The sequence below is a fragment of the Nitrosospira sp. NRS527 genome (assembly GCF_018406445.1).
Classification (GTDB): domain Bacteria; phylum Pseudomonadota; class Gammaproteobacteria; order Burkholderiales; family Nitrosomonadaceae; genus Nitrosospira; species Nitrosospira briensis.
Map to the genome: position 1 here is coordinate 1,268,775 of NZ_AP024515.1, position 57,671 is coordinate 1,326,445.

Annotated in this window: 47 protein-coding genes (2 of these 47 cut by a window edge); 32 read left to right on the forward strand and 15 right to left on the reverse strand. The window is 52.1% G+C overall.

Features of this window, described 5'->3' with window-relative positions; genetic code table 11:
* The 8 genes from ald to KJS40_RS05705 all read left to right on the forward strand — a co-directional run.
* Positions 1-936, forward strand: partial view of an alanine dehydrogenase gene (ald, locus tag KJS40_RS05670; RefSeq protein WP_213539401.1) — the 3' portion only. 183 nt of this gene lie to the left of the window's left edge; the window shows 936 of its 1,119 coding nt (coding positions 184-1,119); its start codon lies beyond the left edge, outside the window; it ends in the stop codon at positions 934-936.
* 64 nt (positions 937-1,000) lie between these two features.
* A complete protein-coding gene (locus tag KJS40_RS05675; RefSeq protein WP_213539402.1) occupies positions 1,001-1,945 on the forward strand; it encodes a PEP-CTERM sorting domain-containing protein in 945 nt (314 codons plus the stop codon).
* Positions 1,946-2,302: 357 nt separating this feature from the next.
* Positions 2,303-4,006, forward strand: coding sequence for a YbaL family putative K(+) efflux transporter (gene ybaL / locus KJS40_RS05680; RefSeq protein ID WP_213539403.1), 1,704 nt, complete (start codon positions 2,303-2,305; stop codon positions 4,004-4,006).
* 109 nt (positions 4,007-4,115) lie between these two features.
* A complete protein-coding gene (locus KJS40_RS05685) occupies positions 4,116-4,469 on the forward strand; it encodes an arsenate reductase family protein (protein WP_025041961.1) in 354 nt (117 codons plus the stop codon).
* A 579-nt stretch (positions 4,470-5,048) separates the two neighbouring features.
* Positions 5,049-5,459 (forward strand): hypothetical protein, encoded by a 411-nt coding sequence (locus KJS40_RS05690; protein ID WP_213539404.1) that lies wholly within the window; start codon positions 5,049-5,051, stop codon positions 5,457-5,459.
* A 375-nt stretch (positions 5,460-5,834) separates the two neighbouring features.
* Complete coding sequence (locus KJS40_RS05695; protein ID WP_213539405.1) at positions 5,835-7,340, forward strand: HAMP domain-containing sensor histidine kinase; 1,506 nt, start codon at positions 5,835-5,837, stop codon at positions 7,338-7,340.
* Positions 7,337-7,864, forward strand: a complete 528-nt coding sequence (locus tag KJS40_RS05700) for a dihydrolipoamide acyltransferase (protein WP_213539406.1) — start codon at positions 7,337-7,339, stop codon at positions 7,862-7,864. The genes KJS40_RS05695 and KJS40_RS05700 overlap by 4 nt, the downstream gene beginning before the upstream one ends.
* A gap of 13 nt (positions 7,865-7,877) precedes the next feature.
* A complete protein-coding gene (locus tag KJS40_RS05705; protein ID WP_213539407.1) occupies positions 7,878-9,239 on the forward strand; it encodes a sigma 54-interacting transcriptional regulator in 1,362 nt (453 codons plus the stop codon).
* A gap of 119 nt (positions 9,240-9,358) precedes the next feature.
* Here the strand turns inward: KJS40_RS05705 and KJS40_RS05710 are convergent, their stop codons facing one another.
* Positions 9,359-10,927, reverse strand: coding sequence for a LodA/GoxA family CTQ-dependent oxidase (locus KJS40_RS05710; protein WP_213539408.1), 1,569 nt, complete (start codon positions 10,925-10,927; stop codon positions 9,359-9,361).
* Positions 10,928-11,199: 272 nt separating this feature from the next.
* Between KJS40_RS05710 and KJS40_RS05715 the strand changes: the two genes are divergently transcribed.
* The 13 genes from KJS40_RS05715 to KJS40_RS05775 all read left to right on the forward strand — a co-directional run bounded on the left by KJS40_RS05715 (position 11,200) and on the right by KJS40_RS05775 (position 25,188).
* Positions 11,200-11,895, forward strand: a complete 696-nt coding sequence (locus KJS40_RS05715) for a dienelactone hydrolase family protein (protein WP_213539409.1) — start codon at positions 11,200-11,202, stop codon at positions 11,893-11,895.
* On the forward strand, positions 11,896-12,588 hold the full coding sequence (locus KJS40_RS05720; RefSeq protein WP_213539410.1) for a phosphoribosyltransferase: 693 nt from the start codon (positions 11,896-11,898) through the stop codon (positions 12,586-12,588).
* A gap of 9 nt (positions 12,589-12,597) precedes the next feature.
* Complete coding sequence (locus KJS40_RS05725) at positions 12,598-13,959, forward strand: erythromycin esterase family protein (RefSeq protein ID WP_213539411.1); 1,362 nt, start codon at positions 12,598-12,600, stop codon at positions 13,957-13,959.
* 425 nt (positions 13,960-14,384) lie between these two features.
* Complete coding sequence (locus KJS40_RS05730; protein ID WP_213539412.1) at positions 14,385-17,927, forward strand: PEP-CTERM sorting domain-containing protein; 3,543 nt, start codon at positions 14,385-14,387, stop codon at positions 17,925-17,927.
* A 131-nt stretch (positions 17,928-18,058) separates the two neighbouring features.
* Positions 18,059-18,832, forward strand: a complete 774-nt coding sequence (locus tag KJS40_RS05735; RefSeq protein ID WP_213539413.1) for a Kazal-type serine protease inhibitor family protein — start codon at positions 18,059-18,061, stop codon at positions 18,830-18,832.
* 181 nt (positions 18,833-19,013) lie between these two features.
* A complete protein-coding gene (locus tag KJS40_RS05740; RefSeq protein WP_213539414.1) occupies positions 19,014-19,313 on the forward strand; it encodes a hypothetical protein in 300 nt (99 codons plus the stop codon).
* 123 nt (positions 19,314-19,436) lie between these two features.
* Entirely contained in the window at positions 19,437-19,883 is a 447-nt protein-coding gene (locus KJS40_RS05745; protein ID WP_113071527.1) for an Hsp20/alpha crystallin family protein, read from the forward strand.
* Between the two features lie 343 nt (positions 19,884-20,226).
* Entirely contained in the window at positions 20,227-20,730 is a 504-nt protein-coding gene (locus KJS40_RS05750; protein ID WP_213539415.1) for a BCAM0308 family protein, read from the forward strand.
* Positions 20,731-20,887: 157 nt separating this feature from the next.
* Complete coding sequence (locus tag KJS40_RS05755) at positions 20,888-21,337, forward strand: CBS domain-containing protein (RefSeq protein WP_213539416.1); 450 nt, start codon at positions 20,888-20,890, stop codon at positions 21,335-21,337.
* A 264-nt stretch (positions 21,338-21,601) separates the two neighbouring features.
* Positions 21,602-22,114: an Hsp20/alpha crystallin family protein gene (locus KJS40_RS05760; RefSeq protein ID WP_213539417.1), complete on the forward strand. Its 513-nt coding sequence runs from the start codon at positions 21,602-21,604 to the stop codon at positions 22,112-22,114.
* 167 nt (positions 22,115-22,281) lie between these two features.
* Entirely contained in the window at positions 22,282-22,755 is a 474-nt protein-coding gene (locus KJS40_RS05765) for a YbhB/YbcL family Raf kinase inhibitor-like protein (RefSeq protein ID WP_213539418.1), read from the forward strand.
* 576 nt (positions 22,756-23,331) lie between these two features.
* Entirely contained in the window at positions 23,332-24,234 is a 903-nt protein-coding gene (locus KJS40_RS05770) for a rhamnan synthesis F family protein (RefSeq protein ID WP_244859712.1), read from the forward strand.
* 180 nt (positions 24,235-24,414) lie between these two features.
* On the forward strand, positions 24,415-25,188 hold the full coding sequence (locus KJS40_RS05775) for an FkbM family methyltransferase (protein WP_213539420.1): 774 nt from the start codon (positions 24,415-24,417) through the stop codon (positions 25,186-25,188).
* A 78-nt stretch (positions 25,189-25,266) separates the two neighbouring features.
* Here the strand turns inward: KJS40_RS05775 and KJS40_RS05780 are convergent, their stop codons facing one another.
* From KJS40_RS05780 to KJS40_RS05790, 3 genes are all read right to left on the reverse strand, one after another.
* A complete protein-coding gene (locus tag KJS40_RS05780; RefSeq protein WP_213539421.1) occupies positions 25,267-27,021 on the reverse strand; it encodes an ABC transporter ATP-binding protein in 1,755 nt (584 codons plus the stop codon).
* A gap of 133 nt (positions 27,022-27,154) precedes the next feature.
* Positions 27,155-27,658 (reverse strand): DUF2165 domain-containing protein, encoded by a 504-nt coding sequence (locus tag KJS40_RS05785; protein WP_213539422.1) that lies wholly within the window; start codon positions 27,656-27,658, stop codon positions 27,155-27,157.
* Between the two features lie 78 nt (positions 27,659-27,736).
* Complete coding sequence (locus KJS40_RS05790; protein ID WP_231623553.1) at positions 27,737-27,979, reverse strand: hypothetical protein; 243 nt, start codon at positions 27,977-27,979, stop codon at positions 27,737-27,739.
* A gap of 740 nt (positions 27,980-28,719) precedes the next feature.
* Between KJS40_RS05790 and KJS40_RS05795 the strand changes: the two genes are divergently transcribed.
* Entirely contained in the window at positions 28,720-29,631 is a 912-nt protein-coding gene (locus KJS40_RS05795; RefSeq protein WP_213539423.1) for a Ku protein, read from the forward strand.
* A 25-nt stretch (positions 29,632-29,656) separates the two neighbouring features.
* Positions 29,657-32,197 (forward strand): DNA ligase D, encoded by a 2,541-nt coding sequence (ligD, locus tag KJS40_RS05800; protein WP_213539424.1) that lies wholly within the window; start codon positions 29,657-29,659, stop codon positions 32,195-32,197.
* A 156-nt stretch (positions 32,198-32,353) separates the two neighbouring features.
* Here ligD and KJS40_RS05805 read toward each other — a convergent pair whose 3' ends face one another.
* From KJS40_RS05805 to KJS40_RS05825, 7 genes are all read right to left on the reverse strand, one after another.
* Positions 32,354-33,388 carry a methyltransferase gene (locus tag KJS40_RS05805; protein ID WP_213539425.1) on the reverse strand — a complete coding sequence of 345 codons (1,035 nt, stop codon included), beginning with the start codon at positions 33,386-33,388 and terminating at the stop codon, positions 32,354-32,356.
* Positions 33,389-33,464: 76 nt separating this feature from the next.
* Positions 33,465-33,938: a PAS domain-containing protein gene (locus tag KJS40_RS05810; protein ID WP_025039480.1), complete on the reverse strand. Its 474-nt coding sequence runs from the start codon at positions 33,936-33,938 to the stop codon at positions 33,465-33,467.
* A 36-nt stretch (positions 33,939-33,974) separates the two neighbouring features.
* The gene (locus KJS40_RS05815) at positions 33,975-34,457 is read right to left on the reverse strand and encodes an SRPBCC family protein (protein ID WP_213539426.1); all 483 of its coding nucleotides are present in this window, start codon (positions 34,455-34,457) and stop codon (positions 33,975-33,977) included.
* 445 nt (positions 34,458-34,902) lie between these two features.
* A complete protein-coding gene (locus KJS40_RS05820; protein WP_348529555.1) occupies positions 34,903-35,421 on the reverse strand; it encodes an SDR family oxidoreductase in 519 nt (172 codons plus the stop codon).
* Positions 35,422-35,464: 43 nt separating this feature from the next.
* Entirely contained in the window at positions 35,465-35,590 is a 126-nt protein-coding gene (locus KJS40_RS15445) for a hypothetical protein (protein WP_280520245.1), read from the reverse strand.
* Positions 35,539-35,682, reverse strand: a complete 144-nt coding sequence (locus tag KJS40_RS15225) for a hypothetical protein (protein ID WP_244859791.1) — start codon at positions 35,680-35,682, stop codon at positions 35,539-35,541. Before KJS40_RS15225 ends, KJS40_RS15445 begins: the two co-directional genes overlap by 52 nt.
* 107 nt (positions 35,683-35,789) lie before the next feature.
* Positions 35,790-37,769 (reverse strand): AsmA family protein, encoded by a 1,980-nt coding sequence (locus tag KJS40_RS05825; protein WP_244859713.1) that lies wholly within the window; start codon positions 37,767-37,769, stop codon positions 35,790-35,792.
* A 199-nt stretch (positions 37,770-37,968) separates the two neighbouring features.
* Between KJS40_RS05825 and KJS40_RS15450 the strand changes: the two genes are divergently transcribed.
* Positions 37,969-38,100, forward strand: coding sequence for a hypothetical protein (locus tag KJS40_RS15450; protein WP_280520246.1), 132 nt, complete (start codon positions 37,969-37,971; stop codon positions 38,098-38,100).
* 234 nt (positions 38,101-38,334) lie between these two features.
* On the opposite strand, the gene KJS40_RS05830 is transcribed toward KJS40_RS15450, so the two are convergent.
* Complete coding sequence (locus tag KJS40_RS05830; RefSeq protein ID WP_213539428.1) at positions 38,335-39,060, reverse strand: Crp/Fnr family transcriptional regulator; 726 nt, start codon at positions 39,058-39,060, stop codon at positions 38,335-38,337.
* A 764-nt stretch (positions 39,061-39,824) separates the two neighbouring features.
* Between KJS40_RS05830 and KJS40_RS05835 the strand changes: the two genes are divergently transcribed.
* Positions 39,825-48,416 carry a glucoamylase family protein gene (locus KJS40_RS05835; protein WP_213539730.1) on the forward strand — a complete coding sequence of 2,864 codons (8,592 nt, stop codon included), beginning with the start codon at positions 39,825-39,827 and terminating at the stop codon, positions 48,414-48,416.
* Positions 48,417-48,652: 236 nt separating this feature from the next.
* Here KJS40_RS05835 and KJS40_RS05840 read toward each other — a convergent pair whose 3' ends face one another.
* Positions 48,653-49,141 (reverse strand): Crp/Fnr family transcriptional regulator, encoded by a 489-nt coding sequence (locus tag KJS40_RS05840; protein WP_244859714.1) that lies wholly within the window; start codon positions 49,139-49,141, stop codon positions 48,653-48,655.
* Between the two features lie 106 nt (positions 49,142-49,247).
* Here KJS40_RS05840 and KJS40_RS15230 point away from each other — a divergent pair, with 106 nt between their 5' ends.
* The 3 genes from KJS40_RS15230 (at position 49,248) to KJS40_RS05855 (ending at position 51,353) form a co-directional block, all read left to right on the forward strand.
* Complete coding sequence (locus KJS40_RS15230) at positions 49,248-49,763, forward strand: DUF883 family protein (RefSeq protein ID WP_244859715.1); 516 nt, start codon at positions 49,248-49,250, stop codon at positions 49,761-49,763.
* 159 nt (positions 49,764-49,922) lie between these two features.
* Positions 49,923-50,981, forward strand: a complete 1,059-nt coding sequence (locus KJS40_RS05850; protein ID WP_213539429.1) for an SGNH/GDSL hydrolase family protein — start codon at positions 49,923-49,925, stop codon at positions 50,979-50,981.
* A gap of 54 nt (positions 50,982-51,035) precedes the next feature.
* The gene (locus tag KJS40_RS05855; protein WP_213539430.1) at positions 51,036-51,353 is read left to right on the forward strand and encodes a DUF1840 domain-containing protein; all 318 of its coding nucleotides are present in this window, start codon (positions 51,036-51,038) and stop codon (positions 51,351-51,353) included.
* A gap of 182 nt (positions 51,354-51,535) precedes the next feature.
* On the opposite strand, the gene KJS40_RS05860 is transcribed toward KJS40_RS05855, so the two are convergent.
* On the reverse strand, positions 51,536-53,614 hold the full coding sequence (locus tag KJS40_RS05860; RefSeq protein WP_213539431.1) for an ATP-binding protein: 2,079 nt from the start codon (positions 53,612-53,614) through the stop codon (positions 51,536-51,538).
* A 246-nt stretch (positions 53,615-53,860) separates the two neighbouring features.
* On the opposite strand from KJS40_RS05860, the gene KJS40_RS05865 reads away from it, so the two are divergent.
* The 4 genes from KJS40_RS05865 to KJS40_RS05880 all read left to right on the forward strand — a co-directional run bounded on the left by KJS40_RS05865 (position 53,861) and on the right by KJS40_RS05880 (position 56,584).
* On the forward strand, positions 53,861-54,892 hold the full coding sequence (locus tag KJS40_RS05865) for a sulfate ABC transporter substrate-binding protein (protein WP_213539432.1): 1,032 nt from the start codon (positions 53,861-53,863) through the stop codon (positions 54,890-54,892).
* A 477-nt stretch (positions 54,893-55,369) separates the two neighbouring features.
* Positions 55,370-55,972, forward strand: a complete 603-nt coding sequence (locus tag KJS40_RS05870; RefSeq protein WP_213539433.1) for a BON domain-containing protein — start codon at positions 55,370-55,372, stop codon at positions 55,970-55,972.
* A 52-nt stretch (positions 55,973-56,024) separates the two neighbouring features.
* A complete protein-coding gene (locus KJS40_RS05875) occupies positions 56,025-56,237 on the forward strand; it encodes a CsbD family protein (RefSeq protein ID WP_213539434.1) in 213 nt (70 codons plus the stop codon).
* A gap of 197 nt (positions 56,238-56,434) precedes the next feature.
* A complete protein-coding gene (locus KJS40_RS05880) occupies positions 56,435-56,584 on the forward strand; it encodes a lmo0937 family membrane protein (protein WP_113071548.1) in 150 nt (49 codons plus the stop codon).
* A gap of 60 nt (positions 56,585-56,644) precedes the next feature.
* On the opposite strand, the gene KJS40_RS05885 is transcribed toward KJS40_RS05880, so the two are convergent.
* Positions 56,645-57,671: the 3' portion of an ATP-binding protein gene (locus KJS40_RS05885; RefSeq protein WP_244859716.1), read on the reverse strand. Its footprint extends 974 nt past the window's final position; only the last 1,027 of its 2,001 coding nucleotides appear in the window; the start codon falls outside the window, past its right edge; it ends in the stop codon at positions 56,645-56,647.

The window sequence follows — 57,671 nt, forward strand, 5'->3', positions numbered from 1 at the left end:
GATGATGCCTGGGCGGCGCAAATGGTAGTCAAAGTCAAGGAGCCAGCCGCGATTGAATATCGTTACCTGCATCGGGACATGATTCTTTTCACTTATCTGCATTTGGCCTCGGACAGGCCCCTCACTGACGCTTTGCTGGAGAGTGGTACCACAGCCATCGCATACGAAACGGTCCAGACCGAAGATGGAAAATTACCGCTATTGACGCCAATGAGCGAGGTAGCAGGGCGTATGGCGACCCAGATCGGCGCAACCTATTTGCAAAAAACGCGCGGCGGCCGTGGCGTATTGATGGGCGGCGTTCCGGGTGTCGCTCCAGCCAATGTGGCGATCCTGGGGGCGGGTATCGTAGGCACGAACGCCGCTCGTGTGGCTGTGGGATGCGGCGCACAGGTTACCGTACTGGATATCAATCATGACCGTCTGAAATATCTGGATGATATTTATCGCGGCCAGTTACAGACGCGTATCAGCGACGAATATAATATCGAAGAAGTCGTCTACAGCGCCGACTTGGTCATTGGCGCTGTTTTGATACCCGGTGGGCGCGCGCCATGGCTGATCACAGCCGGGATGTTGCCAAATATGAGGAAAGGTTCCGTAATTGTCGATGTAGCGGTTGATCAGGGAGGCTGCGTGGAAACGACTCGGCCTACCACTCACAGCGACCCCACTTACGAGCTCGATGGCGTCGTACATTATTGTGTTTCCAACATGCCCAGCGCGGTTCCGCGCACCAGTACATTCGCGCTCAATATACAGACCGCTGCTTATACGCTCCGCCTGGCCGACGAAGGATTGAAGGCTATACGGAAGAACCGGGCGCTACAATACGGCCTCAATACCCACCACGGGTCAGTCACTTATCTCGCGGTCGCGAGGGAATTTGGCATGCAATATATTGAGCCGTTGAAAGCACTGGAGCATAACGGTTAACGCATTGTCCACTAAACAATTAAACAATTCGACTAATCAGGCAAAGACATAGGAGTAAAAAAAGATGAAATTCAAATATCCAGTGCTGTTGGGCGCCCTGCTTGCCCCATTATTCGCTATCAGTCAGCCGGCGCTGGCCAATATCTATATCACTTTTGATTACCGGTATGATAGCTCCAACTTTTTTACGGGTGAAAACAGTTCACGCCAGAACCTGCTGAATGCGGCTGCTTCTGTATTCGAGACACGCTTTCAGGATAACCTGACTGCAATCTCCTCTTCCGGATCGGATAGATTCGATGCGCGCTTCTTTCAGCCGGATACTGGTCTCAACACCCGACTTTCCAATTTTAGTGTCGCGCCTGATCAGATCGTAGTTTTTGTCGGGACCTATAATATGGGTGGCACGCTTGCATCGGGGGGTCCTGGTAGTGTCTCTGGCGTCGGATCGCCGGGCTTCTTCGACAATGCATTAAGCAGAGGCCAGGCCGGAGCGCTTTTGCCCATGCAGACGGATTTTGGTCCGTGGGGTGGTGCGATTTCCTTCAATAACAATTCCAATTGGTACTTTGACCCCGATATCACGACCGATGAGCCTTTCCCCAACCGGTACGATTTTTATTCCGTAGCTGTACATGAGCTTGCTCATGTACTCGGTTTCGGCGGTGCTCCATCGTTTAATAACCTGAGCGCCGGCGGGGTGTTTACCGGCGCCGCCGTTCATGACCTGTATGGTTCGAATCCTCCCGTGACCCGCGACGGCCACTGGGCGCCAAAGCTCAGCTACCAGGGACAGGAAGCCGCAATGGATCCAAGCATTGCCACCAACCAGCGCAGCCATTTCACGGAACTCGACTACGCCGCCATGAAAGACATCGGCTGGCAGGTTTCGTCGATACCAGAGCCGGAAACATGGACCTTGATGATTGCCGGGTTGGGACTGCTCGGCGTGCACCTACGCGCTTCGGCACGTAAAAGTGAACGTAAAAGAGGTGAACGTAAAAGCTAGCAGCCTGTCGGACTTGAAGAATCACAGCGAAAAAGTGACTGGGTGAGGGTGGATTTTGAGGATTTTTTGAAGGCCAATAGTTATTCTATTGGCCGAAAAAGCGGCGAAATATGAACCGGCAAGACGCTTTTGCAGCCGATTTCTTTTAAATCGGACAGGCTGCCAGGCAGGAGGGTCACATCCGCGTTATTTGACTGATCTGCTGGTTATTACAAGTTCTTAAAATCATCTTTGCTATCAGCATGCATCAATCCGAGCCGTAGTTTCGTTCTCGGGGCGGTGCTGCACGCGGTACGGTACGACACACCCATCGCGTTAGTAAACTCGTTGTCTACGCGAAAACACGCGGCAACACAAATGCCCCACAGTGTTACTCTAATCACCACCATTGCGGTCAGTTTAGGTCTTGCGCTGCTGATGGGGCTTATCGCCAACCGGTTGAAGTTGCCGGTGTTGGTCGGTTATCTTGCTGCAGGTGTCATTCTGGGTTCCAATACGCCGGGCTTCGTGGCCGACATGGAGCTGTCCGCCCAGCTGGCGGAAATCGGCGTGATACTGCTGATGTTCGGTGTCGGGCTACATTTTTCGTTGAATGATCTACTGGCTGTGCGGCGGATCGCCCTGCCCGGTGCGATCGTCCAGATTGTGGTGGCGACCACTTTCGGCGCCATGGTCGCAGTCTCCTGGGGGTGGAACCTGGGGGTCGGCATCGTATTTGGTGTGGCACTGTCCACGGCGAGCACCGTTGTGTTGTTACGTGGGCTGGAGCAACGCGGCTTGCTCAAGTCCGTCAATGGATCTATTGCGGTGGGCTGGCTTGTAGTCGAGGACCTGGCGATGGTCCTGGTTCTTGTTCTGTTGCCGCCGCTTGCCGGATGGCTGGGTGATAACGCGGGCGGTCCAACGGGCGTATCAAACTCGGATTTGCTCACAACTTTGCTGCTCACCTTTGGCAAGGTGGCGGTCTTTATTGCGCTGATGCTTGTTGTCGGGAAACGTGTATTTCCCTGGCTGCTTTGGCACGTTGCCAGCACAAACTCGAACGAGCTCTTCATCTTGAGCGTGATAGCGGTTGCGATAGGCATCGCCTACGGTTCCGCAATGCTCTTCGGTGTTTCCTTTGCTCTGGGTGCTTTTTTTGCCGGCATGGTGATGAGGGAATCCGCTTTGAGCCATCGGGCCGCGCAGGAATCGCTGCCTCTCCGCGACGCTTTTTCAGTTTTATTTTTTGTTTCCGTAGGAATGCTGTTTGATCCAGACGTACTGGTAGAGCAGCCACTCCATGTTCTCGCAACGCTCGGAATTATCATCATCGGGAAATCGCTGGCTGCCTTTTTATTGGTACTCGCTTTCCGTTACCCTCTGAATACGGCATTAACCGTGTCCGCCAGCCTTGCGCAAATTGGTGAATTTTCGTTTATCCTTGCCGCACTAGGCGTGTCGCTCGGGCTACTTCCGGTTGAAGCTCAGAGCCTTATATTGGCGGGCGCGTTTATCTCGATTACCCTTAATCCCTTCGTATTCCGGGTAATCGAACCGGCGCAAGCATGGATACGCTCCCGTTCCAACCTTGCCCGTATCCTGGAGCGTTCCGACGATCCACTCGCAGAACTGCCAATGACGGTTGCGTCAAGCCATGTCACAAGCCATGTCGTGCTTGTGGGCTATGGCCGTGTCGGCCGGCTCATCGGTGATGCGCTGGCCGAGCGGAGATTATCGTTTGTTGTGGCAGAACAAAACCGTGAGTTGGTTGAAGGGTTACGCAAGCACGGAATTCATGCCGTAGCGGGGGATGCAGCCGAACCGGCCGTATTGATACAAGCGCATATTGCGCGAGCTGCAATACTGGTGATTGCGGTTCCCGATACACTACGTGCCCGGCGGATGATCGAAACTGCACGTATACTTAACCCTCCGATTGAGATTATTGTTCGTACACATAATGAAGAAGAGGCGGCGTTGCTACGGAGGGAAAGCGGAGGAGCAGTATTTATGGGCGAACACGAGCTCGCTCTCAGCATGACACGACACATACTGGAAAAAATTACGGCCAATAAATGAAGAAGCTACTATCAGACGCAAGATTCAGTAGTAGGGGATTTAATGGCAACCCAGCGTTTGCTTGAACGCCAGCACAAACTGACTTTAGTATGAGATTGAAGGAGGATTGATGAGTGACAGGATTATTGTTTATCAGAAACCCGGATGCAGCAAATGCAGAGCCACGCTCGAGCTTCTTGCGAGCAGCGGCGAAGAGTTCGATGCTGTCAATTATTATGAAACGCCTTTGACCGTTGAGCGTTTACGCGAACTGATCGATAAGCTTGGCCTGTCGGTACGCGACGTGCTGCGTGGCGATGAACCTATAGCGCGTAGTCTCAAGCTTGCTGAACGAGCGTTGCCGGATGAAGAACTGATAAGGATCATGGTGGAAAATCCAGATCTGATTCAGCGGCCAATTGTTGTGCGTGGCGACGAGGCAATGCTGTGCCGCCCGCCGGAAAACGTGATGAAATTGCTGTAATGATTTTCCCGAAAATGCAGTGAACAGGAATTGGATTCAACCTAAATCCGATAGTTGGACGGGTAAAGTGTACGGTTTTTGAGGTGCAGGGCAAGGCGCAACGACGCGGAATGCGACCGCGCAGGGCAGAGCAGTGCCTTCCGCAGGAAGGTGCAACCCCGAAGCGGGATGCGGGCGTCCCCTTGTGTGTGGAACGCGATCGCGGCATCCCCTGCGCTGCCCGATCCCTGCTTCGCGGGGCCCCTCGGGCAACGCTTCGGGGCGCCGTTCCATTCCAAGGAGTTGCAACGCAGACATGTGCCGCAAAAACTGTGCAATTCGCTCCGTAGCGCCCTCACCCCGGAAGGTGAGCGTCAAATAATATGAAATATTATTATTAATCATAACACTGATCCATTAAATGAGCGGTCAACTACCGGATTTAGGTTCAATATGGTTCCGGTCGCAGGGGTTCGTAAAGTGCTTGTTCAACCAAGCGCACTATTTGAAATAATTGTATAACTGTTTAAACTGATGCTGATAGAACGTAAAATGTAATGACAATGTAATGATGTTCGAATTGTGTACAGGAAATTGACAATGAATATGATGTCTGTTGGAATTTTGCGATTAATATCTCGATTCGCCTTCGCTGTCATCCTGGGAGGGTTTGCTACTTTTGTACAGGCAGAGTGTGCGGGCTGCCTCTGCCCTGGGAACCCATGCAAGTTGTGTCCGCTGCCACCTCAAAAAAATGCGCCACCGGTTGCGGATGAACCGAACATTTGTCTTAAAATCAGGGAGAGAGTCACGCCGGTTTCAAAACATACAGAGCCGAATCAACATTATGAGAGCGTGAATAAATCGATCACGGAGTGCGTAAGAAACGGCGGCGACGTGATTATGAATTCGCGCCGAAACGAGGAATTTCCTTCCAAACATTACTGCAAGCCCTACATCGCGGAAGGCAAGGCAAATGCGGATGGTGCTCATCTTCCCCCGAAGAAATAAAGATCGAAGGAGATGTGGCAGCAAAGCGGGACAAATATCTGCTCAGGTTCTCAGGTCAAGAAACGACGTCGGGCGTAGCCCGACCTACCGGCTATGTAGCAACAGCAGGTCCATCGGGATGATGGGTTATTCCGTTCCACCCGACTTGGGGAGGTTGGCGTAAAAGATACGTGATGGGTATTAAAGATACGGAGATTGGTACCAAAGTAGGTCGGGCTCCGCCCGACGATTGGATCAGCACGCCGGTATCTACTCAATGTATTCGGCAGATTTATTATCCTCCATGCGGTAGAGCCTTTTAAACGAAATTGTCAACGTGAGCATGAGGCGAGCACAAATTAAATTGTTTCGGATCCGGGCCATCGAAGGAAAAAAATGAGTGCTCGCGCAGAAATTGCCAAGCAGGACAGCGGCATTAGCGTTGGATCCTTGTCCCGGTTGCGGCGCGACCCGAAATCGTTCCTCAAATTGATTCTGCTCGGTTTTGCGCTTGTTGGCTTGCCGCTGATCATCGCGCTTATCAACAGTGCTTTTTCCATTGACCGGTTAGCGGATCAGAGTCGCAAGGCCGTGTATCAGGCGGCGCAAATTGCCCATAGCAGCCGTGCGCTGGCTGACGAGATTGCCGCTATGGAGCGGGCTGTGCGCCAAGCCCACATCCTGGGCGATACGTCTTTGCTGGAAGGTTATTTCCGCGCGCATAACAAATTCGAGAGCATGTCGGCGAGCCTTTTCGAGTTGTCGTTGCAGGACGAACAGAAACAATTGCTGACGAACCTGCAAACGTCGGAAGCCTCGATTTTCGAGAAAGTATCGGCTGTAAGACAATCTCCGGAAAAGCTTCGCGATCTAATCGGTAATTTCGTGCTCCTCCGAGATTCGGCACGGACCTTTTCGTGGGTTGGCTATACGTTAATCGAGCGTGAAGTGGATGAAATGCAGGACATGGCGGGGTATGCGCGCTTTACCGTCGGATGGCAGCTACTCGCCCTGATTCCATTTGCCATTCTGCTGGCATTCTTTTTTTCAGTACGGATCGCACGTCCAATCCGCCAGATCGATGAGGCCATCCGTAGTATGGGGCAAGGTGAGCTATTCAAGCCGATAAGTGTGGATGGGCCTCAAGATCTGGTGTATTTCGGTGAGCGCTTGGACTGGATGCGTCGCCGTTTGCTGAAGCTGGAAGAGCAGAAAACGCGATTTCTGCAGCATGTTTCTCATGAGCTGAAGACACCGCTTACGGCCATGCGTGAAGGGGCGGATTTGCTCGCGGAAGGCGTCGCGGGGAAACTGACCGAAGAACAGCAGCGTATCGCGAGGATTCTTCATAGCAACAGCATACAACTCCAGCGGCGCATCGAAGATTTATTGAGCTATAGTGCGCTACAGGCCGAAAAAGCCGCACTGGTGAAGCAAGAGGCGAATCTGACAAAAATTCTGGACGCGGTGTTGCAGGACCAGAATCTTATTATCATGAGTAAAGGCTTGAGAATCGACTTATCTTGCCCGGAATTGGTTATCGACTGCGATGAACAGAAAATCAAGGTAATTATCGATAATCTATTGTCGAATGCGGTGAAATTTTCACCTTCGGGCGGCTGTATTCGCATTTGGACCAGTAAGCTAGCCGGGATGGTTCAATTGGATATTGTTGACGCTGGTCTGGGCGTTGACGAAGCAGATCGTGAAAAAGTATTCGAGCCGTTTTACCAGGGGCGGCGGATACTCGACAGCCATGTCAGGGGAACAGGGTTGGGGCTATCCATTGCGCGCGAGTATGCGCTGGCGCACGGCGGCAATATTGAGCTTATCCCGAAAATTGGTGTCGGAGCCCATTTCCGCCTCACCATACCCGTTTGTGACCCCGAGGGATCCCTATGAATCGCATGCGTCAAAAATTGCGGGTCCTGCCGGCAATAATGTTGATGTTTGTGGCCGCGTGCGCGGCCTTGCCTGAAGATCAGCCATCCATCATGCCAGCTGATCCGATCGTCACGGGTCAGATGGATGATATGATGGAGTTTTATGAATCCTTGCGTAAACAGCCGCCCGCAGAGCTTACCCGCATATATGACAAGGTAAAACAGAATTTCGTACAGAACAAGAGCGACTCAAACCGAGCCAGACTCGTATTGCTTCTTATACTGCCCCATACTTCCTTTCGTGACATTACTTCAGCGGTCTACCTGCTCCATGAGTGGCCACGGGATTCGAAACCGGCAACCAATCTGCAAAGTTTCAGAAATTTGCTTGCAAGCCTGCTTGCGGAGCAGCAGCGGCTAACTCACAGTGTGGAAGAATTGTCGCAGAAACTCAAAGACGAGCAAAAACGCGTCGAGACCTTGCAAAACCAGATCGATGCCATAAAAAACATGGAAAAGAACCTTATTCTCAGAGAGTTATAGATAATGCAAAATCATGTTTGATGCCAAACCGAAAATCCTCATCGTCGACGACGATACGGATCTGCTTGAGTTGCTTGTTATCCGGCTTACTGCTGCGGGCTACAAGGTGGACGCTGTACAAAGTGCAGAGGCCGCGCTGAATTATCTGGATGTATCACGACCGCAACTGGTCATCAGCGATATGCAGATGAGCGGCATGGATGGCATGGCATTATTTGAGCACATCCATCGGACATTACCGACTTTGCCGGTGATCATCCTGACGGCACATGGCACCATTCCAGATGCGGTTGCAGCTGTTCAGCAAGGTGTATTCGGCTATCTGGCCAAACCTTTTGACAGCAAAACCCTGCTGGCCAACATTAGCCAGGCGCTCAGGTTCGTTCCCGGTGCCCTGCCGCAGCAGGAGATATCACAGGCGGCATGGCGCAAGAATATCATTACACAAAGCGCCATCATGGAGGACCTCCTTACAAAAGCGGGACTGGTAGCGGAGGGAGACGCAAGTGTGCTGATCTACGGCGAAAGCGGCGTGGGTAAGGAATTATTCGCGCACGCGATACACGATGCATCCAAACGCCGCGATCATCCGTTCGTGGCTATAAATTGCGCGGCAATCCCAGAACAATTACTGGAATCGGAATTGTTCGGTCACGTCAAAGGCGCGTTTACCGGTGCTGTCCGGGACCACAAGGGGCTGTTTCAGTTGGCCGAAGGCGGGACACTGCTTCTGGACGAAATTGGCGATATGCCGCTTTTGCTCCAGGTCAAGTTATTGCGTGTTCTGCAGGAGCGACAGGTGCGACCGGTCGGGTCCGCGCAGGCGATGCCCGTAAATGTTCGCATTATTTCAGCAACGCACCGTGATCTCAAAGCTGAAATCGCTGCCGGTACCTTTCGAGAAGATCTTTATTACAGGCTGGACGTTGTGGCGTTGACGATCCCGGCCCTGTCGCAGAGACGCGAGGATATTCCATTACTGACAAATTACTTTCTGAGCACATTTTCCGGGAAATACCAGAAAAATATCAACGGGTTCTCTCCCGAAGCCATGGAGATGCTGATTAGCGCGTCCTGGCCGGGTAACGTGCGGCAGCTTATGAATGTCATCGAAAGATGTGTTGCCCTGAGTACGGCGCCCCTCATCTCGGCTATATCGGTGTATGACGCCATGCACCGGGAAGAGGAACAGCTTGTTTCTTTCGAGGACGCGCGCAAAAGTTTCGAAAGAGACTATCTCGTACGCGTGCTGAAGATCACGGGCGGCAACGTGACACAGGCAGCACGCCTGGCCAAGCGAAATCGCACCGAGTTCTACAAGCTGCTTCAGCGATACCAGCTCGATCCTTCTGTTTTCAAGCAGGCGCAAGCATGATCCTGAATCCGGCAAGTTGGACGGGCTACGAAAAACCCTTTTCGGTTATAGCGCCTGGTTGACAAATGAGCGGTTAAACACCGGGTTTAGGACGACCTCGGCTCTACATCTCCATCAGGTCAGAACTGGCCCTCTATGGGATTTCGCTCGTCCTCTACGAATCTATCGCCCTTTTTTACGATAAAACCCAGCTCTGACCACCACCTGACCATATCGCTATAGTCTGCTATGCCGCGTGAAAATGGCTGAATCTGCCCCGAGGCGGTAACGACATCGACAGGACGCTGAGCCGGCCACCACAGTTCGCCACAAGCCAGAAAGTCAGCCTGCCAGGGCAATGCCATTCGCTCAGTCAGAAAGCCGGGGGGAAGCGTATGTTTGATCCGGAATGGTGCTTCATAGGTCGCTGCCTGCGCAATGACATACGTTACCTCGATACCGGGAAAAAATGGCGCACCGATGCACCCTTCCAATGATGCTCGCGTCAGGGCATCGGGTTTTTGTTCCAGCGGCAATTCATCGAACGGAACAGGTACAGGTTCGGTTGCCCAGTCGGCGTGGAAATCGCCCTGCGACCATTTTTCCATCATGGTGTACTGATACTCCGTCAGTGCGGTGTATTCGCCTCGCTCCGGATTGTCGGGATCCAGGCCGCTGTTCACTTTCGGCATGCTGGGCGGAACTCGGGACGGGGGAGAATTGGGATCGACGCGAGTATTGGGTTTCATCAGCCACCTCAAGACCGTTTCACGCGCGGACTTCCCATTCTCGGTCTTGTCTGCCAGCTTGCTCAGGCGCTCGGGATCGAGAAAATTCCCCGAGTCTCCATGATGACGATTCCTTTGCTCCACCACCCAATGAATCAGTACTGTCCGCTTCAGGATCGGGTAGATATCCTGTGTAAATGACGGCACATCTTTTATAAGACGCGGAGAGAAATTTCGCACGGCGACATTCAGCGCCTGGTCATACCAGGTCGTGACACCTTCAATCTCGGGTGCATACGATGGTGGCGCCACAACAACCCATGCACCGCCTTCCGCACTGATGGGCGGTTCACCCTCGACCTCTACGACAGCACTTACTGGTCCATCGGAAACGCCATCATACCAGCCATCATTATTCGCAAAATTATCGAGACCTCGACCAATGGGGGAGCCCGATTTACCTGGACCGCCGACAACGATCAACCGCCCTTCTTCATCCGTGAGGGTGTGTCCAAGCACAATTTTTGCGCTGCCCTCGACATCTCCATTTTTGATGAAGTTGATTTCTCCAGTGAGAAAACCACTGGCTTGGTTCTTGCCCGATATGGACTGTATCCCGGCATCCGCGATTAGTCCCGCTCTGCTGTATTCCGTATTTCTGAGCGAAGTGGAAGAGGGACCTCCTGGAGGAAAATTTCCACCTGCTGCTTTACGGTTGACCAGATGGATGCTCCATCTGATTCTTGTCTTCTCATCCAGAACGATCTCGCTATCGAGCGTTTCCTTGCCAAAATCATCACGGATAAATTTATAAATCCGGAATCGAACCGCTTGCGGCTTTATTTTTCCCGGCGACGAGTCGTCACGATAGGGTCCCGAGGGAGCGATTCCTGGAGACTCCGGCCCCAGAAAATAACCAGTCTCGCTGTTTCCTATACGCGCAACGCCTATCGCCGGGTAAATCCGGTAAATCGCTTTCATCGGTATCTTCTCCTTGCCAGTTTGATATTCATCCCGGAAAAATTTGACCACATCCATATCATAGCCTCCGCCAAAAATATTTCCGGCTATTTTTTCTCCTAAAAACATGACATTTACGTCGCGCTCGCCTATTCCGGAAAAAAACCAATGAAGAATTTTCTACCGTCATCCAGCCCGTATTGAAACCTATGTTCGGAAGCGTACGGAAACATAAGTAACGATGCTCTATAAAAATAATCGTGTTCAATCGTAGATGTTATCGGAAGACAAATATGGCCAACCCCTTGCATAACCGAACTCCTGAGACTACAGCCGTACGAATCCCGGCAGGGGATGTCGTGCTGAGCGCAGACCTGGCTATACCGCCGGATGCGAGGGCTATTGTCGCATTCGCGCATGGTAGCGGCAGTAGCCGGCATAGCACCCGGAACCGTTATGTCGCGGAAACGCTGAACAGGTATCGCTTTGCCACGTTGCTCGCCGATCTCTTGACGGAGGAAGAAGAAATTGTCGATATGCGGACACGGCATCTGCGTTTCGATATACCCATGCTGGCGGACAGGCTGATCGATATCGCCACATGGTTGCAACGTGAACCGCAAACGAAAAATTTAAAAATAGGCTGGTTTGGGGCAAGTACAGGCGCTGGCGCCGCGTTGATCGCTGCGGCAAGGCGCCCGGAAAATATCATGGCTGTGGTTTCCCGCGGCGGCCGACCTGATCTGGCCGGAGATTATTTGCCTGAAGTCATGGCCCCTGTGCTTCTTATCGTAGGTGAAAACGATCCCGAGGTTCTGAAACTCAATAAATCGGCGCTTACGCGGCTTAACCCCAACGGCCACTCCAGGTTGGAGATCGTACCAAACGCAACACATTTGTTTGAGGAGCCCGGCACGCTCGAGGCAGCAGCCCTTCTGGCGGCGCAATGGTTTCAAACCCATTCTGGATTACCCGGAGAAGAGGTTTAAATGGCAAGCTCCGTTCTCTATTTCGCAGACAGGGCAGAAGCTGGGAAAAGGCTGGCGGAAGCACTGGTCGGCTACGCTGGAAGAACCGACGTCCTCGTTCTGGCGCTTCCGCGCGGCGGCGTGCCGGTGGCTTATGAAGTGGCCCGGACTCTGGCTGTGCCGATGGATCTGTGGCTTGTCCGCAAGCTGGGCGTGCCGGGACAGGAAGAACTGGCGATGGGCGCGATAGCAGGAAAGGATACTCGCGTCCTCAATCGAGACATCATCAACGTCTTGAATATCGACAAGACTACCATTGAGGCTGTAATAGTAAAGGAACAGGCGGAACTGGAAAGGCGTAACCGGCTTTACCGTCAAGGCAGGCCGTCACCCGATATTGAAGGAAAGACAATCATAATTATCGATGATGGCCTTGCCACGGGGGCGACCATGCGTGCTGCAATTGCTTCCCTCCGTCAAGCTGGCGCAGCAAGGATTATCGCGGCAGTGCCGGTCGGTGCGGCGTCTACCTGCGGAAAAGTCGAGCAGGATGCGGATGAGCTTGTTTGCCTGTATACACCGGAGCCTTTTTACGGTGTCGGACAATGGTATGACGATTTTTCACAGACTTCGGATGAGAGCGTGCTGGCGCTTCTGGAAAGCGCCACCAAAAGACCGGATGGTACCGCGATAAAACCGGAAAAAACAACGTGAGGATTCAATATGCCTGATCTCGATGCTCATCACAGCTTGATCGACACACTGGAACGCCATGCGCAATCTCTGCAGGATGTCGGTGACGATTATCGCCCACTGATTTACGCTGCAAAAAACAAAAAACTCATTCTGCTCGGAGAAGCTTCTCACGGCACCGCGGAATTTTATCGGATTCGCGCCGAAATTACCCAGCATCTCATTGTAGAAGAAGGATTCGACGCCGTCGCGGTTGAGGCCGATTGGCCGGATGCTTACCGAGTCAATCGCTTCGTATCCGGCACATCGGATGATACGGAGGCCGATGCGGCCCTGTCGAATTTTGAACGATTTCCCACGTGGATGTGGCGTAATACCGAGGTCCTGGCCTTCGTCGCGTGGCTGCGCGATTATAACCAAGGGGGCGAGAAATATAAGGGCCGAAAGGAATCTGTAGGGTTCTACGGCCTTGATTTGTACAGCATGACAACCTCGATGGCGGCAGTGCTGGCCTATCTGGACAAGATCGATCCGCAAGAAGCCGCGGCCGCGCGAGCGCGCTATGGCTGCTTTGGCCAGTTCATCAGCAATCCCCAGGCGTATGGCTATGCCATTGCCTCAGGCAGATGGGACTCCTGCGAGCAGGAAGTTTTGACTCAACTCATGCAATTGCAACGGAAAGCGCGCCTCTATGTTGAGCAGGACGGCGCTTTTGCCGGGAACGAATATTTTTCAGCTCGGCAGAATGCCGAATTGGTAAAAAATGCCGAGGAATATTATCGCGCAATGTTCAGAGGGCGGCCCAACACCTGGAATTTGCGAGACCGGCATATGTTCGAAACTCTTGAAAAACTTGCTGCTCATCTGCAAACCCGGTTAGGGCGAGAACCGCGGATCATTGTGTGGGCACATAATTCTCATCTGGGCAACGCCGCAGCAACGGATATGGCGCAGCGCGGCGAGATCAATATCGGCCAGTTGGTCAATGAGGAATATGGAGATAATGCGCTTCGCGTCGGATTTTCGACCAGCCGCGGCACGGTAACCGCAGCGTCGGATTGGGATGGGCCGGCCGAAACAAAAACCGTTCGCGACCCATTGCCCGGCAGTTACGAAGCAATTTTTTCGGGACTCGAAAAGAAACGTTTCCTTCTTGATCTTCGAACTGAAGACGAAGCTGTCAGCCTGTTAAAAGAAAAAAAACTGCAGCGGGCCATCGGGGTAATTTACCGGCCTGAAACCGAGCGCGCAAGCCATTACTTCTATTCATCCCTGCCACGGCAATTTGATTTCATGATCCATATCGATAAAACAGAAGCTGTGCAGCCGTTACCATCATTTGTTCACAAAAGGCCCGGTGAAATGGACGAGACCTATCCGTCGGGTTTTTAGACGCCTGGCAGCCTGTCGGACTTAAAGGAAATTGCTGTAAAAGCGTCTGGTCGGTTCATATTTCACCGCTTTTTCGACCAATAGAATGACTATTGGCTTTCAAAATCTTCAGAGTCTATCCTCACCCGGCCACTTTTTCGCTGCGATTCTTCAAGTCCGACAGGTTGCTGGTTTCAACGTAATTCTTTCCATCTGTAATTTCATACTTGCTTCTCAGATGTGCCAGCGCCGTACTAATGCTGTGTGCCGCTTCGTCGTGGGCACCGCTGAAGTAATGCTTCCGCAGAACGTTCCCATACCCAGCGCCTCCATTTAATTCCTTGCTTTTAAAAAAATGTGATCTATTTTAAATAATGTCGTGTTATGCGGTAGTACAAAAACAAATCGTAAATAGCTGAGTCCTGTGTTCATTCAAGGAGACATCGATGAAAAATATGAAGAAAAATCAAGTCAGCAAAAATGGGTCATTAACCAACGGTCTTTTCCGGACATTGCCGATCATTGCGGCATTGGCCGCATCGGGTTTCATCCAGCCAGCTCTTGCCGTCGATCGCACATGGTTTGGCAGCACAGGGGATTGGGGTGTCGATACGAATTGGTCACCCATAGGTGTGCCGGGCATCAGCGACAAAGCGATTATCAACAGCGGCAATTCAACTCTATCGTTCAATACGGGGATATCCGGCCTTGATTTGTCCGGTGGCATCCTTGGTGGTACAGGCAACCTTACGCTCAGCGGCCTAAGTACCTGGACTGGCGGGAGCATCACGGGCGCGGCCACCACCACCTTCAGCAGCACCTTGGACCTCAGCGGCAACGGCTCCAAGGTCATTTCCGGCGGACGCATAGTGAATGCTGGCAATAGCACCTGGAGCGGCAACACCGGCAACTTCGTCAATGACCTCGCCTTGAATGGCGGCACCTTCAACAATACCGGCACTTTCACCGATACCAATGCCTTCTCCGACCAGATAACTGGCAACGGCACCTTCAACAACAATGGCACATTCAACAAGCAGAACAACACCCTCACCAATGTTGGCGTTGACTTCAACAACACCGGCACGGTCAACGTCAATGCCGGCACGCTGCGCCTGCAAGGGGGTGGCACCCACAGCGGCACTTTTGCCCTGGCTAATGGTTCCACCCTTGATCTCAACGCAGGTACTCACAATCTGAATGCAGTAACCACCAGCGGTGCCGGTACTTTCGAGATAAGCGGCGGGACGGTCAACCTCAACGGTGGCACCCACACCACGCACTTCCTGCTCGCGGGCGGTACCCTGGCCGGCACGAGCACTCCGATCGGCGGCGCTGCCACCTGGACTGGCGGGAGCATTGCTGGCGCGGCCACCACCACCTTCAGCAGCACCTTGGACCTCAGCGGCAACGGCTCCAAGGTCATTTCCGGCGGACGCATAGTGAATGCTGGCAATAGCACCTGGAGCGGCAACACCGGCAACTTCGTCAATGACCTCGCCTTGAATGGCGGCACCTTCAACAATACCGGCACTTTCACCGATACCAATGCCTTCTCCGACCAGATAACTGGCAACGGCACCTTCAACAACAATGGCACATTCAACAAGCAGAACAACACCCTCACCAATGTTGGCGTTGACTTCAACAACACCGGCACGGTCAACGTCAATGCCGGCACGCTGCGCCTGCAAGGGGGTGGCACCCACAGCGGCACTTTTGCCCTGGCTAATGGTTCCACCCTTGATCTCAACGCAGGTACTCACAATCTGAATGCAGTAACCACCAGCGGTGCCGGTACTTTCGAGATAAGCGGCGGGACGGTCAACCTCAACGGTGGCACCCACACCACGCACTTCCTGCTCGCGGGCGGTACCCTGGCCGGCACGAGCACTCCGATCGGCGGCGCTGCCACCTGGACTGGCGGGAGCATTGCTGGCGCGGCCACCACCACCTTCAGCAGCACCTTGGACCTCAGCGGCAACGGCTCCAAGGTCATTTCCGGCGGACGCATAGTGAATGCTGGCAATAGCACCTGGAGCGGCAACACCGGCAACTTCGTCAATGACCTCGCCTTGAATGGCGGCACCTTCAACAATACCGGCACTTTCACCGATACCAATGCCTTCTCCGACCAGATAACTGGCAACGGCACCTTCAACAACAATGGCACATTCAACAAGCAGAACAACACCCTCACCAATGTTGGCGTTGACTTCAACAACACCGGCACGGTCAACGTCAATGCCGGCACGCTGCGCCTGCAAGGGGGTGGCACCCACAGCGGCACTTTTGCCCTGGCTAATGGTTCCACCCTTGATCTCAACGCAGGTACTCACAATCTGAATGCAGTAACCACCAGCGGTGCCGGTACTTTCGAGATAAGCGGCGGGACGGTCAACCTCAACGGTGGCACCCACACCACGCACTTCCTGCTCGCGGGCGGTACCCTGGCCGGCACGAGCACTCCGATCGGCGGCGCTGCCACCTGGACTGGCGGGAGCATTGCTGGCGCGGCCACCACCACCTTCAGCAGCACCTTGGACCTCAGCGGCAACGGCTCCAAGGTCATTTCCGGCGGACGCATAGTGAATGCTGGCAATAGCACCTGGAGCGGCAACACCGGCAACTTCGTCAATGACCTCGCCTTGAATGGCGGCACCTTCAACAATACCGGCACTTTCACCGATACCAATGCCTTCTCCGACCAGATAACTGGCAACGGCACCTTCAACAACAATGGCACATTCAACAAGCAGAACAACACCCTCACCAATGTTGGCGTTGACTTCAACAACACCGGCACGGTCAACGTCAATGCCGGCACGCTGCGCCTGCAAGGGGGTGGCACCCACAGCGGCACTTTTGCCCTGGCTAATGGTTCCACCCTTGATCTCAACGCAGGTACTCACAATCTGAATGCAGTAACCACCAGCGGTGCCGGTACTTTCGAGATAAGCGGCGGGACGGTCAACCTCAACGGTGGCACCCACACCACGCACTTCCTGCTCGCGGGCGGTACCCTGGCCGGCACGAGCACTCCGATCGGCGGCGCTGCCACCTGGACTGGCGGGAGCATTGCTGGCGCGGCCACCACCACCTTCAGCAGCACCTTGGACCTCAGCGGCAATGGCTCCAAGGTCATTTCCGGCGGACGCATAGTGAATGCTGGCAATAGCACCTGGAGCGGCAACACCGGCAACTTCGTCAATGACCTCGCCTTGAATGGCGGCACCTTCAACAATACCGGCACTTTCACCGATACCAATGCCTTCTCCGACCAGATAACTGGCAACGGCACCTTCAACAACAATGGCACATTCAACAAGCAGAACAACACCCTCACCAATGTTGGCGTTGACTTCAACAACACCGGCACGGTCAACGTCAATGCTGGAGTGTTCAATGTCGCACACGCATTTACCAACGCCGGTACGGTGAATGTTGGCGCTGGTGGAGTATTCCAGTCCTCTTGCGGCGGTACCAATTGTTTTGGTAACACCGGCACCCTACAAGGCAGCGGCACCATTCAAACACCGGCCAACAATGAACTGGTCAACAGAGGCGTGATCAATCCCGGAGACGCCATTGGCCATCTTACCATTGACGGTAATCTGCATCAGGCAGCGAACGGCGCAGTTAACTTCGAACTAGCTGGCCTGCATAATTTTGACCAACTGACGGTTACCGGCGACGTAACATTGGGCGGCGACCTTGCTTTATGGAACCTCGGCTACGCGCCTGTGGCTGGTGACAGCTTCGTAGTGGCGACTTTCGATGACCGTCTGGCAAATTCGACTTTCTCATCCGTCAGTATGCACGGGTTCAGCCCCAATACCTTCCAGGTGTTCTACCACGACCACGACGTCACCGTGGCAGTGGTACCCGAGCCTGAGCAATACCTGATGCTGCTTGCGGGACTAGGCCTGATGGGCGTCGTGGCTCGCCGTCGGCGGAACCGCATTCGGCGGTGCGATGAAACTGTTTAGTACTTGATCCGGGTTCCAGGCTGCCCGGATCCGAAAAAAATATATCGTGCCATCGGCCCTCTCGTTCCAGGCCGGTAGCTTACAAAAAGGGCGAGTGGATGTAATTTAATTACTATCGATGGGAGGAAAAAATGAAGAAATTGCCTTATGTTTTACTAATCGGAGCAGCCCTGCTTAGCATGCCTGCCTTTGCCGAGAATGCTGGGGAAGGTGGGGATAGCACGAACCGTGCCGTGAATATCTCTCTCGGCAGTTCTGGGGGAGCCCTGGATAACGCCGCATTGAAATCGGTCCGCAAGCTGGTCGGAAAAGCGATCATTGCCGATACCGTAGATACTTTCGCTGTCTATAGCCCCAGAACAGGCGGCCCGATTCCGATCGAAGGCGGCTTGAACGCCTGCGCGGAAGCAGGTTTTAGCGCAACGCCAAAGCAGTTCAACGCTTTCGTCAAGCAGTTGCGTGCCATTCATCCCAAGGCGGGAACCTTCCTCAATGTGGAGCTCACCGATCAATGCAAGCCTATTGATGTCGTTGCGTCCGCGGTCTGTGGAGGTATTGCGGGAACAGCCTGTTCTGACCCAAAACAGTTTTGTGATTTTGGAACGGGTCAATGCAAGGTGGCGGACGCACAAGGCACATGCAAGACCAAGCCCACCATTTGTCCGCAGATCTTCAAGCCTGTCTGTGGCTGCGACGGTAAGACTTACGGGAATGCGTGCACCGCGGCCGCCGCGGGAGTATCGATAGAACATGAAGGGGAATGCAAGAAATCCGAACCCCAAGCATGCGGTGGAATTGCCGGGATTCCATGCCCTAGTGGCAAAACTTGCGTGGATAACCCCGCAGACGATTGCGATCCGAAACGCGGCGGTGCGGATTGTCCCGGAATTTGCGAGGCCAAATAGTAGCCGGTTTATGCTGCAAATTTTTCTGCTAATCCAATGTTAGGCAGCGCACAGAGATAGGCATAACGAGGTGTTAAAAATTGCTTCTTTTGATCGTGATTTGTTGTTAGATCGGGCTATGTGATCAATTGGGTAACACTCATTCGCATAGCTCGATCGATCACTTTTTAAGGGGCCTATCTTGTCAGACCGACCATTCATCAAACCAGGCGTTGTAACTAATAAAATCAGGACAGTCAGCAACTTTATTGGCAATGTTGTTGAGCAGTCCAAAAAATCGACGCCAGGCGACTCAATGGCTACAGATGCTTCTGAATCGGTTGAGCGCGAGCAAAGAAAAAGCCATCACGTGATTTCCACCGCCGCTTATTACGAAGTAGAGGGGCATGAACCTGATGGTTACGTTTATGACGAAGCGCAAGACTGGCTGGAGGCTGATGCGGAAACAGGTAGGGTGCTATATGTCGAAAAGGATTTTTAATCGCTGAAAAACATTCTGATAGCTTAGCCGCTTGCGGGATTCGTTTACGTGATTATTCAAGAGGCAGTTCAAGAGGCGGCAGTAACGGTACGATAAATTTTTATATTTCAAGGAGAAAACATCATGGCAAACATTGCTCGTCGTTCCCCTTTCGGCGATATCGCCCGCTTTGACCCGTTTTACAATGTTGATGACTGGTTCAAGGGTTTTGGAATGCAACCTTTTTCCATGGACTTGGAGACCGTCCCTACAATCAAAATTGATTTAAAGGAAAATGACACGGCTTATACCGTGCGCGCAGAGATCCCAGGGGTGAAGAAAGAAGATGTCAAGGTGCAAGTAGAAGGCAATAGAGTTTCCATCAGTTGTGAAACGCGGCAGGAAAAGGAGGAAAAAGAGGGCGAAAGAGTCATTTGTCGCGAATGTCATCAGGGATCAAGCTACAGGAGCTTTACTTTGGGGAGTGATGTGGATGATACCAAAGCCGAGGCCAAGTATGAAAACGGCACGCTGGAACTGATGCTTCCGAAGAAAGAGGGTAAAACTGCGAAACGGATTGAGGTTAAATAGCACATCGATCCTGGGGCCCATCTCGCGGGGCGGCTATGTTGACCATTCTTTTGAAAAGAATGGTCAACATCCGCAAGGGGTTAGCAGCTTTCAGCCCCCGCAGATCGCTTCCATAAAGCGTGAGGCTGAGGCGACATTGAAGCGCTAGCTGTTTAGCGGCGCAACCTGATTAAACAAAAAGCATCCTCGACCGCGCCATGGGAGCGCACGCTCTCACGCAGTACTGCGTCAATAACCGATCTGTTGGCCTGCTTCTGTTGGTGGCGATTCAATCGCTTAACATGTCGTCGCGAATGCTCGTCTGACGCATGAGCAGATGTGATTCATATTTAGGAGTCTTTCCATGGGCACTCATACTACGCCTCCCGGCTTTCGCCCGATTTCCCGTCGTGACAGCATGTTCGAAGAGCGCGTGCACGATGCCTATAGGGCGAGACATAAGCTGCCTGAGCCGACCGTTTGTCCGCAATGCGGCGCGGTATTCCATGAAGGACGCTGGCAGTGGCTCCAGGCTCCCGCCGATGCGCACCAGGAACCTTGTCCTGCATGTCATCGCATTCACGATCATTTGCCCGCTGGTTTTGTGACTTTGCAGGGGGAGTTTTTTCTCGCTCATCGCGAGGAAATCCTGCATCTTGCGTATAACTTGGAAAAACATGAGCGAACAGAGCACCCGCTTAACCGGATCATGGAAATCGAAGAAAAAGACGGTGCGACGCTGATTACAACCACCGATATTCATCTGGCACGAGGTATTGGCGAAGCCATACATAATGCCTACCAGGGTGAACTGGAATTTCACTATAACGCAGACGAGTATCTGTTGCGTGTGAGCTGGACACGATAGAAATCAACAATTGAATAGGCTCTGACTTATTGCCAGCTTGGTTTTTGGCTTATTGCCGATTTTAGTAACAATAGTATTGGAACGCACCCTCCATGGTGCGGCTTTATCCCTACGGCCAAACGCTTCATATCGATATGTAACTCAAGCGGAGAGCATTATGCCTGTCGGCGAAATCTGCAATCGTGATGTTATTGTTTTGCGACGAAACGAAACTATTCTGGAGGCCGCCCAGCTCATGCGCCATCATCACGTCGGTGATGTGGTCGTCGTGGAAGAGCGCGACGGCCTACGTATTCCCGTCGGGATCGTAACCGATCGGGACCTGGTTGTAGAGATCATGGCGACGGAACTCGATCAGGGGGTTATCACCGTAGGCGATATCATCGGGCAGGATCTGGCTACCGTGAAAGAAGACGTGGCGATCTTCGACGCGGTTCAATACATGCGCAGCAAGACGGTAAGGCGTTTACCGGTCGTGGATGAAAACGGCGCGCTAGTAGGCATACTGACACTGGATGACTTATTGGAATTGCTATCGGAAGAATTGCTTGCAGTTGCCAAGCTGGTAAATTACCAGCGGCAAAAGGAAATGACGGTGCGACGCTAGCAGACTGTCGGACTTGAAGAATCGCAGCGAAATATGAACCAGCCAGACGCTTTTGCAGCCGATTTCCTTTAAGTCCGACAGTCTGCTAGGGGTGATATCGCATCCTGTACCCGTCGAGATGCATGAAAGAAGGTACTGTATAGGCTGATGCTGCCGGCGAGGATGGTGCAATACGATTTCGAATGCGCGGTCGGGTATGCGCCGGGCAATTCATTCTTATCCTGGTTATCACGATTTTTTCTAATAATGAGAAGGAGCATAACGATGATGAATGCCTTGAATCATGCCAGGAAAAACATTAGCCACGGGCTTAGCCGGACATGGGACCATATTTCAGAGGGCTGGCACGAGCTGGTTCACCAAAGTAGCGACGCGCTGACTCACTTTACGCATCGTAAGAATGAGGAGGATAAAGAACACGCGGAAGTTGGCACACTCCCCGCTTTTCGAAACTGGAGCATATTGGCGGGAGAGGTTGAGGAAACGGACAAGGAGATGGTGGTGCGGGTAGAAATGCCCGGTATGGAAAAAAAGGATTGCCATATTACGATAGACGGCAATATGCTTTATTTGAGAGGCGAAAAACATTTTGAACGTACTACAAGCGATAGTACGTATCATTTCACGGAGCGTGCTTACGGCATTTTCCAACGGACCATACCCTTACCGTGCAAGGCGGATGCAGACCACGCGGAAGCAAGCTATAAGAATGGCGTGCTGACCGTGCGTCTGCCTAAGCTGGATGGGGAGCAGGGGCGGCTCATTCCAATATCCTGACAGGCGAGCATGCGATGAACAGAGGGCTACATTTTATTTTTCGCACACACCTCGCTGCCTTATCGGGAATTATCCTTGTCTGCTTGCTGGCCCAAGTGGCTGCAGCGGACGAAACCGCCTCACTCATGAGCCAGAAGGTAAGAAACGAGAAAAAGGAGAAACCTATCATGTCAATGACCATAACATCTTCATCTTTTTCTCCTCACGGCGTAATTCCTGCGCGCCATACCTGCGATGGCCACGACACTTCACCGGAGCTTTTCTGGACCGAAGTGCCCGAGGGCACGCAAAGCCTGGTGTTAATCATGGACGATCCCGATGCGCCTGATCCTGCCGCGCCCAAGAGAACCTGGGTGCATTGGGTGTTGTACAACATTCCGCCCGGCGCCAGCGGGCTATCGGAGGCAATTTCTACGGCGGATCTTCCACCTGGAACACGGGAAGGGCTCAATGACTGGCAGCGCACCGGCTATGGCGGGCCGTGTCCGCCGATTGGGAAACATCGGTATTTCCATAAACTCTACGCACTGGACACAGTCCTGCCGGATTTGAAGCAGCCAACCAAGGCAAAGCTGGAGAAAGCGATGGAAGGACATGTCATCGCATATTCTGAACTGATCGGCTTATATCAGAAGCATTGAGCGGGATTCAGCGGCTAACCGACGGGGCTGCGACCGTCCATCGTGATAGCGTATCGGCATGGGTCTCATTACATGCTTAGCCTCAGCAGGTGCTCCGCTTCTTTCCCCGCCGTTACGCGATTCTGGTTCGGCCAATTTTGCGCCACGGTATTTGACAGACGCGCTGGCGGCCTGAAATCGGTTAGTGCACGGTATGGGATACACCGCACAAAGGGTGTTGCCGTGTGAATTCCCCGAATGCTTCGCATTCACGATGACAAAAAAATAGACGAAGCCGATACACTGGAAACACTGAAAGGTATGCTGGCGCGATTATCTCTATCTCTTGATAAGCCGCCCTGAAGCTCATGTTTTTACAAAATACCATTATTATCGATAGTTTGCTTGTATCGTTTCCTTATGAGGCCGCTGAACGCACAGCAAAAAATTTTTCGGGATATCTCGATATGCTTGGCATATAAGCGGCCATTTTTATGTTCCAACTCTTGTAGAATTCGTTGACCGAGGCGTATGAAAATGCTCCCGCACAAGCCGAAAAATCGGTGGACCGCCTGGCCAATGAGGTGGCCCATCAAGATGATAGTCAAGGACTTGAGATATGCCCGGGATTTATCTGTTTATTTGCTCATGCGGGAGAAAGTACGTAAGGAGCCGTTGGTCAGATTGAACGAAAAAGGGCTGGTATCGCCGGATTACACTAAACCGGTCTGCCTTTTTTGTAGCTACGATTACGAAAATATTGTCAGAAAGAACGTGTATCAGTACCTTGATGCGCTCGCCCTGGCTGGGTTCAACATCATATTTATCAGCTCGAGCGATGACGTTTCAGTTTCAGACCTGGAGAAACTTTCAAGATGCTGCGTAAGAATCATAAACCGGGAGAATAAAGGCTACGATTTTTACGGATGGAAAACGGGACTGGAAAAATATGCTCGATACAAAGACCATGCCGGCCTTCTGTTAGCCAACGATAGCGTTATCGGGCCACTTTTCAGCATCAGCGATATCGTTACTACACTTGAGAACTGCGACGCTGATGTGATTGGCATGACAGATTCTTTTCAATTTCATCCGCATCTGCAATCTTATTTTCTGTATTGCAAGAAAAATGTAGTGTTATCAGAAGAATTTCTTCGCTTCTTCAAAGAAGTCGATATTCTGGAGCTCAAGAATGCTGTTATCCGAAAATATGAAGTCGGTTTTTCCCGGCTTCTCCGCCATCGATTCCGCCTATCTGCGCTCTATGGCTTAGAACCCGCCTTGGCTCGAATTAATTTTAATCAAATGCCTATAAGGTGGATAGAGCCTACCTCACATCTATGGAAACCTCTTATTACCGAGTTCAAGTTTCCGTTTATCAAAAAAAGCGTTTTGACAAGAAAGGGCGTAAGTGTTAAAGAGGTCTTGCCGGTGTTGGCAGAAACTGCTTCCCATTACAATATGGGCATCCTCGACGACCTGAGTTTGCCCTACAGATGAAGCGGAGTTGCTCCCTTCGACTTGAAAATCCCCATGTGTCCGACATAAGTCAACGCTACCTCGGTGGCCGCAGAGCTTTGGTCTGCGGCAAAATATTCGGGATTAAACCGGATAAAACAGATATTCTTCGGCATTCATTTAATTCCTATCTCCACTAATCAGCTTGCAGCTGAAGCAAATATGTCTTCATTTTTCATGGATGTTCTTTCCGGGTTCACTATTGCGCTTTATGGACTAAAAGGCGGTTACGCACAAGTAAATGTCAAGGGTCAATCCATACGCATCGCCGTGGATAACTTTCGGACACTTCAGCGCGCCAAAACTTATTCCATTAAAGAGCCCGATACGCTGAATTGGCTCGACAGTTTTGAACCCGGCTCGCGATTCTTTGATCTGGGCGCGAATATCGGTCAATATTCCCTATATCCCGCAAAAAAATACGGGAATGACATTCAGGTTTTTGCCTTTGAGCCTCAGTGCATCAATTATTCTTTACTGAATAAAAATATTTACCTGAACAAGCTCGAGAATAATATTACGGCTTATGGTATAGCCGTATCGGGACAGGGCGGGTTTTCAAAACTGTATATCCCAAAATTTATTGGCGGAGGAAATCGCTCACAGTTCGGAAAGGAAAACCTGAAGAACATGAAAACACCCACCGCGCATATTCAGGGAATGTTTGGAGTAACGCTGGACGAGTTATGCGGAAAATGGGGATTCCCTTACCCCAACTATATCAAGATTGATGTTGACGGCATAGAGATTCCCATTATCAAAGGTGCGGAAAATGTTCTGAAAAACCCGGCGCTGAGATCTGTCATCGTCGAGCTGGGAACCCCTGGGGAGCAGCGGGAAGCGGTAAATCTGATGGAACAGGCAGGCCTTGGAGTGAAATCCAAAACCACCAGAAATTGGGGAGAAACCTGTTTTATATTCGAGAAAAAACGTTAGCCGCTTCTACTTTTGCATAAGAAAATGCTATCAATCGAGGCAGCAACTTTTTTTGGTTTGCCGTCATAATATGTCAAATCAACGAAAAACCGAGGTTGCTCCCCTGCGCGATACGGATATGGCGTCTGATTCATTCTCAACCTCGGATGGATGTTGCAGTCGCTCGGCTTTACCCTTTGAAAGGGTGAATATGTAATCCGCTGCATTTATCAGCGCAGGCTGATGAGAAACGGCAACCACGGTAAGATCCTTTGCCAGCTTCTTGAGCGTGTCGCAAACCAACCGCTCGCTTTCAGGATCGAGCGCGCTGGTCGGTTCGTCAAGCAACAGAAAAAGCGGCTGGTGAGCCAGCGCTCTGGCTATTGCGATCCGCTGACGCTGACCGCCCGACAGCAGCCCTCCGCGTTCGCCGACAATCGTCTGCAACCCTTCCGGAAGGGCGCTTACGAAATCCCAGGCTCCCGCTTGGTGCAACGCTCTTTCCGCATCGGCTTCAACCAGGTCAGGCGCGCCGACAAGTATGTTGCTGAGAATGGTGTCGTGAAGCAGAACATTTTCCTGTGCGACATAGCCGATCATGCGTCGCCAGTCGCGCGGATTGATCTCACGCAGAGGCACGCCATCTATGAGCATATCCCCTGACTTTGGTTCAGCCAGTCCACACAGCAAATCCAGCATGGTACTTTTGCCAACACCCGATGGTCCTGCAATGGTGGTGAATGAATTGACTGGAATCTCGAGGTTGAGATCCTGGAATATCGGTTTCGTGCCGTAATCGAAATCGATGTGACGCAAGCTGATCCCCTTTTGAAGGGTAGGCTGACGCGTACCCGTCGTTCTTTCCGCTGCGGCACGCGCCTCTTCAATCGCTGTGCGCAAAGCCCAGTAAGCACTCTCCTGCGCCGCCAGATTCTGGTATTTGCGCTGCGTTTTATTGAGCAGGCTCAGAAGGCGGGTGAGCAGAAAGACCATCACCATCACAGCCGGCAACGAAAGCTCCCATATCGACAGGGCCAGATATAAGCCTGACGCTATCAGGGTGGCCAGTATGGGTTCCTGCAAGGCCATCAAAGCTTCCCGCGCCATGATTTCGCGCCGGGTGGCTTTTTCCAGCTGCTTGGTCTGGTCGCGCAGGATGGCCTCCGCCACGTTATCCCGCGCCATGGCTTTCAGTGATTTTACCGATCCGAGCACGTCGGAAAGATAAGTCAGTAAGTGACGCATCAGTTGAGTCTGCTTGCCCCCGGCCCGGCGGGTAGCCCGAATCAGTTGATTCAGCAGCCGCAGCATTACCACGCCGACAAGTAACGAAGTAAGCGTTGCCTGCCATGAAACGAACATGGCCACGGTTCCATAGACGATGACCTGTATCACCAGCGCCAGCACGGTGACGCTGTGCTCAAAACCGTTGGCCGCACGGTATGCTTCGGTGGCGACCGAATTCGCCAGGGAACCCATGGGTTGACGCAGATAATATTGCCAGCGGCTCGCGAGCAGCGCGTCGATCAATTCAAGGCGAAGCGCGGTGGCGACATGCGCGACGGTATAGCCGACTTGCCTGTTGGCCATCAGCAATATCACGCTCTTGATGATCATGCCTCCGACAATGATCAGCAGCATGACGCCAATGGTCGGTACGATGCCGATCCCTTGCAGTACGTCGACGATTCGCTTGCCGGTGTCGGAATTCGCGTTATCGCCCACCGCAATCGAAAGTAACGGGAGAAGTGCGGTCAGACTAAGCCCTTCGGCGATACCTGCCGCCAACAGCGCGACCAGGACGTACGCGGTGCGCCGCGGGAAAAGCATGCAATAAGTGTATAGAGTTCGCATCGCTTGGGTTTGCAGACTACCGACGGGCGGTATTCGGCCCGATCAGGAAGACAAGAAGTGAAGATAACAAAATAAGGGCTGGCAATTATACGCTAGTGGTAATCGATGACCCGATTTCGGCAAGTTGGCCGGTTCAGCCGATTTTATCACTTTGTACGGTGTAAATTAGCACCAGGACGATGCAAACCACAAATCGGAATGCAGATTCCTGGCCATTCCAGTCCGGTGATTGCCACATGCAGAACCATTCCGCGCCAACGACAATAAAGCCAAAAAACCATAAGGCAAAACCACAGGATAATCCCAGGATGGATAGAGATTTGGCATTGTCAAATGTCAGCGCATCATCACGGATATGGCGAAACAATTGCAATGCCCCCAGAAGACACAGTATGGCAATTATGAATTCAGAGAATATGATAAGTATATAGATGGCGGAATGCAGCAGCGGTTCAGTGATGGCGCGATACTTCAGAACATTTCCCGGATATACCGTATCCATCGACATCACGTGCTGAACGAACCGGAAATTCGATTGGTAATCGAGAACATTATTAGAAGCAACCACGAGCGCCAGGCAACCAATGCCGGAAATTAAAAATATTTTGCTTGCTCGGATTGCAAAAGATCTTTCCATGTTTCGAACATCATTTTGCACAAACCATGACGATATAAGCCAAAAAAGAGAAAACCACGATGTTATCGACTGTCGTGCCTAAGTTTTTTCATCCGTTTTTTTGACGCCACGGATATTCAGCGCAGCCAAGGCTATCTGGAGGCCAATAACTGCTAAAGCCTGAGCATACCATCCCCAGGCGATCCACAAGACGTTGCTGATGAGAGAACACCAGAAGCCGGCATTGCGCCTGCGCTTGGACTGGTAAGTCAGCAACCAGACCGCGAGTATGTTGATCACCATCGCGGGCCATTGTAGCAGGGAAAAATAATCCATATTCATTTAATCCTCAGGAAGCTTCGTGGATGGCGCAGAGTGATATCGCTAATATTTTGGCTTTTGCTTTTATCCCAGATAATCCATTAGGACACGAGATGATGGCGAGGCAGGTTGCGAGATAGTTTTGCCGGTTTGGGAGAAGTCCACAGCTTGGTCTATGGATGCCGCGCAGGTAGCAAAAATGGCGGCGAAAGGCCGCAAACTGACCGCCAGCACTCAGGTAGGCTCGCAGAGCCGTCTAATGGATTATCTGGGTTTATGAGTCTTCGCTTATTAGCCTTCACGAGGCGACCTTATGGAAGTCTTTCCACTCGACTGTACCTGGGGCTGTGGTCAGCGCAATCAGGGCGGTGCGGTGGATTCACAAATAGACTTGAATATCCTCTCATCAGTTAGCTGATCATTCCGTACGAAAGAACACACAGCGCTGTAATAAGTCGACTCTGAATAGCATCACCACCGGCATTGTCGGGCCGATAGCTCACGCCCATTCCGCGACAACGTAAACCGATTCCCTGCGGCCTTCACTTCGTGCGCAATCGCACATACGACAAAACGAGTGTAGAGGATGATAATTTGGGTGAGTTGGAGCATTGCCGGGTTGGCCGTCTCTTGCGTCTCTGCTCCGGCGAAGAGATGTGCAGTCCATCTGAATACTTATGGATACAGCCTGACTTCGCTGATGTCGGCTGATCTTCCAGATTGAAGGGTGTCATTTTTTGTGGATGTATAGGAAGTGAACCATGGATATTCCTAAGGCAAGCGGCCGCGCGTTATGGAAGGGCGCCATAAGCTTCGGCCTGGTGCATATACCCGTAGCCCTCCATTCCGCGACGGCGGAACAGGGACTGGATTTCGACTGGCTGGACAAGCGCAGCATGGATCCGGTTGGCTACAAGCGTATAAACAAGAAGACCGGAAAGGAGGTCGACAAGGAAAATATCGTCAAAGGCATTGAATATGAAGATGGTCAGTATGTCGTGCTGAGTCAGGACGAAATCTCTGCTGCGTATCCGAAGGCCACTCAAACTATCGAGATCGAAATGTTTGTACCGGCCACCGATATTCCATTCGTTTATCTTGAGCGCCCTTACTATGTCGTTCCGATCAATAAAGGAGCCAAGGTCTATGCGCTCTTGCGCGAAACCCTTCTCAATACCCGGCGCATCGGTATTGCGCGGGTGGTTATTCAAACAAAGCAGCACCTGGCCGCTCTAATGCCATCAGGTCCCGCACTCGTGCTGAATCTGTTGCGATGGGGCGACGAGATACGCAGTTGGGAGAAATTGAGCTTTCCTCCCGAGGGAAAGGAGGAGGCGGGCATTACCGATAAGGAATTGAAAATGGCTGAGCAATTGGTGATGGACATGAGCGGAAAATGGCATCCTGAAGAGTTCCGCGATTCTTTCAAGGAGGAAATCATGAAACTCGTCCATGAAAAAGTCGAAACGGGCGACATACAGACCGTGGCTCAACCAGAGGAATCCGAAACGGCACCTGGCAGTGCGCAGATACTTGATCTTACCGAATTGCTGCAGCGCAGCCTGAAGAAAAGTGGGGACAAGGAGAGTAGCGGCAAGGCGCGGGGCAAAAAACCGGCGGATGCAGACAGTGTACCCACTTCTACCAAAGGTACGCATAAGCGCCGCGCATAGAAAACTGCCGAATAAGTCTTGAAAAATGTCAAACTCGGATTCGCTCAAGGTCTATCGGGAAAAACGTGATTTTTCCATTACATCCGAACCTTCCGGCATCGGTACCCCCAGTAAGGCAAGAAAGACAGCCTTGTCATTTGTCGTTCAGAAGCACTGGGCAACGCGGCTCCATTACGACTTCAGGCTTGAACTTGATGGAGCGATGAAAAGTTGGGCCGTTCCCAAAGGGCCCAGCTTCGACCCGAATGACAAACGCATGGCGGTTCATGTCGAGGACCATCCCATCTCATATAACAGTTTTGAAGGCGAGATTCCGCGCGGGCAGTATGGTGCGGGTAAAGTCATTATCTGGGACAAGGGAACGTGGATTCCTCTTGAGGACCCCCACAAGGGTTATCGTGACGGCAAGCTGAAGTTTGAGCTGCGCGGGCACAAATTGAAGGGTCACTGGGCGTTGGTACGCATGAGAAGGAAGGAGGAAGAAAAACGGGAGGCATGGCTGCTCATCAAGGAAAAGGATGATTATGTTCGCTCATCCAACGAATATAGCGTGGTGGACGAAATGCCCGAGAGTGTTGCCGGGCTTGAACCGTTGGAGGTTCAAAAAGCTGCTGGACCGGTGAGCACAACGTCAACCAGGACTGGATCAAAGTCCGGAAAAAACGAACCTGGGCTGCCGGAAAACGCAGTTAAAGCGGACCTTCCCCACATCCTGCGCCCGCAGCTCGCTACGCTGGTGGATGGGCCTCCCAACGATCCGGTTGAGTGGATTTACGAAATCAAGTTCGACGGCTATCGGATGTTGACCAGAATAGATGGCAGCGACATTAAACTCTTTACTCGAAATGGAAATGACTGGTCAGAGAGATTGCCTCATCTTATAAAAGCAATAGCGAGGATGAGGCTGAAGTCCGGATGGCTCGACGGCGAAATTGTAGTGCTGAATGACAAAAACATACCGAATTTTCAGGCTTTGCAAAATGCATTTGAAAGTGCCCGGACTCAAGGCATCATTTATTACCTGGTCGATATGCCGTTCTACAATGGGTATGATTTGAGAGGGGTTTCCCTGGTTGAACGAAGGGCATTACTCCGAACCCTTTTTGAGCCACCTCCGCCGGAACCGATACGCTTCAGCGATATTTTCGATGCGCCGCCGAAAGATATAATGGCCTCGGCCTGCCGCCTGGGGCTGGAAGGCTTGATCGGTAAGCGCAAAACTTCGCGTTATGCTTCGCGCCGCTCTCCCGACTGGATAAAGCTGAAGTGTACGCAACGCCAGGAATTTGTAATTGGCGGTTTTACCGACCCCAAGGGTTCCCGGGCCGGCATAGGTTCGCTTCTGCTCGGCTACTATGATGAAGACAAGAAGCTTCAGTATGCTGGAAACGTAGGCACCGGATTTAGCGATAACACGCTGCATGATCTCAGGGTGAAATTGGACAAAGTTGCGGCTGAGCGTCCACCATTTGCCAAGGCGGGCGATATCGAAAAAAACGCGCATTGGGTAAAGCCCTCGCTGGTGGCTGAAGTTTCCTTTGGAGAATGGACTCGAGATGGACATATTCGCCACTCGGTTTTTCAAGGCTTGAGATCGGACAAGAAAGCGGAGACCATTGTTCGGGAGAAGGCGGTACATACCGCTGATGCAAAACCTGCGAACGCGCCATCCAGACCGTCATTGAAGGTTTCGCACCCCGAGCGTGTCATTGATCCGTCGACCGGGTTTACGAAAATTGAGCTCATTCGCTACTATTTGCTGGTCGCGCCTTTAATGCTGGAGCATCTCAAAAACCGGCCTGTATCGCTCGTTCGCGCGCCCGATGGAATCACAGGTCAGCTGTTTTTTCAGAAGCATTGGGAAAAAGAGAATATGGCGGGAGTCAATCAGCTTGATCCGTCTCTGGATCCCGGGCATGAGTCATTGATTGAAGTTGCCAGCGCCGAAGGTCTATTAGCGTCCGCTCAAATGAATGTAATCGAGTTTCATACATGGAATGCCACAAAAAATGCTATTGGCAAACCGGACAGGATGACATTCGATCTGGATCCTGGCGAAGAGGTGAAGTGGCCGCTCATCCAGGAAGCGGCACAGCTTGTTCATGTATTTCTCAGGGAACTGGGGTTGGAATCTTTCCTGAAAACGAGTGGAGGCAAGGGTTTGCACGTCATTGTGCCGATAAAGAGGCTGCATGATTGGGACACCGTAAAAAATTTCTCTCAAGCCATTGTTCAACACCTCGCCGAAACCATACCGCAACGCTTCGTTGCCAAAAGTGGGCCGCGAAATCGCGTTGGAAAGATTTTCATAGACTATCTTCGCAATGGTTTCGGGGCAACGACCGTGTCGGCCTGGTCAGTACGCGCACGTCCGGGCTTGGGCGTGTCAGTGCCTTTGGCATGGGAAGAACTGGAGTTGCTTACGAGCGCCAGCCGCTGGTCGGCCTTGAATATCCACGAACGGTTGGATAAGGGCAACGCCCCATGGGCAGACTACAGCACTACGAAGCAATCAGTAGTGCCGGCCATGAAAACGCTGGGATTCAAGCTGATCAGCAGACGGTGACGGAAGCCACGCCTTGATTCGGTCATTATGCGGCGAAGGACGCGACTTCACGTGGGACTGGTACGCATTATTCGGAAGATTGAAGGTAAGGATGACCGACCGATGATCCTGTTTGAATTTCCGATTTCCAGGAGCAATAATTGCAAAAAATCACCACTATGGCTTTACGCCGGTAACCACACTGAAATAACCAAAAGCGGGATACACCTGAATATCGTGAAAACCGGCGTCCTTCAGCATCGCGGCCAATTCAGTGCCTGAATAGCATTCACCTTCCGTCCATCCCAGCATTAGCATGCTATATGCTGCAGCAGCAAGAGGTCCCGTCTTTTCGTCGTTGTAAAGGATATCGTGAATGATGAGGCGTCCGCCGTGCTCGAGACTCCGGAAACTTTTCTCCGTAAGGAATCTGCACCTCTCCGGAGGCCAGTCGTGATAGATGTTGGAATAAAAATGTAGATCAGCTGCCGGGAATGGGTCGTTCCACATATTGGCAACACGGGTCGTTACACGATTCTGCACGCCGTACTGATTAATGAACTCTTCAGCGACTTCGCATATAGGCTCCAGGTCCAGGACCAGCGCATCCAGGTTTGGCGATTTCAACGCAGCCACGATCGAATGCGCTCCCGAGCCGCCGCCTATGTCGAGCATCAGTTGATGGCTGGTGAGATCCAGGACACTTGGCCAGGCGGAGGCCAACGTCATACTCATGCTGTGCATGCCACGCGTAAATCTCCGCGCCAGTTCCGCCTGCTCTTCATGAGACTTATAAATATCACCCCCCCCATAGGCCTGGGGCGAATCGGTGAGCACGGCCCTCTCCAGGCTTGCGTAGGAAAACACTTCTGAATTGTCAATCATCATATCCCAGAAAAATCCGAAGTAGCTCGGACTCTTTTCGAGGAGATAGTCTTCCGCAAGCGGGGTAAGCGAATAACGCGTGTCCTTGAGAGAGAGAAAGCCCAACGCTGTCGCAGCCGTCAGGATAGCCTCGGCCGGCCGTGGGTTGAAGTTCAGCGCCTTGCAGATTTCAGGCAATGTACGCGCTCCTTCCCCAAGCAAGGCAAAAACCTTCAACCTATGGGCTATCAGCAACGCCGGGTATCCATAAACCGCAAAAGGTACATCCCATACGCGCCGGTCATCCGATCGAGGCTGTGGAATGTTTTCATACATTATTTGGGCCATAAAATCCTCTTCCATTATGATTGATTAGCTCGCTTCTTATATCGCAGGCACCAGGGTGCGCGCCCAATTTTCAATATCAGGGTCTTGGCAATAAAGAAGCAAGTAAACGTCTGGTATCGGCTTCCTGCTGCATGCTGAACTTCGAAATCAAGTCTCGGTTGCGGTTCACATCGTACTGGATACCAAGATAATAGATGAGTTTTCCCTGCCCATCCAGAAGCGGAGTGAGCGTCAGATGGTTAAAGAAGAGCTCGCCATCCTTTCGATAATTGCGTATGGTCACTTCGATGGGCAGGTGCTTGCTGATGGCCCGGCTCATCGCAAAACGCGCTTCCTGCTCACGATCGCCCTTCTGGAGAAAACGACAGTTGCGTCCGAGGATCTCCTCCTGCGGATATCCAGTCATGACCTGGAATTGCTTATTGGCATAAACAATGGGCATGTCATCCTGATCGGGATCCACCAGTGTGATTCCGTTTATCGAGCTGTCCAGTATTTCAGACAAGATCTGCGGGATTAATCCGGGATCCTTTTCCACTACGAAAGTCATTTGTTTCTCCTGGATATTTTGCGGAATGGCAGGCCGCTAGCTGGCCGCGTATTTTTTTGCTTCAGTTAAACGCTTCAAATTTCTTACCGTTCGTTGCGCGCCTTCCTGAACTACTACCCGAATCAATTTCTCGAACGGACGCATGAACATTTGAATCTCGAGCAATTCAAAAGTAAAGATCAACTCGGACGATTTGCCACTATCAAGGCATCGTATCTCATAGCTGCAGCGGAAAGGATCGGCAACTCCGGCAAAGCCCAGGCGCTTGTTTGGCTCATACACATTTATTTTGAATTGGGTTTCCGTCCTGCGGCCCTGGTCAATACGCACCTGCCTTGCGATAGTTCCTAGCCTCGGGGGGCCGCTAGTCACCGACTCAAGCTCAACGACCTCAGGAGACCATTTGGGATAATTTTCAAAGAATCCTTCTCCCAAATAGCTGAAGACGTGTTCGGGCGAACAATCGATCACAATGTTCGCTGTCGCTACAACAGGTTCTTTGGAACCTAAACTGAACATACTTCGTGCCCCTGTTTTGCAGCCTACAGGCTTGAGTTGTACTTCGACGAATAATAATAGCTGTTATCGGCTTGGGTTGGGTAAGCTTTAAGCAGGAACAAAAAATCCGGGCAAGCCAAATTATTCCATTGGAGTTATGCACACCATAGCCTGGCGCAAATTTTTTTACCACTATAGTCGAATTTCGAACAATTTCCAGACCTTTCGTCACGCCGGTTGAGGGAACTGCCACGTACTTGATCGCGCATATGCGATGCGAGAGTGGAATTCTCCGAAGCGGCCTCGCCTCCTGCTGACGATAAAAATTTGTCCAAGAGGCTGGGAAGGGATTTGCATTTTATGCTTTGCTGAAGCTCGATTCTTTGCGGGTAAATAAACCGTTATTCGAACGTCATCTTATGAACCGCTGCAAAGAGGACTTTTCGCAAAACCAGAATTGCTTCTTTTAGCCGTTTACGACAGTGCCTCCATTCGGATGCAGCACTTGCCCCGACATATATGAGCATTCCCCCGAAGCCAGAAAGACATAACAGGTTGCTACCTCGTCAGGCTGTCCAGGGCGTTTCATGGACACGTCTGCTCCAAAACTATCGACCTTTTCGGGCGGAAAAGTCGAGGGTATCAGTGGCGTCCATATAGGTCCGGGAGCGACACCGTTTACAAGAATTCCCTGTTCGATCAATTGTAGTGACAATGATCGCGTAAAAGCAACGATTGCGCCCTTCGTGGCCAAGTAGTCGAGTAAATGCGGGTTTCCTTTATAGGCTGTCACCGATGTAGTATTAATTATTCGTGCACCTTTTTTCAGATGAGGGAGCGCAGCTTTTACCATATGAAACATTGAGAAAATATTTGTGCGGAAAGTTTTTTCGAGCTGCGCATTGCCAATATCCATAATGCTATTTCGAACATGTTGCTCCGCGGCATTATTTACCAGGATATCAATGTGTCCAAAAGCCGAGATCGCCTTTGCGACGACTTCGGCACAGAATTATTCTTTACCCACGTCACCTGCAATTAAAAGACATTTTCTTCCACATTTCTATTTCTTTTTTCGGGTCGTTTGCGTCTCCATGTTCATTTAGATAGGCAATGGCGATATCGGCACCTTCCTTGGCAAAGGCAACGGCCACGGCACGCCCGATACCACTATCCCCGCCGGTAATAATCGCAACCCGGGTTGCTTTCTTTGATGTTGCTCGGGAATTTCCACTGTTTCCATCATGAACGCCTCCTGGAAAAGTTAGTAAGTACTATAAGGATTGCCGCGCTTTGATCCGTGCGCTTACACACATATGAGTGGATCGGCCGAATAATCTATTTTCGGCGCCCTTACCGATTCTCGGTGTTTTTTTCGCGCTTCTTCGGTGGGGCTTCTTTCTTTTGTGGCGAGGCCTCTTTAGCTGGATGTGACGTGGTGTCTTTGACTGAGTCAATCAGCGCCCTGCAATTGGTATCCTCGCCGGGACCCGTCTCTATCAGCGGTATCAGTGCAGCAGCCGGTGTCGCGAAAATACCCAACAGAACTGCCGAGCCGATGCGTATGGCCAGGATTTTGTCCGGGTACACAGTTGGATCCTTGAAAGTGCCGCTGATATGCACGGGCGTACGCAAGCTCAAAACACTGATGTGTTTGGGTTGCGGCGAAATCTTCAGGTGGATGGTTTCGTCGACGAGGCTTATCCATCCTTCGCCAATAATATTTGTTTCTGTTGTGTCGATGACAAAAGCCTTGCTGGTCATGATTCCTTTCTTGATATCGAAATCGCTGACAGCGCAGCGGATATTGGCATTTTTATCCCCCGCGATCAGAAGTTTGAGAATTCGCGCTCCGTCGAGCCCTATAATATCCAGCATCAGTTTACTGATCTGGCCGCCAGACATGATCAATCCGAGGGTGCCATCCGCCGATGCGAGAAGTGCGCCCACCGACTTGCCATACCCTGTTACCGTCGTTGTGCCGCCTATCAAACCCATGCTTTCCTTGGTTAGCTCGATCTTGGGAAAGAGCTTCGGTAACCGCAGCCTTTTAAAGTCAATCTTGGCCTCTGCGGCAGGTATGTCCTTCCGCGCGTTTATCGCGACCCTGGAAATAATATTCCCACCTGCGACCGAGAAATTGGCGGGGTCCAAGGTCAGCAGCCCATCATCGACCTTGAGATGCGTTATCAGATGCTCGACCGGCAATTCCTTGTTGCGGATTGATTCACCGGTGAACCTGACGTCCGCGTCCATCGCCCGCAACCGGTCAACCTCGAATTCCTGGTCGGGCAGCACGCGATCCTGTTGGGCCTCTATCGACGCTTTTTTCTCCTGTTTTTCGGCAGGACTATCCTGTGGTTGCGGCGCGCGCCGAGCCCCGACAAAGCCTTTCAAATCGTTCAGGTCGAGGATTTTTGATACAACATCCGCGCGCAGCATGGGGCGCTTGCCGCCGGTATCAAAAAGTATATTGCCGCCCAGATCGCTTTTGCCTACCTCTCCCGAAAATTGCTTCATCGACCATTCGGTTTTCTGGTGCGTAAGCCTTCCTGATATCCGGTATGGCGGTGAGGGAAAAAATACGATTCCCACCATCGGGTAAAGTGCGGATAGATCCTCCCCACGTATTTCCAGCTTCAGATCCATTGCAGACAGTTCGGCAAGTCCGGTAATGATGCCGTCAACGGCGGCGTGAGTCGTTCCGACTTTAGCGCTCGCTTTGATGGGATAAGGGAGCGTTTTATCCGCAAGCGACATCACCTTGCCACCTTTAGCTTGGGCCATGAATTTCAGACCGGTGAAGGTGCCTTCAGCCACCACATCCAGCGGCATTTCCCGCGCGTCCGCCGCCGGATCGGTATGTATGCTTGCCGTTACGTCAGTTTTTGTCTTGGGATCGCGGAAAACGACCTTACCTTGATCCAGGGTGAGCCTGCCAATTTTCGGCAATTCCACTTTTTCTTTTTCATTCTTTTTAAGGTCCCAGTTACGCTTTCCATCCATACTCTTTTCAAGGATGATTTTCGGCTTGGATATTGCTACTTCAGGCAGTACGACATCGCCGAGGAACAGATTCCATAGGCTGATGCGGAAAGCGGCTTTATCGATGTCGAGCATCGGTTGCTGCGTGCCCCAATCGGCATTGGCGAGTGAAAGTCCTCCGATACTGATCAACGGATTGAGTGATAACCTGACATCGAGGTCGCCCCGGATCGTGAATTCGCGACCGGTCTTTTCGGTTACCTGGTGCTCGACATATGGCTTCAACATGTTCCAGTCAAACCAGATGGCAAATATGGTGACAAGCGCAAGTAATATGCCGAAGATCAAAAATATAGTCTTTTTTACGGTCCTGGGATGGGTCGACATGGGCGGGGCTTGCAACCGAGGGCAGAACAAAGAACAGGAGCAGTTCCTATAGTTTGGAATGATACTTCTGCTGGTAGCACCGTTCAGTACGTCACCGCACATTCAAGCTTTGGTATGAGCCCGGCATGGGTCGGCTTGTGGCTGGCAAAGTGAGGGTAATATGGGAATGACCGCAAGCCTGCGGCATGGCTTTGTGGTCAAGATCAAGATGGCGGAGGGGTTGCGAAGTGATCGGTTGATTTTTCCGAACTCCGGCTACCTCATGATTCTTTCGCTGATTATGTTGACCTGATCTATTTTTATTCCGATCGAGGTCCAGAATCGGTAGGGTTGTGGGCCGGCTCGATCGCGTGCGTTTGTTCTGGCAGTCTGTCAGACTTAAAGGAAATCGGTTGCAAAAGCATCTGACCAGTTCATATTTCGCTGCTTTTTCGGCCAACAGAATAACTGTTGGCCTTCAAAATCTGCAAAATCTGCGCTCTCACTTGATCACTTTTCGCTGCAATTCTTCAAGTCCGACAGGCTGCTAATACTTTCGCACATCACGAAACAGACGATCGAATTCTTTCTTGACCACATCGTAGCACTCGCAAACGTGTGTTTCGAGTCCGGCTCTGTCAAGCACGGTAATGTGGCCGCGCCGATAGCGGATAATCTCGGCCTGTTGCAGTTTTCCAGCAGCCTCCGTAATGCCTTCGCGGCGCACGCCAAGCATGCTGGCGATCAATTCCTGAGTCATGACCAATTCCTGGGAATTCAACCGGTCCAGCGTTAACAATAACCACCTGCACAATTGCTGTTCGATGGTATGGTGCCGGTTGCATACGGCGGTCTGCGAGATCTGCGTAATAAGCGCCTGCGTATAGCGCAACAGCAATCGTTGTATCGGGCCTCCTCGATTAAACTCTTGCAACAATAGCGAGGCTTTCAGCCGGTAGCCATAGCCGGCAGTTTGCACAGTGGCCCAGCTTGGCGTACTTTCACCGCCCATGATCAGCGAAATGCCGAGCAAGCCCTCATTCCCCACGCCTGCAATCTCCGATGATGCGCCATTTTCCAGGATATAGTGCAGGGAAATGATGGTGGAAGTTGGAAAGTAGACGTATGGAAGGCGTCCTCCGGATTCGCAAAGAACGTCCCCAAGCGGCATATGAACCAATTCCAGGTGCGATTTTATGCGTTCAAGTTCAATCGCCGGCAAAGCGGCGAGGAGACGATTCTGGTCGGGCTGATGTGGAGGAGGGCTTGGCATCCGCTACAGAAATTTTTTATAAAAAAAGTAAGTGCAGCGTTGAGCGTGGTGGAATGAAATGAAAAAAATCAAGAGATGGCAAATGCTCGAAGGCCTTCGCCTTCCACCAGCCGGTTTCCATCCAACTTATGATAGCATTTATCTTAGAATGCAAATTCTGTCAAGCATAGCCTTTTTACGGAGTATTCCATTTTATAGAGTGGTATTTTGTGCGCTAGCGTACATACTATGGATGAGCCAAATTTTTATCATTGCTCGCAGTATCGGGATATTTGCGCAATCGGCGTAGCGCGTCGAGAGTCGCAGCGATTCCTCAGCAAATGCCAGAACGACAAAGTCGGCGCGAAGTCTCTTTGAAAAGTTCCGTACTCATAGGTGAGTTGTAAAAGAGACTACCACGCATAAGACTATTTCTCGAAACTGCTGCCTGCAAGAAGGAGTTGACAAATATCGTAGTGTTACTCTTCCTGCTTATACTATTCGCTCTACCGCTACGGAGCTCCGCAATCGGAGAGGTTTACATCGTGAGGATGTTGGCTCAAGATGGGACCCACGACTCGAAGAAGCCCAGCCCCATCAAAGAAAAGTATTTTGATCGCGTTTAAGCGATCGCGGCCCGGAGAATAATCAAATTGAAAGCTAGAGACCTCACTGTTTCTGAGCTTTTACTTCCTATTACAGATCGACTTAGGAAAATCGGAAGACCGCGCGTCCCGGTTAGCGAAGAACTGCCGTTGCGATCTGAACTGTTCAGTGCGGATCAAATGGAGTTGTATGGCGGCATCCTTGCGGCATCTCACGAGCTATCAACGAGTGGGGGCACGGATCAGCTCCTGGCGCGGCTGGATGAGAACGAAAATACGCTCTTCAACATCTGCACCGTACTGACGGAGGCGGTAACAGCAGATCAGTTGCTTACGCCGGCCGGCGAGTGGATATACGACAACTTCTATTTGATAGAAGAGCAGATACGTATGGCCAGGCGTCATCTTCCCAAAAACTATAGCCGCGAATTACCCCTTCTTGCACGCGGTGGCAGTGCGAATCTTCCGCGAGTATATGACATCGCTTTGCAGGCGATCTCGCATGGCGATGGCAGGGTTGACACCGAGAGTCTCAGGCGTTTCGTCGCTGCTTATCAGGCTGTCGTGAATCTGCAGTTGGGAGAGTTATGGGCCATCCCGATTATGCTACGGCTTGCACTGATCGAGAACCTGCGCAGGGTCGGGGTTCACGTCGCTGCCGGTGGCATAGATCGCAAGCTTGCCGCCACTTGGGCTGGCGAAATCACGAGTATTGCCGAGACAGATCCCAAGAGCCTGGTTCTCGTCATTGCCGATATGGCACGGTCCGACCCGCCGATGACGACGGCTTTTATTTCCGAACTGGCACGGCGACTACAGGGGCAGGGGCCCGCGCTGGCGCTTCCGTTGACCTGGATCGAGCAGAGGCTTGCCGAGTCGAATCAGACAATTGACCAGATGGTGCAGTTGGGAAATCAGCAACAAGCTGCTGACCAGGTCTCGATCTCCAACAGCATAAATACGCTGCGTACGTTGGGCGCGATCGATTGGCGCGAGTTCGTTGAAGCCACCAGCATCGTGGAGCAGACCTTGCGAGAGGATCCGGAGGGGGTCTACAGCCGCATGGATTTTGCCAGCCGGGATCAGTATCGGCATGTGGTGGAGCGTGTAGCAAAGGCAAGTCCGGTATCGGAAGTGGAAGTGGCGCGGCGAGCGCTCCGGTTGGCACGCGATGCAGCGGCGACGGCGGACGATAACGCCAGGGCGCATGTCGGCTTTTATCTCGTTGACGACGGCTTGCCCGACCTTGAGGAGGCAGTACGAGTACGCTTTTCATTCCTGGAGAAACTTTGGCGAATCGGCCGCCGCTATCCGCTTTTCCATTATCTCGGTGCGATCGTATTGATTACGGCAAGCCTGGTCGGCATTCTACTGGCCGAAGCCCATGCCGACGGCGCCAATGGATGGCTGCTGGGAGCGGTTGGCATGCTGTCGCTTTTTACGATGAGTCAACTGGCGGTAGCGCTGGTTAACTGGGCGAGCCCGCTACTGGTAAGACCCCATTCGATGCCCCGCATGGATTTCTCCAAAGGCATACCTGCAACATTTCAAACCTTGGTTGTGGTTCCTACCATGCTGACAAGCGAGTCAGACGTGCACAGCCTTGTTGAAGCGCTTGAAGTCCGATTTTTAGCCAATCGCGACGATAATCTCGACTTTGCGTTATTGACCGATTTCAAGGATGCGGATCAGGAAACGCTTCCCGAAGATCAGATACTGTTGGATGCCGCACGAACAGGCATTGAAGAGCTGAATAAAAAATATGCCGCTGGCGCTGCGGATAGCACGATTGAGGCGGACAGTTCCGGCGGCTCAGCAGTAAAAGGTAAGGACAGCCTTTTTTTTCTATTTCATCGCCCACGCCGATGGAACCCTCAGGAACGGCTCTGGATGGGTCAAGAGCGTAAACGGGGGAAACTTGCAGATTTAAATGCTCTTTTAAGCGGGGCTGGAAGCGATGCTTTTTCCCTTATCGTCGGTAATACGGCGGTGCTGTCGAATGTAAAGTATGTCATCACGCTCGACACCGATACTCAGTTGCCGCGCGAGACTGCCCATCAATTCGTGGGCGCGATGGCTCACCCGTTGAATCGCCCGAGGCTCGAAAAAAACTCCGCAGAGGGGAGGGTCAACCTGGTAGCCGAGGGTTATGGAATTCTGCAACCGAGGGTTGCGGTAAGCCTGTCGAGTACCAACCAATCGCGATACGCATGGCTTTTCGGGGGCGAGGCCGGGATTGATCCATATACACGTATCGTCTCCGACGTTTATCAGGATCTGTTTTATGAAGGCTCGTTCGTGGGAAAGGGAATTTACGACGTCGATGCATTCGAGCAGACGGTTTGCCGCCGCTTTCCTGATAATCGAATTCTGAGCCATGACCTGCTGGAAGGATGCTATGCGCGGGCAGGTTTATTAAGTGACGTGGAGTTATATGAGGAATTTCCTTCACGCTACAGTGTGGATGTAAGCCGCCGTCACCGGTGGATTCGAGGAGACTGGCAACTCGCCAGTTGGTTGTTGTGGCGCGTACCGGGGCCGCAGGGAAGCTACCAGCCAAACCCCCTGTCAGCATTGTCGAGGTGGAAGCTGATGGATAATCTTCGGCGTAGCCTGGTCCCCGCAGCCATGACACTACTCTTGCTATTGGGTTGGGTGGCACTCACCCATGCATGGTTTTGGACGCTGGTTGTTATCGGTGCGCTGTTTATTCCTGCCGCAATAACCGCCATATTGGACTTGCTGAACAAACCAAAAGAAGTCGCGCTGCGTTCTCACATCATCACGTCCATGCGCGCGGCTGGCCGACAATTCGGGCAGGTAGCATTCACACTGGCATGCCTTCCATACGAGGCTTATTTCAGTCTCGATGCGATTCTGCGTACCCACGTGCGGCTATTTATCACTCACCGCGGTCTTCTTGAATGGAATCCCTCCCATTACGCGGAACGTGGGATCGATCCGGCTGACGTGAAGGATGGGCGCACTGGCCTCGGCGCTTCCTTTCGATCGATGTGGATAGCACCTGTAACGGCAATAGCCGCAGTAGCGGGAATGGTGGTTACCGCGCCATTGACATTGATAGGGACATTGCCTGTATTGTTGTTATGGGCTGGGTCTCCCGCTATTGCATGGTGGATAAGCCGGCCGCTTCCTCCCCGCAGCACAGAGTTAACCATTGGTCAGACACATTTTTTGCGTCAGATCGCACGCCGGACATGGCTTTTCTTCGAGACTTTCGTAGGTCCGGAGGATAACTGGCTGCCACCCGACAATTTTCAGGAGTATCCGGTCGGGACTACCGCGCATCGCACGTCACCGACCAACATGGGTCTGGCACTACTGGCTAATATTACCGCCTACGACTTCGGCTATATCGGTACCGGACAGCTTATTGAACGCACCATGAATACCTTGGAGTCGATGGAAACACTTGAACGGTATGCCGGTCATTTCTACAATTGGTACGATACAAAGGCAAAGACGCCATTGACGCGCTATGTCTCTACAGTGGATAGCGGTAACCTCGCAGGCCACCTGTTGACATTGCGCGCTGGTCTATTGGAAATATCCGATGAGCCGATTATTCACGAGCATATATTTCTGGCACTGGCCGACACACTGCAGATACTTGAAAAAACCGCCGGTTCCGTTTCTGCAAATTCTTCTTTGGCACAATTCGAAAAAGCGCTCGCGATTGCAGCAGAGGTGCGCCCGGTCACAATCGCGAGCGTGCGGGTTGATCTCGATCGGTTAACTACCTGCTCCAGGGCGATTATTCGCGAGATTACCGAAGAGCCGCTAACTTTAGCCTCCAGCGAAGCGCATGAGTGGGCGGCGGCGTTGAATAAGCAGTGTGAAAGCGCACTGGCGGAATTGATCAGCCTTGCGCCCCAATCCCTGTTGGCTGCTGCCATGGATGCGGATGTAACACACCCGATGGAAAACCCTTCCTTGCGACAACTCGCGAGCCACGGTAGCGCGGCTGCGCTTGATCAGCTGGCCAACCTTGAGCGCCTGGCGCTTCAGGCGGGCAGTATGGCGCAGATGGACTATAGCTTCCTGTTCAACCATGCGCAGCGGCAACTCGCAATAGGATATAACGTCGGTGAACATCGACTGGATGCCAGCTACTATGATCTGCTCGCATCGGAGGCAAGACTCTGCAATTTTGTCGCAATTGCCCAGGGAGCGTTGCCGCAGGAAAGCTGGTTTGCCCTGGGGCGCATGCTTACCAGTTACGGCGGCGAAGCGACTTTGCTGTCCTGGAGCGGCTCGATGTTCGAGTACCTCATGCCGCTGCTGGTGATGCCCACGTTCGATAACACACTCCTGGATCAGACCTGCAAGGGGGCAGTCAATCGCCAAATTGCGTATGGTGAGGAACGCGGCATCCCCTGGGGTATCTCCGAATCGGGCTATAACGCCGTCGACGTCCAATTCAACTACCAATATCGCGCATTTGGCGTTCCGGGATTGGGACTCAAGCGAGGCCTCGGCGAAGATCTGGTCGTTGCGCCCTACGCCTCCGTGCTGGCGCTGATGATCGCTCCGGAAGCCGCTTGCCGTAATCTTCAGCACCTTGCCACCCAGGATATGGTCGGTAAATTTGGCTTTTACGAGGCGGTCGACTATACGCCATCGCGGTTGCGCCGCGGTGAAACGCGCGCCCTGGTGCGTTCGTTCATGGCCCATCACCAGGGTATGAGCTTACTTTCGCTGGCGTATCTACTGCTGGATCGCCCGATGCAGCGGCGGTTCGAGTCTGAGCCTTTATTTCAGGCAACAATTTTGTTGCTTCAGGAACGTATCCCCAAGGCCACTGTTTTCAGCACCCAAGCTCCGGAGCTCCCCGACGTGCGTGTCGTCAAGGAACTCCCCGAGATGCCAGTGCGGCTTCTATCGAGTGCAAACACCCCTATTCCGGAAATACAGCTTCTGTCAAACGGTCGCTATCACGTCATGGTAACCAATAGCGGCGCAGGAAGCAGCCGCTGGAAGGATCTTGCCGTTACGCGCTGGCGGGAGGACGGCACATGTGACTATTGGGGAAGTTTCTGCTATCTGCGCGATGTGGAAAGTGAAGCATTCTGGTCGAATACATACCAGCCCACCTTGAAAGAACCCAAGCGTTATGGGGTCGTCTTTTCGGAAGGACGGGTCGAGTTCCGGCGACGCGACCTTGATTTCGATACGCATACTGAAATTACAGTCTCGCCCGAAGATGACATCGAGCTACGCCGGGTCCGCATCACTAATCGTGCCTGGACACGCCGGACGATCGAAGTGACTTCATATGCTGAGGTAGTGCTCGCGGTGCAGGCGGGTGACGCGCAAGCACCGGCTTTCGGGAATCTTTTTGTGCAAACGGAAATATTGGCAGACCGGCATGCGATTCTATGCAGCAGGCGGCCGCGCTCCCAGAGCGACCCGGTGCCCTGGATGTTTCATCTGATGGCGGTACATGGTGTCGCTACCGAGGAAATCTCATATGAGACGGATCGCATGGTTTTCATCGGACGAGGAAACGACGTGTCCGCACCGCAGGCGATGAAAACTTCCGGGCGGCTTTCCAATAGCTCAGGCTCGGTTCTCGACCCGATCGTCGCTATTCGCAAGTCCGTAACCATCGAACCGGGAGAATCCGCGACGATAGATATCGTTACCGGCGCCGGAGATTCCCGTCATGCTGCCATGCATCTGGTCGAGAAGTATCAGGACCAGCACATGACGAACCGCGTCTTCGATCTTGCATGGACTCACAGCCTGGTCGTACTGCACCAGCTTAATGCGACTGAGTCCGACGCGCAATTATTCGGCCGGCTGGCTGGTTCAGTGCTGTATGCAAATGCTTATTTACGCGCTGATCCCGCCGTGCTGAGCAAAAACCAGCGCAGCCAGTCGGGACTGTGGGGATATGCAATTTCCGGCGATCTGCCCATTGTGCTGCTGCAGATCAGCGATGGCGCCAACATCAATCTGGTGCGCCAACTGGTACAGGCGCACGCCTACTGGCGCGTGAAGGGGATCGCCGTCGATCTGGTGATCTGGAATGAGGACCATTCGAGTTATCGTCAACTACTGCACGACCATATCATGGGCCTGGTGGCTGGAAGTGCCGAAGCTCACGTGATCGATCGTCCGGGTGGCATTTTCATCCGCCGCGCGGAACAGATTGCTTCCGAGGATCGGATCCTGATGCAAACCGTAGCGCGGGTGATTATTATCGACAGCAATGGAAGTTTGATGGAACAGTTGGCTCGCCGGCTGCCTGCGGATTTACCGGTTCCTCCGGCTGGACTGGAGCGGGTACGCCGGCCTGATTCCGGACAGAGTGTCGAACTGCCGGATCGGAAACTGCTCTTTGCCAATGGGCTTGGGGGATTTACTGCCGATGCACGCGAATATGTCATCACAACCGGAGGGGGGCAGACGACACCCGTGCCTTGGTCAAATATCCTGGCGAATCCGCAATTCGGCACCGTTATCTCGGAGAGCGGTCAAGCGTATACCTGGCGCGAAAATGCGCACGAGTTCCGCTTGACCCCATGGCACAACGATCCTGTTTGCGATGCCGGCGGAGAGACATATTACCTGCGAGATGAAGAAACCGGCCATTTCTGGTCGCCGACAGCATTGCCGAGTCCGGGAGCAGCGCCATATGTTACCCGGCATGGATTTGGTTACAGTGTCTTTGAACACATCGAAGATGGCATTCATTCTGAACTCTGGGTCTATGTCGCCCTTGATGCTTCCATCAAATTCACAGCACTGAAAGTACGCAATGAATCCGGGCGACCGCGCCAGCTTTCGGTAACGGGATGCGTAGAATGGGTATTGGGGGATTTGCCCGAGAAGAGCAGAATGCACGTTGTTACCGAGATAGATCCCGCCAGCGGAGCGTTGCTTGCACGCAATCCTTACAGCAATGAATTTTCGGGCCGGGTCGCTTTTTTTGATGTAGACGATAAAGGGCGCAGTGTAACCGGCGACCGAACCGAGTTTATAGGCCGCAACGGTAGATTGAGTAACCCAGCTGCAATGAGGGCCAAAGAACTTTCAGGACGGGTGGGGCCAGGGCTTGATCCCTGTGGCGCTATCAGGGTTCCGCTTGAATTATTCGACGGCCAGACGCAAGAAATTGTGTTTCGTCTGGGCGCCGGACTTCATACTGATGATGCTCTCAAGATCGTGCGGCGCTTCCGCGGGATTACGGTCGCGCGTGAGGTCCTTGAAAACGTGCACCGTTATTGGGTGCGTACACTCGGCACTGTACAAGTGGAGACGCCCGATCCATCGGTAAACGTGATGGTAAACGGCTGGCTGTTATATCAGGTTATTGCCTGCCGGTTGTGGGGACGCAGCGGCTATTACCAATCGGGCGGAGCTTTCGGATTCAGGGATCAGTTGCAGGATGTCATGGCACTTGTTCACGCTGAGCCCACTCTCGTGCGCGAGCATCTGCTCCGGTCGGCTTCGCGCCAGTTTATTGAAGGGGATGTTCAGCATTGGTGGCACCCGCCAGCGGGGCGCGGCATCCGGACGCGCTGTTCAGATGATTATCTATGGTTGCCCCTGGTGACGTGTCATTATGTTGGAACCACCGGCGATATCGGCGTGCTGGATGAGTCTGCTGGTTTCCTGGAAGGTCGGCAGGTCGGCGCTGACGAAGAATCTTACTACGATCTTCCGCTTCATTCTGAAGAGGTCGGGACGCTGTACCAGCATTGCGTGCGAGCCATCATGCATGGTTTGCGCTTCGGCGAGCACGGCCTCCCGTTGATGGGCAGCGGCGACTGGAACGACGGCATGAATCTTGTTGGTTTCCACGGACGAGGCGAGAGCGTCTGGCTGGCCTTCTTTCTGTACGACATACTCATCCGGTTTTCCAAAATTGCCGAACGGTACGGAGACACAGCGTTTGCAGGACGATGCCAAGCCGAAGCTGATCTGCTGCGTAAAAATATTGAACTACATGGCTGGGATGGCAAATGGTATCTTCGCGCCTTCTTCGACGACGGCTCTCCCCTGGGCTCTACCAGCAATCCTGAATGCCGCATCGATTCGATTGCGCAGAGCTGGTCGGTTTTATCCGGAGCGGGTTCCGCCGAGCGCCAACAGCAGGGAATGGAAGCGGTGGACCAGTACCTCGTTCGACGTGACGCCCACCTGATCCAGCTTCTTGATCCACCCTTCGATAAATCACCCTTGAATCCGGGGTATATAAAGGGTTATGTGCCCGGCGTGCGCGAGAACGGAGGCCAGTATACGCATGCCGCTATTTGGGCGACGATGGCTTTTGCGGGTCTGGGAGATCATAAACGTGCATGGGAATTGCTGGAGATGATCAATCCGGTAAACCACGCACAGACCCCCGAGGCGGTTACGGTCTACAAGACGGAGCCATACGTTGTCTCAGCCGATGTTTATGCGGTTTCCCCCCACACGGGTCGTGGTGGATGGTCGTGGTACACCGGTTCTGCTGGCTGGCTATATCGCCTGATGCTGGAAACATTGCTTGGCCTCACGCTGGCGGAGGACAAACTGTACTTCAAACCTTGCCTCCCGGCCGAATGGAGCACGTTCACCGTCAAGTACCGCCATGGAGAAACGGTCTATGACATTTCTGTCGTCCAGGCAGCTGCCGGTGAGGACAGCGAGAGCCTCACTATTGATGGTATTGGCCAGCAGGATTTGGTGATTGTACTTGTTGATGATGGAGCGCCGCACACTGTCGAAGTCCGGCTGGGTAATCCCGGAATTCAACAGTAGTCTCAGCAGATTCAGCGGAAATGATGGGCTGTTGTTTTGAAATTACCTATCGGCATATTAGCCGCAGGAAACCTTCCGGACCGGAATGGGTATCTGCGACGCGCGGTTATGCTCGTTCCGGGAACTTGATGGAAAAGGCAACCATCGCAGAGCATGAAGGAGTGGGGGAATCGCAGCGTTATTTAATGAAATCGTTGTTCTGTTAGAGCCCGAAAGTTAGAGCCGGGAGCACCTTCTTAAGCCAGAGGAGCAGGTGTACCGGCGAACGGTATGCCGGATCTCAGAGCAGGGCGTAGGGCAGGCATCGTGGCTTTAGCAATCCCGGCCATGAGGCTCTGCGTATACTGCTGAAGTAGATAACGTAGCGGACTGCCCAGCTCGAATTCTCTTCGGAGATTAGTTGCTTTAAGCCGATAGCCAAAACCGGCGCGCTGCACCACTGCCCGTGTTGGGGCGATTTTTCGGCCCATAAGCATGGAAATGCCGAAAACACCTTCGTTGCCGATAACGGCAATTTTCACGGGCTCTTCATTATCGATGATTTTGAGAAGGGAAATAATACCGGTGGTGGGAAAATACACAAGGTCCAATTCGCCGCCATTTTCATAGACCGCCCATCCTTGAGGCAGGGATACCAGCTCAAGGCAGGCTTGCAGCCGCTCGTAATCCTTCTCGGGGAGAGCGGCCAAAAAAAGATTTTGCTTAGGTGTGTGTAGATATGACATTACGTTCCTCTCTATTCGCCTGTCTCGACGAAAACAGTATATGGCCGACGTGCGGGGTCTTGCGCGCAATTGAAGGATACATACAAACTCAAGGATCGTATGTGCGGTGGCCGACAGACGAGTATTACGAAAAGGAATAAAAAGGTCTAGCGAAGATAATGTGCGAGTAGCAATTGAGTTGGAATGTTGCACCGGCAAGATTTTTTTGCCAATGTTCTCGAAAGAAACAGATGAAAGGAAAGGAAAGGAAAGCAGCGATCTGTCGAATACAAATAGTATAACCCTATCAACTTGCCTGGAGGATGTGATGACCAAGACCGCCAAGGAAACAAAAGAAAAACTCATTAAAGACTTTCGGTCCGTTATTGCCGATACTGAGGAATTGATGAAATTCGTGAGCAACGAAGGTGGCGGAAAAGCGCAGGCGTTGCGCGACAAAATCGACGACAATCTGAAGGGTGCCAAGGAATATCTACAAAATATTGAAGGTGCTGTCGTCGACAAGTCCAGGGTTGCGGCACGGGTGACCGATGACTATGTACATGAAAACGCCTGGCGGACTATCGGACTGGCGGTTGGAGTTGGTATTCTCGTCGGACTCTTGATGAGGAACCGGGAATAATCGGTTTTCGTGAACCTGAATGCCCATCAGGAAGAGTGGATGGTCAAGCCGTAAGCGCAAAGAGGGTTCCGATTATGCCGAGGCAGTGCGCTGGATTATCCGGTTGGCTGCCACCAATTGAGTGGGGGAACCGATGAAAATAGAACGGGGGAATCGATAATGAAAATACGTGTAGCGCTTGCCACATTTTCTGTCTTGCTTTTTACGGGGGGTAGCGCTTCGGCAGCCACCTTCAGTAGCTTATACACCTTTGGAGACAGTCTCTCAGATATTGGAAGTAGCCCATCTGCTGTCACGAGCATTTACAAACTCCTCGGTGACAATTGCGACCCTTCTCATCCCTGCGGCCCTTATTTTCATGGCCGCTTCTCGAATGGACCCGTTGCTACGGAGAAACTGGCAGATTCACTTTTCCCCGGCGGAGGGAACAGTACCAATTTCCACAGCTACTCGGTGGGCGGCGCCACATCGGGTGTGGGAAACATGGGGGACGGAGGCAGCGCAACCGAGCCAGGAGGCTTTGACGTACTCGGTATAAAATTGAAGCCGCTCCCGGGCATGCAGCAGGAGGTGCAACGTTACATGAGCGATTCGGGGGGCGTGGCCGACCCCAACGCTTTATATGTGGTATGGGGCGGCGGGAATGACTATCTGACGCATAATTCTCCCGTTGGCGCCGCGCAAAATATCGGTTCATACGTGAGCACGCTGGCTGCAGCGGGGGCAAGGAATTTTCTTGTCCCGAATAGTTCAGATCTGGGACAAACCCCGGACGCCAGAACCAATGGCGAGGTAGCGCAGGCTCATGCTTACACGATTGTTTTCAATAATGCGCTGGCAACTCAACTGGGAGATGTGCATTCCGCTTTTCCTGCAGCGGATATCCGTCAATTCGATACTTATTCTTTTCTGAATAATCTTATCCAGAATCCAGCGGATTTTGGATTCACCAACGTAACGAACGCGTGCGTCTCCCTGCTTGTTCTTTCTTGCGATAATCCTGGCACGCATCTTTTTTGGGATAGCGTTCATCCTACAACCTTGGCTGACTCTCTTCTAGGAGCCGCGTTCGCAACGACGGTAACGAGCGCGGTGCCGGAGCCTGAAGTTTTCTCGATGTTGGTTGCAGGCCTATTCTTGCTGGGTATCGGTGCGTACAGGCGGTCGGGCCAAGCTGGCTCGACCGGGGAGGCGTTTTATCGGGAATCAGCCGCCTGAACAGTGAAGCAAGGCTGAGCCATTCGAAACGGCTGCTGCGAGCATGGATCTCATATGCTGGTAACGTTCAAGAGCGATGCGTATGCGGATATAATGATGTTTGGAGATGCAGCGCATCGTCTATTGAAAATGATGGGGCATAGTGGAACTGTGCCCAGCGCAATATTGGCCGATGACGTTCCGGCCGCGCTTGAACGCTTGAAGCGTGCCATTGAAGAGGGAAAATCGGGATCGCAGGAACCCGGCTCGGACCCGGGAGGCGTGGATCCGGATGACCAAACTATAAGCCTGAATTATCGGGCGATACCTCTGATCGAATTGCTTACCGCAGCCGCAAAAAAGCACTGTGATGTAATGTGGGATAAAGTTTAAGCTTGGCTTATCAAGCCCTTTCAAGAACAAGCACCGGGTGAGCTGGTTTCTCAAGAGTAATCGCCGATATTCATGCTTTTCGTCCCTTGAATAGGCATTCCAACCCGGTAGCCTCCGTTACCGCGATTTTCGATATTGAAGCGGATACGACGCTCATCAATATCTTCCGACTACGGTAATTTTTACTCGTCAATCGGTATTCTTCTGGCTAGATTGTTAATGGCCGTAATCAATTCAACCGGGTCGACGGGTTTGGAAAGATGATTGTCATAGCCCGCGCTTATCGCCCTTGCTCTATCATCCGCCCGAGCGAATGCTGTAAGCGCAATCGCGGGGGTCTTGCCTCCCTCTTTTTCAGGAAGATCTCTTACCTCGGCAATAAATTGATACCCGTTCTTGCCTGGCATGCTGATGTCGCTGATAATTACATCCGGTTTGTCGATCTTTAGAAGCTCCAGGCCTTCAGTAGCACTTGCGGCACTGATTACGTCGGCTTTGCATTGAGTCAACATTCGCTTGATGAGTTCGCACGCATCGAATTCGTCATCGATCACCAGCACTTTCAGTCCTGCCAGTGGTGGATTTTTTTCATCGAAGTACTCTCGTAGCGTGGGTGCCGGTTCGTTTTTCACATTGTCAGCAGCAGAGAGCGGCAAATGCACGACAAACGACGACCCTTGCGCAGCGCCTGCGCTTTCTGCACGGACTGCACCGCCGTGAAGTTCCACTAATTGTTTGACAATGGCCAAGCCCAAGCCAAGGCCGCCATATTGTCGAGTAAGCGAAGCGTCACCCTGCCTGAAGCGGTCGAAAACATAAGGCATGAACTCCGGGGCAATGCCTAGACCCGAGTCGTTGATCCTGATCTCAAGAAAGGAACTCGACTGCTCAACGACAACCTCTATCTTTCCTCCTTTTGGTGTGAATTTCAGCGAGTTGGAGAGCAAATTCCAAAAGATCTGCTGGAGACGGTTGGGATCCCCTATGATCGGGCTGATGCGCGGCGCGATTTTTTTTTGCAAGGCTACGCCTTTTGCTTGCGCTGTTGGCTTGACCGACTCAACCGCTGCCTCAATCAGACTGACAACATCCAGTTGCTGCATATCGAGCCTTACTTTTCCTGAAATTATGCTGCTCATTTCGAGAAGGTCTTCTATAAGCTTATTCTGGGCGCGAGCATTTCGTTCGATGGTTTCAAGGCCTCGATGGATATCATCGTTCTTCATGTTCCCGCTCAGGATAAGTTGCGACCAGCCCAGAATCGCGTTGAGCGGAGTTCGCAATTCATGGGAAAGGGTTGCCAGAAACTCGTCCTTGAGCTGGCTGGCCCGCTCGGCTTCACTTCTGGCAACGCGTTCATTCTCAAGAAGCCGTTGTTTTTCTGCATCAGCCAAGGCTAATGCTTCGGCGAGTTTTGCAACTTCATTACTTGTCGCTTTTCCGTAACGGCTGGGGCGAATACCGCGGGTGACACCGGCTACCTGGCGGCCGAGTTCCGCCAGAGGCTGCAATATGCCGAGCCGGGTGTAAAAAACGATTCCTGTCGTGGCAAGCAGAGCGATGAAGATGAGCGTCATTTCAAACATGATCTGGCGCTCGAGCCTGGCAAATCCGAGGTTCGTTTGGGTTTGCATGCGTCCGCTGAATAAATCTATGAACTGCTGAATCGGCTGTGCAACTGCTGCTTTTCCGGCAATAAAACGTTCGCTGTGCAGCAACCGAATGGCGAACTCCCGATCCGGTTTACGGCGTTTCGTGAAATTACCCTTGCCGTCATCATATAAGCCCTCAAGGGCAGCGAATGCCTGCTTTTCCAGAATAACCAGCTTTTCTGAATGCTCCAGCGCTTCTTCCAGCAAGGCATATTCCTCATTATTGAAGCCCACCCTGCGAAACATTTCCAGCAAGGGAACGGCCTCGCCTTGTTCGATAGCGGGATCACGATGCGCCGCCACAAGATGCCAATAGGTGCTTGAATAATTAAGCGGGCGCGGGCGTATTCCGTTGCGGATATCTCGTATCTCCATGAAGTAGCGCTTAAAAGCCGGGTCCCCGGTAATCACGTAAGTACGCGCCATGGTGGTAAGGTCGTCAGAACTCTGAAGAAGCTCATGGGCCAGCAGAAGCGCCTGAAACTGGTGACGCTCGCTCTTGTTGAGTTCTTCGCGGATGCTCAGCGAATGGAATACGAGCGCGCCAATACCCGTCAGCAGCAGCACAAGGGCAATGTTGGAAAAACTGGTAAAGTTTCGGATATTCACGGGGAGTCTTCTGTCGTTCTCATCAAGATCTACGGTTAAATTTTATACGTCGCGATCCCCAACCTGCCATTTGTGTAAAAGGTATACGGAAATAAGAGTTTATCGTTTCCTGGCTTGCATCCGCCACTATTTCATTCCCCGATCCAAATCTTCAAGCTACTCAATTTCTTCATTTTTATGCAACGCGACTGAAATAAACGAATGTTAAATTCTCTCCTGTGTTTACTACCGTGGAGGGAATAAAAGATGTATTCATATCGCTCTCGTTTTATTTTTGCCGTTTTCGCAATCCTGCTCAGTTTGGGCGTGGCAATCGCCGCGCTGCACGATTTCTCAGGGATTAACTCTGCTGATCCTACACAAAAAATGTACGAGGATTTCAACAAGGCTTTCCTCAACCACTGGAGAGCACGAACGGGTGTCGAGGTTACGGTTAAACAAGCCCGGAGCAAATCGGGAGTACCTATACGCGCTGTCGTGGACGGGCTTGATGTTGTATCACTTGCAGTGTCCTATGACCCGGTGGCGCTGCAAAAAAGCAGCAAATTCATGTTGCCTCATTGGGTGAAACCCTTGCCGCAAAATACACCCTTTACTTCGACTATCGTATTCATTGTACGCAAGGGTAATCCGAAGGGATTGAGAGATTGGGACGACCTCGCGCGATCGGAGGTCGAGGTGGTAACATCCGATCCAAAAAATTCCAGCAGCGCTCGCTGGAATTATCTCGCAGCGTGGGGCTACGCGTTCAGGCAGTCAGGCGGAAGCAATACGGCAGCGTTCGAGTTTGTCAAGAAGTTGTTTGCTAACGTCAAGGTGATGGATTCGGGAACGCGAGGCTCAGTCAATACTTTCGTCGAGCGCGGCGTTGGTGATGTGCTGCTGGCCTGGGAGAACGAAGCTCATCTGCTTGCCAAAGAAGGAAATGGAGATAAATTCGAGGTCGTTACGCCATCTCTTTCCATCCTGGCTGAACCTACGGTCAGCGTGATCAGTGATGTGGCCGATCAGGCCGGGGCGCACGAGATAGCCAAGGCTTACATCGATTACCTCTATTCAACGAAAGCTCAAGATATCGCAGGAAAACACTACTATCGTCCACGTGATGAGAAGGTGATCGCCAAGTATGCAATGCAATTCCCGCAGATAGAACTTTTCACTATCGATGAAGTCTTCGGCGGCTGGAAGGAAGCCCAGAATGTCCATTTCTCCAATGGCGGAGTATTCGATCAGATGCAAGGATCCAGGACTGATCCTGCCACCGGTGAGGCTGGATAAGGGAAAGCCGGTGAATACAACCACAAGCACAAACACAACCGCGTGAGCTTATCAGGGCCGATTAGCTCGGTCGTTAAATTTTTCCCATGACACAGCCCTGGCCATAACGCGCGTTGTTCGTTGTTGGCGGATATCCACAAGCCCTGCCAACGTTCTTCCCGAGTCTTATTCAATTTCTTCCGAACTTCTCTGCGCATTCAGGCGATAGCCTGTTTCGTGCGCAGAACGCTTCGTCGCTTCATCCATCGTTTCATATGTCATTTCAATTTTCAAGCCGGGCAAATCGTGATTGCTCAACTTCAGCGGGACGGAAAATTTCCAATTTATGTGCGGCAGCGCACTGAGCTATTACCTGTGAAGCATGATGATAGCAATCGAAGACAGCCGATGTGAAGCATGGTGAGCAATGTATGCATCACTTTCAGCTGCCCGCCATAGGCAATCTTTTTATTGAAACCTACTCTGGAGAAAAATAGCATGAATATTCAAAATAAATTAGTAGTCATGACGATAACGCTCATCGGCGCGTTATCCATTGCTGGCTGCGGCAAAACCGAGGACAAAGGGCCCAAACCGGCGACAGCACCCGAGTCGGCAGCGGCACCTGCGGCTAAAACCACGGTGGGAACAGATATTGACGACACTACCATAACGACAAAAGTGAAATCTGCACTCCTCGCCGATGCGGATGTCAAGAGTTTCGATATCAAGGTTGAGACACGCAAGGGTGAGGTTCAGCTTAGCGGCTTTGTAGACAACCAGAGCCAGATCGACCGCGCAATAACCATTACCCGGGGGGTCGAGGGTGTCAAGAAGGTAGACAATAAGATGAGCCTGAAGACGACCGACACAACCGTAGGCGAAAAAATAGATGATGGAATCATCACCACCAAGGTTAAAGCCGAATTGATTGCTGAGCCCGGGCTTAACAGCACGGATATTTCTACGGTGACACGCGACGGCGTGGTTCAGCTTAGCGGTTTTGCAGACAATCAGGCTCAAATTGATCGGGCTGCCGAGATTGCGCGTGGAGTCGAGGGAGTGAAGAGCGTCGTCAATGAACTGAGCATCAAGAAATAAAGCAAATACCTGTATTCTTTTTTATCAACGGTGGCACATAAGGAGCATGAATATGAACTGGGACCAGGTTGAGGGAAATTGGAAGCAATTCAAAGGTAAGGTCAAGGAGCAATGGGGCAAGCTTACCGATGACCATCTGGACAGGATTGCAGGACGGCGGGATCAGCTTGCGGGCAGGATCCAGGAATCCTATGGGATCAGCAAGGAAGAAGCGGAGAAGCAAATTTCCGAATGGGAAAAAAGCCAGAAGGATCATACCTGCTAAAGCAGGGCGGGGTGTCACGTCACAACTAGGCATCCCGCATCGTTGCCGGCATTGAGTATCGACCATCAAGGAAAGCAAAAGCGGCCCGAACCACCGAAAGCTGGAATAAGCCTCACCCGGCCCGTATGGCTAACTTGGGAAATAACACTGGCATAACCGGAGCCGTTGATAAATTCGTTAAAAAGGAAGAAATCATCATGCTCTATACAATCGCAGTTGTTCTGATTATCTTGTGGCTGCTGGGATTGGTTAGCTCGTATACGATGGGCGGATTCATCCATATTCTCTTGGTGATCGCAATCGTAGTTATCCTCCTTAGGATTATTAGCGGGCGCAAGCCGCTTTGATTACGGCGCACCTCACCTTATTTAATGGCGGAGATCCGGCAGGCAATGTGTGCTTGACTTTCAGTACTTGTGCAGGCCGAGTTTATCGAACAGAATACGATTTCTGCGTTCGGCGTCTTTGACCAACTTGTCGTAGGATATAATTTCGATACAACCATTACCTGCGGCCAAGTTAAAAAAGTAGCCTTCACTATCCGCAGTCTTATGATAACGCCCGTAGACCTGTTTATGCAGAGAGGGTTTCAGATCGGCTATCAGGTATCCAGTAAATCGAAGATTCGTTGGGTTTATCTGACGCCCATCAATGTCATCCACATTGCCATTACTAATTTCCCGAAAACGTTGAATGATTTGATCCGCTGGGTCTTTATCGTAGTCGTCTCGTCCGGGTCTTTTGAACTCGATGATAATAATGCCCCCACTTGGCAAATTATCCGATTCCGCTACGCCAATCGGCGTGTCGTAGAAGAAAGCAAAGATGTCCGGCTCTTTGCCTGATGTTCTTTTCAATCCAGGCACACCATTTAGCTTCTTGTCGGACGTAAGAAGAGTGTGGTAGCACAGCCGTTCGTCAATGACCCACAGATTTTGTTGCTCGAAGAATATATCTTTCGACGTGACGCCCATCGGGAAGATCATCTTGTGAAGGATTTTTTCAAATGGGTATTTGTTGTCGATGCGCACCTTTTTAAGGCTCTGGCTGACAAGGTCAAGAATGGTGCGGCGGTGTGCAACGTAGGCTGCGAGCTGGGCTTTCCCAAGCTCATTAGCCTGTTCCGCTACAACCTGAAATCGCTCTTGATACTGCTCAAATGTCTCGGTTTCAAACAGCGCGGCTACGTGGCGTACTTCCTTGCGCACAGAGTCTTCAACATCCCGCTTCACATGAAGCAGCGCCTCGTCGAGTTTCTCAGTTGGCAGTCCAGGCTGAATGCGTTGTTCGATCAGTTCTTTGTAGCGCGGATGGGTTAATGCTCGGTACTCAGGGGCTTGCTCGACGAACTTTTCGATTTGAAGGCGCTTGTCTTCGTTCGTCGATTTCAAGTCATCCGAGAGCAACGGGCGGAGCGTTTCTACAATACTGCGA

Coding starts and splice junctions, on each gene's coding strand:
- KJS40_RS05850 (WP_213539429.1), top strand. CDS start 49,923: ATGAAAATACGTGTAGCGCTTGCCACATTTTCTGTCTTGCTTTTTACG.
- KJS40_RS05710 (WP_213539408.1), bottom strand. CDS start 10,927: ATGAAAGCGATTTACCGGATTTACCCGGCGATAGGCGTTGCGCGTATA.
- KJS40_RS05880 (WP_113071548.1), top strand. CDS start 56,435: ATGCTCTATACAATCGCAGTTGTTCTGATTATCTTGTGGCTGCTGGGA.
- KJS40_RS05730 (WP_213539412.1), top strand. CDS start 14,385: ATGAAAAATATGAAGAAAAATCAAGTCAGCAAAAATGGGTCATTAACC.
- KJS40_RS05765 (WP_213539418.1), top strand. CDS start 22,282: ATGTCAATGACCATAACATCTTCATCTTTTTCTCCTCACGGCGTAATT.
- KJS40_RS05805 (WP_213539425.1), bottom strand. CDS start 33,388: ATGGCCCAAATAATGTATGAAAACATTCCACAGCCTCGATCGGATGAC.
- KJS40_RS05790 (WP_231623553.1), bottom strand. CDS start 27,979: ATGAATATGGATTATTTTTCCCTGCTACAATGGCCCGCGATGGTGATC.
- KJS40_RS05780 (WP_213539421.1), bottom strand. CDS start 27,021: ATGCGAACTCTATACACTTATTGCATGCTTTTCCCGCGGCGCACCGCG.
- KJS40_RS05695 (WP_213539405.1), top strand. CDS start 5,835: ATGAGTGCTCGCGCAGAAATTGCCAAGCAGGACAGCGGCATTAGCGTT.
- KJS40_RS05750 (WP_213539415.1), top strand. CDS start 20,227: ATGGGCACTCATACTACGCCTCCCGGCTTTCGCCCGATTTCCCGTCGT.
- ybaL (WP_213539403.1), top strand. CDS start 2,303: ATGCCCCACAGTGTTACTCTAATCACCACCATTGCGGTCAGTTTAGGT.
- KJS40_RS05735 (WP_213539413.1), top strand. CDS start 18,059: ATGAAGAAATTGCCTTATGTTTTACTAATCGGAGCAGCCCTGCTTAGC.
- KJS40_RS05705 (WP_213539407.1), top strand. CDS start 7,878: ATGTTTGATGCCAAACCGAAAATCCTCATCGTCGACGACGATACGGAT.
- KJS40_RS05795 (WP_213539423.1), top strand. CDS start 28,720: ATGGATATTCCTAAGGCAAGCGGCCGCGCGTTATGGAAGGGCGCCATA.
- KJS40_RS05875 (WP_213539434.1), top strand. CDS start 56,025: ATGAACTGGGACCAGGTTGAGGGAAATTGGAAGCAATTCAAAGGTAAG.
- KJS40_RS05720 (WP_213539410.1), top strand. CDS start 11,896: ATGGCAAGCTCCGTTCTCTATTTCGCAGACAGGGCAGAAGCTGGGAAA.
- KJS40_RS05785 (WP_213539422.1), bottom strand. CDS start 27,658: ATGGAAAGATCTTTTGCAATCCGAGCAAGCAAAATATTTTTAATTTCC.
- KJS40_RS05745 (WP_113071527.1), top strand. CDS start 19,437: ATGGCAAACATTGCTCGTCGTTCCCCTTTCGGCGATATCGCCCGCTTT.
- KJS40_RS05685 (WP_025041961.1), top strand. CDS start 4,116: ATGAGTGACAGGATTATTGTTTATCAGAAACCCGGATGCAGCAAATGC.
- KJS40_RS05870 (WP_213539433.1), top strand. CDS start 55,370: ATGAATATTCAAAATAAATTAGTAGTCATGACGATAACGCTCATCGGC.
- KJS40_RS05675 (WP_213539402.1), top strand. CDS start 1,001: ATGAAATTCAAATATCCAGTGCTGTTGGGCGCCCTGCTTGCCCCATTA.
- KJS40_RS15225 (WP_244859791.1), bottom strand. CDS start 35,682: ATGATGGAAACAGTGGAAATTCCCGAGCAACATCAAAGAAAGCAACCC.
- KJS40_RS15450 (WP_280520246.1), top strand. CDS start 37,969: ATGGGAATGACCGCAAGCCTGCGGCATGGCTTTGTGGTCAAGATCAAG.
- KJS40_RS05755 (WP_213539416.1), top strand. CDS start 20,888: ATGCCTGTCGGCGAAATCTGCAATCGTGATGTTATTGTTTTGCGACGA.
- KJS40_RS05725 (WP_213539411.1), top strand. CDS start 12,598: ATGCCTGATCTCGATGCTCATCACAGCTTGATCGACACACTGGAACGC.
- KJS40_RS05775 (WP_213539420.1), top strand. CDS start 24,415: ATGTCTTCATTTTTCATGGATGTTCTTTCCGGGTTCACTATTGCGCTT.
- KJS40_RS05715 (WP_213539409.1), top strand. CDS start 11,200: ATGGCCAACCCCTTGCATAACCGAACTCCTGAGACTACAGCCGTACGA.
- ligD (WP_213539424.1), top strand. CDS start 29,657: ATGTCAAACTCGGATTCGCTCAAGGTCTATCGGGAAAAACGTGATTTT.
- KJS40_RS05815 (WP_213539426.1), bottom strand. CDS start 34,457: ATGTTCAGTTTAGGTTCCAAAGAACCTGTTGTAGCGACAGCGAACATT.
- KJS40_RS05810 (WP_025039480.1), bottom strand. CDS start 33,938: ATGACTTTCGTAGTGGAAAAGGATCCCGGATTAATCCCGCAGATCTTG.
- KJS40_RS05770 (WP_244859712.1), top strand. CDS start 23,332: ATGATAGTCAAGGACTTGAGATATGCCCGGGATTTATCTGTTTATTTG.
- KJS40_RS05835 (WP_213539730.1), top strand. CDS start 39,825: ATGGAGTTGTATGGCGGCATCCTTGCGGCATCTCACGAGCTATCAACG.
- KJS40_RS05690 (WP_213539404.1), top strand. CDS start 5,049: ATGAATATGATGTCTGTTGGAATTTTGCGATTAATATCTCGATTCGCC.
- KJS40_RS05840 (WP_244859714.1), bottom strand. CDS start 49,141: ATGTCATATCTACACACACCTAAGCAAAATCTTTTTTTGGCCGCTCTC.
- KJS40_RS05760 (WP_213539417.1), top strand. CDS start 21,602: ATGATGAATGCCTTGAATCATGCCAGGAAAAACATTAGCCACGGGCTT.
- KJS40_RS05830 (WP_213539428.1), bottom strand. CDS start 39,060: ATGCCAAGCCCTCCTCCACATCAGCCCGACCAGAATCGTCTCCTCGCC.
- KJS40_RS05865 (WP_213539432.1), top strand. CDS start 53,861: ATGTATTCATATCGCTCTCGTTTTATTTTTGCCGTTTTCGCAATCCTG.
- KJS40_RS05700 (WP_213539406.1), top strand. CDS start 7,337: ATGAATCGCATGCGTCAAAAATTGCGGGTCCTGCCGGCAATAATGTTG.
- KJS40_RS05855 (WP_213539430.1), top strand. CDS start 51,036: ATGCTGGTAACGTTCAAGAGCGATGCGTATGCGGATATAATGATGTTT.